At 62.0% G+C, this 55,163-nt stretch carries 56 protein-coding genes and 2 tRNA genes (2 of these 58 only partly in view); 38 read left to right on the forward strand and 20 right to left on the reverse strand.

Going from position 1 to position 55,163, the window contains the following annotated elements; genetic code table 11:
* The 8 genes from der to HHL21_RS00290 form a co-directional block, all read left to right on the forward strand.
* Window positions 1–1,217: the 3' portion of a ribosome biogenesis GTPase Der gene (der, locus tag HHL21_RS00255; RefSeq protein WP_169463285.1), read on the forward strand. It extends 127 nt beyond the left edge of the window; 1,217 of the gene's 1,344 nt are visible here — the last part of the coding sequence; its start codon lies beyond the left edge, outside the window; its stop codon occupies window positions 1,215–1,217.
* Between the two features lie 136 nt (window positions 1,218–1,353).
* Window positions 1,354–1,590, forward strand: a complete 237-nt coding sequence (gene hfq / locus HHL21_RS00260) for an RNA chaperone Hfq (protein WP_026354376.1) — start codon at window positions 1,354–1,356, stop codon at window positions 1,588–1,590.
* A 54-nt stretch (window positions 1,591–1,644) separates the two neighbouring features.
* The gene (gene hflX / locus HHL21_RS00265) at window positions 1,645–2,841 is read left to right on the forward strand and encodes a GTPase HflX (RefSeq protein WP_169463286.1); all 1,197 of its coding nucleotides are present in this window, start codon (window positions 1,645–1,647) and stop codon (window positions 2,839–2,841) included.
* A 1-nt stretch (window position 2,842) separates the two neighbouring features.
* The gene (gene hflK / locus HHL21_RS00270; RefSeq protein ID WP_169463287.1) at window positions 2,843–4,120 is read left to right on the forward strand and encodes an FtsH protease activity modulator HflK; all 1,278 of its coding nucleotides are present in this window, start codon (window positions 2,843–2,845) and stop codon (window positions 4,118–4,120) included.
* Window positions 4,120–4,992: a protease modulator HflC gene (gene hflC / locus HHL21_RS00275; RefSeq protein WP_169463288.1), complete on the forward strand. Its 873-nt coding sequence runs from the start codon at window positions 4,120–4,122 to the stop codon at window positions 4,990–4,992. Before hflK ends, hflC begins: the two co-directional genes overlap by 1 nt.
* 188 nt (window positions 4,993–5,180) lie before the next feature.
* Window positions 5,181–6,335, forward strand: a complete 1,155-nt coding sequence (locus tag HHL21_RS00280; RefSeq protein WP_169463289.1) for an ATP phosphoribosyltransferase regulatory subunit — start codon at window positions 5,181–5,183, stop codon at window positions 6,333–6,335.
* 5 nt (window positions 6,336–6,340) lie between these two features.
* Window positions 6,341–7,654: an adenylosuccinate synthase gene (locus HHL21_RS00285; protein ID WP_169463290.1), complete on the forward strand. Its 1,314-nt coding sequence runs from the start codon at window positions 6,341–6,343 to the stop codon at window positions 7,652–7,654.
* 20 nt (window positions 7,655–7,674) lie between these two features.
* Window positions 7,675–8,220: a phosphoribosyltransferase gene (locus tag HHL21_RS00290; protein ID WP_169463291.1), complete on the forward strand. Its 546-nt coding sequence runs from the start codon at window positions 7,675–7,677 to the stop codon at window positions 8,218–8,220.
* An 89-nt stretch (window positions 8,221–8,309) separates the two neighbouring features.
* Here the strand turns inward: HHL21_RS00290 and HHL21_RS00295 are convergent, their stop codons facing one another.
* Genes HHL21_RS00295 through HHL21_RS00310 form a run of 4 tightly spaced genes read right to left on the reverse strand, consistent with a single transcriptional unit; the run spans window position 8,310 to window position 14,429 of the window.
* Entirely contained in the window at window positions 8,310–8,570 is a 261-nt protein-coding gene (locus tag HHL21_RS00295; protein WP_169463292.1) for a PAAR domain-containing protein, read from the reverse strand.
* Between the two features lie 13 nt (window positions 8,571–8,583).
* Window positions 8,584–9,906 carry a T6SS immunity protein Tli4 family protein gene (locus HHL21_RS00300; RefSeq protein WP_169463293.1) on the reverse strand — a complete coding sequence of 441 codons (1,323 nt, stop codon included), beginning with the start codon at window positions 9,904–9,906 and terminating at the stop codon, window positions 8,584–8,586.
* Window positions 9,903–11,651 carry an esterase/lipase family protein gene (locus HHL21_RS00305; RefSeq protein WP_229495732.1) on the reverse strand — a complete coding sequence of 583 codons (1,749 nt, stop codon included), beginning with the start codon at window positions 11,649–11,651 and terminating at the stop codon, window positions 9,903–9,905. The genes HHL21_RS00300 and HHL21_RS00305 overlap by 4 nt, the downstream gene beginning before the upstream one ends.
* 33 nt (window positions 11,652–11,684) lie before the next feature.
* The gene (locus tag HHL21_RS00310) at window positions 11,685–14,429 is read right to left on the reverse strand and encodes a type VI secretion system Vgr family protein (protein WP_169463294.1); all 2,745 of its coding nucleotides are present in this window, start codon (window positions 14,427–14,429) and stop codon (window positions 11,685–11,687) included.
* A 140-nt stretch (window positions 14,430–14,569) separates the two neighbouring features.
* On the opposite strand from HHL21_RS00310, the gene HHL21_RS00315 reads away from it, so the two are divergent.
* Genes HHL21_RS00315 through HHL21_RS00325 form a run of 4 tightly spaced genes read left to right on the forward strand, consistent with a single transcriptional unit; the run spans window position 14,570 to window position 16,726 of the window.
* A complete protein-coding gene (locus HHL21_RS00315) occupies window positions 14,570–15,166 on the forward strand; it encodes a MarC family protein (protein WP_169463295.1) in 597 nt (198 codons plus the stop codon).
* A gap of 14 nt (window positions 15,167–15,180) precedes the next feature.
* Window positions 15,181–15,864, forward strand: a complete 684-nt coding sequence (locus tag HHL21_RS00320; RefSeq protein ID WP_169463296.1) for an ion channel — start codon at window positions 15,181–15,183, stop codon at window positions 15,862–15,864.
* Window positions 15,865–15,897: 33 nt separating this feature from the next.
* A complete protein-coding gene (locus tag HHL21_RS22075) occupies window positions 15,898–16,062 on the forward strand; it encodes a hypothetical protein (protein WP_370659644.1) in 165 nt (54 codons plus the stop codon).
* Window positions 16,063–16,096: 34 nt separating this feature from the next.
* Window positions 16,097–16,726: an FUSC family protein gene (locus HHL21_RS00325; protein ID WP_370659645.1), complete on the forward strand. Its 630-nt coding sequence runs from the start codon at window positions 16,097–16,099 to the stop codon at window positions 16,724–16,726.
* A gap of 438 nt (window positions 16,727–17,164) precedes the next feature.
* On the opposite strand, the gene uvrB is transcribed toward HHL21_RS00325, so the two are convergent.
* On the reverse strand, window positions 17,165–19,252 hold the full coding sequence (gene uvrB / locus HHL21_RS00330) for an excinuclease ABC subunit UvrB (protein WP_169463297.1): 2,088 nt from the start codon (window positions 19,250–19,252) through the stop codon (window positions 17,165–17,167).
* A gap of 96 nt (window positions 19,253–19,348) precedes the next feature.
* Between uvrB and HHL21_RS00335 the strand changes: the two genes are divergently transcribed.
* Together HHL21_RS00335 and HHL21_RS00340 are read left to right on the forward strand one after the other, a co-directional pair.
* Window positions 19,349–20,563, forward strand: a complete 1,215-nt coding sequence (locus tag HHL21_RS00335; protein WP_169463298.1) for an amino acid aminotransferase — start codon at window positions 19,349–19,351, stop codon at window positions 20,561–20,563.
* Window positions 20,564–20,689: 126 nt separating this feature from the next.
* Window positions 20,690–20,765 (forward strand) — tRNA-Asn (locus HHL21_RS00340).
* Between the two features lie 61 nt (window positions 20,766–20,826).
* Here HHL21_RS00340 and HHL21_RS00345 read toward each other — a convergent pair.
* Entirely contained in the window at window positions 20,827–22,041 is a 1,215-nt protein-coding gene (locus HHL21_RS00345) for an EAL domain-containing response regulator (protein ID WP_169463299.1), read from the reverse strand.
* Window positions 22,038–24,674: a PAS domain S-box protein gene (locus tag HHL21_RS00350; protein ID WP_169463300.1), complete on the reverse strand. Its 2,637-nt coding sequence runs from the start codon at window positions 24,672–24,674 to the stop codon at window positions 22,038–22,040. Before HHL21_RS00350 ends, HHL21_RS00345 begins: the two co-directional genes overlap by 4 nt.
* Window positions 24,675–24,832: 158 nt before the next feature.
* Between HHL21_RS00350 and HHL21_RS00355 the strand changes: the two genes are divergently transcribed.
* Window positions 24,833–24,908 (forward strand) — tRNA-Asn (locus tag HHL21_RS00355).
* Window positions 24,909–24,984: 76 nt separating this feature from the next.
* Here HHL21_RS00355 and HHL21_RS00360 read toward each other — a convergent pair.
* The gene (locus HHL21_RS00360; protein WP_229495735.1) at window positions 24,985–25,497 is read right to left on the reverse strand and encodes a hemerythrin domain-containing protein; all 513 of its coding nucleotides are present in this window, start codon (window positions 25,495–25,497) and stop codon (window positions 24,985–24,987) included.
* Between the two features lie 280 nt (window positions 25,498–25,777).
* On the opposite strand from HHL21_RS00360, the gene HHL21_RS00365 reads away from it, so the two are divergent.
* Window positions 25,778–26,647, forward strand: a complete 870-nt coding sequence (locus HHL21_RS00365; RefSeq protein ID WP_169463301.1) for a hypothetical protein — start codon at window positions 25,778–25,780, stop codon at window positions 26,645–26,647.
* A gap of 3 nt (window positions 26,648–26,650) precedes the next feature.
* On the forward strand, window positions 26,651–27,565 hold the full coding sequence (locus tag HHL21_RS00370; RefSeq protein WP_169463302.1) for a pyridoxal-phosphate dependent enzyme: 915 nt from the start codon (window positions 26,651–26,653) through the stop codon (window positions 27,563–27,565).
* A gap of 73 nt (window positions 27,566–27,638) precedes the next feature.
* On the opposite strand, the gene HHL21_RS00375 is transcribed toward HHL21_RS00370, so the two are convergent.
* On the reverse strand, window positions 27,639–28,805 hold the full coding sequence (locus tag HHL21_RS00375) for an alpha/beta hydrolase family protein (protein WP_229495751.1): 1,167 nt from the start codon (window positions 28,803–28,805) through the stop codon (window positions 27,639–27,641).
* A 204-nt stretch (window positions 28,806–29,009) separates the two neighbouring features.
* Between HHL21_RS00375 and HHL21_RS00380 the strand changes: the two genes are divergently transcribed.
* The 3 genes from HHL21_RS00380 to HHL21_RS00390 are packed head-to-tail and all read left to right on the forward strand — an operon-like array spanning window position 29,010 to window position 31,619.
* Complete coding sequence (locus HHL21_RS00380) at window positions 29,010–29,711, forward strand: NADPH-dependent FMN reductase (RefSeq protein ID WP_229495753.1); 702 nt, start codon at window positions 29,010–29,012, stop codon at window positions 29,709–29,711.
* Window positions 29,712–29,768: 57 nt separating this feature from the next.
* Window positions 29,769–30,395: a tRNA-uridine aminocarboxypropyltransferase gene (locus HHL21_RS00385; RefSeq protein WP_169463304.1), complete on the forward strand. Its 627-nt coding sequence runs from the start codon at window positions 29,769–29,771 to the stop codon at window positions 30,393–30,395.
* 57 nt (window positions 30,396–30,452) lie between these two features.
* A complete protein-coding gene (locus tag HHL21_RS00390) occupies window positions 30,453–31,619 on the forward strand; it encodes a PA0069 family radical SAM protein (RefSeq protein ID WP_229495767.1) in 1,167 nt (388 codons plus the stop codon).
* Window positions 31,620–31,671: 52 nt separating this feature from the next.
* Here the strand turns inward: HHL21_RS00390 and HHL21_RS00395 are convergent, their stop codons facing one another.
* Together HHL21_RS00395 and HHL21_RS00400 are read right to left on the reverse strand one after the other, a co-directional pair.
* A complete protein-coding gene (locus HHL21_RS00395; protein WP_169463305.1) occupies window positions 31,672–32,235 on the reverse strand; it encodes a gamma-glutamylcyclotransferase in 564 nt (187 codons plus the stop codon).
* A gap of 43 nt (window positions 32,236–32,278) precedes the next feature.
* A complete protein-coding gene (locus HHL21_RS00400) occupies window positions 32,279–33,202 on the reverse strand; it encodes a LysR family transcriptional regulator (protein ID WP_169463306.1) in 924 nt (307 codons plus the stop codon).
* 86 nt (window positions 33,203–33,288) lie between these two features.
* On the opposite strand from HHL21_RS00400, the gene HHL21_RS00405 reads away from it, so the two are divergent.
* From HHL21_RS00405 to HHL21_RS00420, 4 genes are all read left to right on the forward strand, one after another.
* A complete protein-coding gene (locus HHL21_RS00405) occupies window positions 33,289–33,831 on the forward strand; it encodes a VOC family protein (protein ID WP_169463307.1) in 543 nt (180 codons plus the stop codon).
* 8 nt (window positions 33,832–33,839) lie between these two features.
* Window positions 33,840–34,865: a fumarylacetoacetate hydrolase family protein gene (locus tag HHL21_RS00410; RefSeq protein WP_169463308.1), complete on the forward strand. Its 1,026-nt coding sequence runs from the start codon at window positions 33,840–33,842 to the stop codon at window positions 34,863–34,865.
* Window positions 34,862–35,509, forward strand: coding sequence for a maleylacetoacetate isomerase (gene maiA, locus HHL21_RS00415; protein ID WP_169463309.1), 648 nt, complete (start codon window positions 34,862–34,864; stop codon window positions 35,507–35,509). The genes HHL21_RS00410 and maiA overlap by 4 nt, the downstream gene beginning before the upstream one ends.
* 115 nt (window positions 35,510–35,624) lie before the next feature.
* Window positions 35,625–36,062, forward strand: a complete 438-nt coding sequence (locus HHL21_RS00420; RefSeq protein WP_169463310.1) for a universal stress protein — start codon at window positions 35,625–35,627, stop codon at window positions 36,060–36,062.
* A 55-nt stretch (window positions 36,063–36,117) separates the two neighbouring features.
* On the opposite strand, the gene HHL21_RS00425 is transcribed toward HHL21_RS00420, so the two are convergent.
* A complete protein-coding gene (locus HHL21_RS00425; protein WP_169463311.1) occupies window positions 36,118–36,561 on the reverse strand; it encodes a CBS domain-containing protein in 444 nt (147 codons plus the stop codon).
* Between the two features lie 162 nt (window positions 36,562–36,723).
* Between HHL21_RS00425 and HHL21_RS00430 the strand changes: the two genes are divergently transcribed.
* A complete protein-coding gene (locus HHL21_RS00430; protein WP_169463312.1) occupies window positions 36,724–37,509 on the forward strand; it encodes a uracil-DNA glycosylase family protein in 786 nt (261 codons plus the stop codon).
* 19 nt (window positions 37,510–37,528) lie between these two features.
* Here HHL21_RS00430 and HHL21_RS00435 read toward each other — a convergent pair whose 3' ends face one another.
* The gene (locus HHL21_RS00435; RefSeq protein ID WP_169463313.1) at window positions 37,529–38,149 is read right to left on the reverse strand and encodes a trypsin-like serine peptidase; all 621 of its coding nucleotides are present in this window, start codon (window positions 38,147–38,149) and stop codon (window positions 37,529–37,531) included.
* 184 nt (window positions 38,150–38,333) lie between these two features.
* Complete coding sequence (locus tag HHL21_RS00440) at window positions 38,334–38,654, reverse strand: hypothetical protein (RefSeq protein ID WP_169463314.1); 321 nt, start codon at window positions 38,652–38,654, stop codon at window positions 38,334–38,336.
* 378 nt (window positions 38,655–39,032) lie between these two features.
* Between HHL21_RS00440 and iscR the strand changes: the two genes are divergently transcribed.
* The 11 genes from iscR to HHL21_RS00495 are packed head-to-tail and all read left to right on the forward strand — an operon-like array spanning window position 39,033 to window position 47,272.
* On the forward strand, window positions 39,033–39,515 hold the full coding sequence (iscR, locus tag HHL21_RS00445) for a Fe-S cluster assembly transcriptional regulator IscR (protein WP_169463315.1): 483 nt from the start codon (window positions 39,033–39,035) through the stop codon (window positions 39,513–39,515).
* A gap of 19 nt (window positions 39,516–39,534) precedes the next feature.
* Window positions 39,535–40,788: an IscS subfamily cysteine desulfurase gene (locus HHL21_RS00450; protein ID WP_169463316.1), complete on the forward strand. Its 1,254-nt coding sequence runs from the start codon at window positions 39,535–39,537 to the stop codon at window positions 40,786–40,788.
* A 27-nt stretch (window positions 40,789–40,815) separates the two neighbouring features.
* Entirely contained in the window at window positions 40,816–41,205 is a 390-nt protein-coding gene (gene iscU / locus HHL21_RS00455; RefSeq protein ID WP_119812564.1) for a Fe-S cluster assembly scaffold IscU, read from the forward strand.
* 15 nt (window positions 41,206–41,220) lie between these two features.
* Window positions 41,221–41,544 carry an iron-sulfur cluster assembly protein IscA gene (iscA, locus tag HHL21_RS00460; RefSeq protein WP_131429296.1) on the forward strand — a complete coding sequence of 108 codons (324 nt, stop codon included), beginning with the start codon at window positions 41,221–41,223 and terminating at the stop codon, window positions 41,542–41,544.
* 26 nt (window positions 41,545–41,570) lie between these two features.
* Entirely contained in the window at window positions 41,571–42,086 is a 516-nt protein-coding gene (gene hscB / locus HHL21_RS00465; protein ID WP_169463317.1) for a Fe-S protein assembly co-chaperone HscB, read from the forward strand.
* A gap of 58 nt (window positions 42,087–42,144) precedes the next feature.
* On the forward strand, window positions 42,145–44,031 hold the full coding sequence (gene hscA, locus HHL21_RS00470; RefSeq protein WP_169463318.1) for a Fe-S protein assembly chaperone HscA: 1,887 nt from the start codon (window positions 42,145–42,147) through the stop codon (window positions 44,029–44,031).
* A 31-nt stretch (window positions 44,032–44,062) separates the two neighbouring features.
* Window positions 44,063–44,404 carry an ISC system 2Fe-2S type ferredoxin gene (gene fdx, locus HHL21_RS00475; protein ID WP_169463319.1) on the forward strand — a complete coding sequence of 114 codons (342 nt, stop codon included), beginning with the start codon at window positions 44,063–44,065 and terminating at the stop codon, window positions 44,402–44,404.
* A 12-nt stretch (window positions 44,405–44,416) separates the two neighbouring features.
* Window positions 44,417–44,611, forward strand: a complete 195-nt coding sequence (gene iscX, locus HHL21_RS00480) for a Fe-S cluster assembly protein IscX (protein ID WP_169463320.1) — start codon at window positions 44,417–44,419, stop codon at window positions 44,609–44,611.
* Window positions 44,598–45,488 carry a class I SAM-dependent methyltransferase gene (locus HHL21_RS00485; protein ID WP_169463321.1) on the forward strand — a complete coding sequence of 297 codons (891 nt, stop codon included), beginning with the start codon at window positions 44,598–44,600 and terminating at the stop codon, window positions 45,486–45,488. The genes iscX and HHL21_RS00485 overlap by 14 nt, the downstream gene beginning before the upstream one ends.
* Window positions 45,489–45,506: 18 nt before the next feature.
* Complete coding sequence (gene ltaE / locus HHL21_RS00490; protein ID WP_169463322.1) at window positions 45,507–46,538, forward strand: low-specificity L-threonine aldolase; 1,032 nt, start codon at window positions 45,507–45,509, stop codon at window positions 46,536–46,538.
* On the forward strand, window positions 46,535–47,272 hold the full coding sequence (locus HHL21_RS00495; protein ID WP_169463323.1) for an rRNA pseudouridine synthase: 738 nt from the start codon (window positions 46,535–46,537) through the stop codon (window positions 47,270–47,272). Before ltaE ends, HHL21_RS00495 begins: the two co-directional genes overlap by 4 nt.
* Before the next feature lie 108 nt (window positions 47,273–47,380).
* Here the strand turns inward: HHL21_RS00495 and HHL21_RS00500 are convergent, their stop codons facing one another.
* Window positions 47,381–49,054, reverse strand: a complete 1,674-nt coding sequence (locus HHL21_RS00500; RefSeq protein ID WP_169463324.1) for a methyl-accepting chemotaxis protein — start codon at window positions 49,052–49,054, stop codon at window positions 47,381–47,383.
* A 328-nt stretch (window positions 49,055–49,382) separates the two neighbouring features.
* Here HHL21_RS00500 and HHL21_RS00505 point away from each other — a divergent pair, with 328 nt between their 5' ends.
* On the forward strand, window positions 49,383–50,060 hold the full coding sequence (locus HHL21_RS00505; RefSeq protein WP_169463325.1) for a GNAT family N-acetyltransferase: 678 nt from the start codon (window positions 49,383–49,385) through the stop codon (window positions 50,058–50,060).
* Window positions 50,061–50,063: 3 nt separating this feature from the next.
* Here the strand turns inward: HHL21_RS00505 and HHL21_RS00510 are convergent, their stop codons facing one another.
* The 5 genes from HHL21_RS00510 to HHL21_RS00530 all read right to left on the reverse strand — a co-directional run bounded on the left by HHL21_RS00510 (window position 50,064) and on the right by HHL21_RS00530 (window position 53,729).
* A complete protein-coding gene (locus tag HHL21_RS00510; RefSeq protein ID WP_169463326.1) occupies window positions 50,064–51,569 on the reverse strand; it encodes a helicase HerA-like C-terminal domain-containing protein in 1,506 nt (501 codons plus the stop codon).
* A gap of 61 nt (window positions 51,570–51,630) precedes the next feature.
* Window positions 51,631–52,167 (reverse strand): RDD family protein, encoded by a 537-nt coding sequence (locus tag HHL21_RS00515; protein WP_169463327.1) that lies wholly within the window; start codon window positions 52,165–52,167, stop codon window positions 51,631–51,633.
* Window positions 52,157–52,771: a DUF3106 domain-containing protein gene (locus tag HHL21_RS00520; RefSeq protein ID WP_169463328.1), complete on the reverse strand. Its 615-nt coding sequence runs from the start codon at window positions 52,769–52,771 to the stop codon at window positions 52,157–52,159. The genes HHL21_RS00515 and HHL21_RS00520 overlap by 11 nt, the downstream gene beginning before the upstream one ends.
* Entirely contained in the window at window positions 52,768–53,163 is a 396-nt protein-coding gene (locus tag HHL21_RS00525) for a DUF3619 family protein (RefSeq protein ID WP_169463329.1), read from the reverse strand. Before HHL21_RS00525 ends, HHL21_RS00520 begins: the two co-directional genes overlap by 4 nt.
* Window positions 53,160–53,729: an RNA polymerase sigma factor gene (locus HHL21_RS00530; protein ID WP_169463330.1), complete on the reverse strand. Its 570-nt coding sequence runs from the start codon at window positions 53,727–53,729 to the stop codon at window positions 53,160–53,162. Before HHL21_RS00530 ends, HHL21_RS00525 begins: the two co-directional genes overlap by 4 nt.
* 477 nt (window positions 53,730–54,206) lie before the next feature.
* Here HHL21_RS00530 and HHL21_RS00535 point away from each other — a divergent pair, with 477 nt between their 5' ends.
* Window positions 54,207–55,163, forward strand: the 5' portion of a protein-coding gene (locus tag HHL21_RS00535) for an acetolactate synthase 3 catalytic subunit (protein WP_169463331.1). The gene runs 771 nt beyond the window's last position; only the first 957 of its 1,728 coding nucleotides appear in the window; the start codon lies at window positions 54,207–54,209; the stop codon falls past the right edge of the window.

The raw sequence follows: 55,163 nt of genomic DNA on the forward strand, positions 1-55,163 counted from the left end.
GCGAAGGCCGCGTCGGCGAGCGTCCGTTCCTGGTCATCGACACTGGCGGTTTCGAGCCCGTGGCCAAGGAAGGCATCGTCCATCAGATGGCGCTGCAGACCAAGCAGGCCGTGGCCGAAGCCGACATCGTGGTGTTCATCGTCGACGGCCGCCAGGGACTGACGCCGCACGACAAGACCATCGTCGATTTCCTGCGCAAGTCCGGCCGCAAGGTCATGCTGGTGGTGAACAAGGCCGAGGGCATGAAGTACACCTCGGTCGTGGCCGAGTTCTACGAACTTGGCATGGGCGATCCGTATGTGATCTCGGCCGCCCACGGCGACGGCGTGACCGACCTGGTCGAGGAATGCCTCGATGCCGCGTTCGCGCAGCGTCCGGCCGACCAGGAAGAACTGGCGCCGGCCGAACGCGGCATCAAGATCGCCATCGTCGGCCGCCCGAACGTCGGCAAGTCGACCCTGGTGAACACCCTGATCGGCGAACAGCGCGTGATCGCGTTCGACATGCCGGGCACCACCCGCGATTCGATCGAGGTTCCGTTCGAGCGCGACGGCAAGCACTACACGCTGATCGACACGGCCGGTATCCGCCGCCGCGGCAAGGTGTTCGAGGCGATCGAGAAGTTCTCGGTCGTGAAGACGCTGCAGTCGGTGTCGGAAGCGAACGTGGTCGTCCTGCTGCTCGATGCGCAGCAGGACATCTCGGAGCAGGACGCCCACATCGCCGGCTTCATCCTCGAATCGGGCCGCGCGCTGGTGGTGGCCGTGAACAAGTGGGACGGCCTCGAATCGAGCGACCGCGACGAGATCAAGATCGATCTCGACCGCAAGCTGGACTTCCTGTCGTTCGCCAAAACCCACTTCATCTCGGCGCTGAAGGCCACCGGCATCGGCCCGCTGATGAAGTCGGTCGACGCCGCCTACGCTGCCGCCACCGCCGACCTGTCGACGCCGCGCCTGACGCGCGCGCTGATCGAGGCGGTCGAGAAACAGGAGCCGAAACGCAAGGGCTCGACCCGTCCGAAGATGCGTTATGCGCACCAGGGCGGCCAGAACCCGCCGATCATCGTCATCCACGGTAACTCGCTGGAAGCGATCGCCGAGCCGTACAAGCGCTACCTGGAAAAGCATTTCCGCGACACGTTCAACCTGGTGGGTACCCCGCTGCGGATTGAATTGCGTACAGGCAAGAACCCTTTTGCCCGAACGCAGAAATAACGCCGGTCGTCCGACACAAACTGGCAAAACAGTTTACAGTAGCTTGGAGACATCATTCGCTTTTTTATAGAGTGGTGTCCCTTGAAAAAGCGCTAAGCGCCTCCAATTCTTTACTACAACAACACACGGAGCTTTTATGAGCAACAAAGGGCAATTGTTACAAGACCCATTCCTCAATGCATTGCGCAAAGAGCACGTCCCAGTCTCGATCTACCTGGTCAACGGGATCAAACTGCAAGGCCATATCGAATCGTTCGACCAGTACGTAGTATTGCTGCGTAACACGGTCACCCAGATGGTCTACAAGCATGCAATCTCCACCGTCGTACCAGCCCGCGCTGTCAACCTCAACCTTGACTCCGAAGCTGAATAAGCAGATGGGCGAAATGCCTGTCTTGCGCTGCGCCGACCGTTGCCCGGGTCTCCAATGCGCGCGGCCTTAGTCGGCGTCGACTTCGGCGCTGGCGATTTCGACGCCAGCCTCGAAGAATTGGCGCTGCTCGCCCATTCAGCGGGCGCCGAGCCGATCACGACCATCACCGCCAAGCGTTCCAGCCCTGACTCCGCCTATTTCATCGGCAGCGGCAAGGCCGACGAAGTGGCGCAGGCCGCGCTGGCCGAGCAGATTGAAATCGTCATCTTCAACCATGCGCTGTCGCCTGCCCAGCAGCGCAACCTCGAAAAGCGCCTGAACGTCCGGGTGCTCGACCGCACCAGCCTGATCCTCGACATCTTCGCGCAACGCGCCCAGAGCCACGAGGGCAAGCTGCAGGTCGAGCTGGCCCAGCTCCAGCACCTTTCCACACGCCTGATCCGCGGCTGGACCCACCTTGAACGCCAGAAGGGCGGTATCGGCCTGCGCGGCCCGGGTGAGACCCAGCTCGAGACCGACCGCCGCCTGATCGGCGAGCGGGTCAAGGCCCTGCGCGCGCGCCTGGCCAAGCTGCGCAAGCAGCACGAGACCCAGCGACGTTCGCGTAACCGCACCGGCACTTTCTCGGTATCGCTGGTCGGTTACACCAACGCCGGCAAGTCGACCTTGTTCAATGCGATGACCAAGGCTGGCGTGTACGTCGCGAACCAGCTGTTCGCCACCCTGGACACGACCTCGCGCCGCGTCTATCTCGGCGAAGAAGTAGGCAACGTGGTCATCTCGGACACCGTCGGTTTCGTGCGCGAACTGCCGCACCAGCTGGTGGCCGCGTTCCGCGCCACCCTCGAAGAAACCATCCACGCCGACCTGCTGCTGCACGTGGTTGACGGCGCCAGTCCGGTGCGGATGGAGCAGATTGAGCAGGTCAACCTGGTACTGAAAGAAATCGGCGCCGACCATATTCCCCAGATCCTGGTCTGGAACAAGATCGATGCGGCCGGCCTCGAGCCGGCGGTCGAGCGTGATGAATATGATAAAATCAGCCGCGTTTTCATCAGCGCCAAGAGTGGCGCCGGCCTGGATTTGCTGCGCGACGCGATCGTCGAATCAGCCAGGTCCGCGCCAGGTCTGGCCTATCAATACGCAAACAAAGAGCAGGACGATGCCGGAGTGGATGCACCTGAAGCCGAAGCGGCCGACGAGCTCCAGTCCGAAAGTACTCTAACCTCCACCAACGTCGGACCACGATAGCATGCTTGTCTCACTCCTTAAACGCGTCGGCATCAAGCTGACGTTGAACGACCCGCGCTGGGGCCGCAAGCCCGAAGGCGACAACAAAGCGCAGGAAGGCAAGCGCCCAGGCGAAGGCCCTCCCGACCTCGAACAAATGTGGCGCGACTTCAATGCGCGCCTGAACCGCCTGTTCGGCCAGAAGAACAAGGGCGGCGGGGACGGCGGCGGTCCGGGCTACGGCGGCGAAATGAAAGGCGCAGGCGCTACTGCCGGCGTCGTCGCTGCCATCATCCTCTTCATCTGGCTGGCCAGCGGCGCCTTCATCGTGCAGGAAGGCCAGGCCGGCGTGGTCACCACCTTCGGTAAGCTGAGCCGCACCACCGGCGCCGGCTTCAACTGGCGCTGGCCGTATCCGTTCCAGGCCCACGAGACGGTCAACGTCTCGCAGGTGCGCACCGCCGAAATCGGCTACCGTTCGAACGTCAAGAACAAGCGTCCGCAGGAAGCGCTGATGCTGACCGACGACGAGAACATCATCGACATCCAGTTCGCGGTGCAGTACACGCTGAAGAACCCGGTCGACTGGCTGTTTAACAACCGCGACCAGGACGAGACCGTGCGCCAGGTCGCCGAAACGTCGATCCGCGAAGTGGTCGGCAAGAGCAAGATGGACTTCGTCCTGTACGAAGGCCGCGAGAAGGTCGCCAACGACGTCCAGATGCTGATGCAGACGATCGTCGACCGCTACGCGCTGGGCGCCGTCATCACCAACGTGACGATGCAGGGCGTGCAGCCGCCGGAGCAGGTACAAAGCTCCTTCGACGACGCCGTCAAGGCAGGGCAGGACCGCGAGCGCGCCAAGAACGAAGGCCAGGCCTACGCCAACGACGTGATCCCGCGCGCCCGTGGTAACGCATCGCGCCTGCTGCAGGAAGCCGAAGCGTACCGTTCGATGGTGACCGAGAACGCGACCGGTAACGCCTCGCGCTTCAACCAGGTGCTGGTCGAATACCAGAAGGCGCCCGGCGTGACCCGCGACCGCCTCTACCTCGACACCATGCAGCAGATCTTCACCAGCGCAAGCAAGGTGATGGTCGACGCCAAGTCGAACAGCAACCTGCTGTACCTCCCGCTCGACAAGCTGATCGCGCAAAGCGCGGCCAACGCTGCGGCGGTGGGCAGCAAGTCCGGCCCGGTAACGATGCCGGTGCCTGCGGAAGCCGCGGCCCCGATTGACCAGGTAATCCAGCGCGACAGCCGTAGTCGCGAGTCTTCACGTGATCGGGAGAGCCGTTAATGAATCGCCTTGTAACCATTTTTGTCGCGGGCTTCATTGGCTTGATGATCCTGTCGTCGACCGTGTTCGTGGTCGACCAGCGCCGCTTCGCGATCGTGTTCGCACTGGGTGAAGTACGTGAAGTGATCAGCGAGCCGGGCCTGCACTTCAAGCTGCCGCCGCCGTTCCAGAACGTGCTGTACCTGGACAAGCGCATCCTGACGCTCGACACGCCTGACGCCGACCGCTTCATCACGGCCGAGAAGAAGAACATCCTGGTGGACGCCTTCATCAAATGGCGCATCACCGAGCCGCGCCTGTACTACGTCAGCTTCGGCGGCGACGAGACCCGTGCGCGCGACCGCATGTCGCAGATCGTCAAGGCGGCGCTGAACGATGAAATCACCAAGCGCACCGTGCGCGAAGTGATCTCCGGCGAGCGCGGCAAGGTCATGCAGTCGATCCAGTCCAAGGTTGTGGCAGAGGCCAAGCAGATCGGCGTGCAGATCGTCGATGTGCGCCTCAAGCGCGTCGATTACGTCGAGCAGATCAACAATTCGGTGTACGAGCGCATGAAGGCCGAGCGTGCCCGCGTGGCGAATGAACTGCGTTCGACCGGCCAGGCAGATTCGGAAAAGATCCGCGCCGACGCCGACCGCCAGCGCACCGTGATCCTCGCTGAAGCGTTCCGCGAAGCCGAGAAGATCAAGGGTGAGGGCGACGCCAAGGCATCGCAGATTTACGCTGAGGCTTTCGGCAAGAACCCCGAGTTCTACAAGTTCTACCGCTCGCTCGAAGCGTACCGCGCCAGCTTCAAGGACCGTAACGACGTGATGGTCATCGACTCGAATTCGGAGTTCTTCAAGTACTTCCGTAATCCGGGCACCAAGTAATACCAGCGACCTCGTTCCCGCGTTCGCGGGAACGAGGTTTCGGCTGCTACAGTGAGCAGCGGCTTTGCCCGTTTTCTCCCGCGTTACGTCCAATTTCGGGTAAAATTACCGATTCGGCGCTAATTTTGCGCGCGCCCCGTGCTGCGCGTTGTTCGTCTTTTAATAAACTCCCAGACTTGTCCCTGCTCATGCCGAATTGGCTTTTGCCTGAAAACATTGCCGACGTCTTGCCGTCCGAAGCGCGCAAGATCGAGGAGCTGCGTCGCCTGATGCTCGATAATTTCCGCCTGTACGGATACGAGCTCGTGATGCCGCCGCTGCTCGAGTACGTCGAGTCGCTGCTGACTGGCGCGGGCAAGGACACTGAACAGCGCACTTACAAGCTGATCGACCCGATGTCGGGCCGCATGCTGGGACTGCGTCCGGACATGACGACGCAAGTGGCGCGCATCGACGCCCACCTGCTGAACCGCGATTCGGTGACGCGCCTGTGCTATGCCGGCAGCGTGCTGCACACGCATCCGTCCGGCCTGCACGCGACGCGCGAGCCGCTGCAGATCGGCGCCGAGATCTACGGCCATGCCGGACTCGAAGCGGACGCCGAGATCCAGGAACTGGCGCTGGCGTCGCTGGCCATGGCCGGCTTCCCTGAAGTGCGCCTCGACATGTCGCACGTCGGCGTGCTGCGCGCGATCATCGCGGAAGACGCGGCGGCCAGCAAGGACGAAGCGGCGCTGTCGGCGCTGCTGCGCGCGAAAGACTGCCCGGGCCTGGCCGAACGCACCGCGAACTACAGCGAAGCCACCCGCGCCGCGTTGATGGCGCTGCCGAACCTGTATGGCGACATCGACGTGCTGGCGCGTGCGCGCGACGTGCTGCCTGCGCTGCCGGGCGTGACCCGCGCGCTGGCCGAACTGGCGGCGCTGGCCGGCAGTGCGATAGGCCGCGCCGAAGTCGCGATCGACCTGGCCGACCTGCGCGGCTACCAATACGAAAGCGGCGCGATGTTCGCGCTGTATGTTCCCGGCCTGCCTAACGCGGTTGCGCGCGGCGGCCGTTACGACCATGTCGGCGAAGCGTTTGGCCGGGCCCGTCCCGCCACCGGCTTCTCGCTCGACCTGCGCGAACTGGCGCGGCTGCTGCCGACCGCCGAGCGCAAACACTCCATCCGCGCGCCGTGGGGCAATGCCCCTGAGCTGCGCGAACAAATCGCTCAACTGCGCAAGGCAGGCGAGGTTGTGATCCAGAGCATGCCGGGTCATGACAATGAGCAGGACGAGTTCGAGTGCGATCGCGTACTCGTCCTCGAAGACAGTAACTGGATTCTCAAAAACTTAGGTTAAGTGTGATGTCAAAGAAAAACGTGGCAAAGAATGTCGTTGTCATCGGTACCCAGTGGGGCGATGAGGGCAAAGGTAAGATCGTCGACTGGTTGACGGACAACGCGCAAGGTGTGGTGCGCTTCCAGGGCGGCCACAATGCGGGCCATACGCTCGTCATCCAGGGCCAGAAGACCGCGCTCCAGCTGATCCCATCGGGCATCATGCGCGCAGGCGTGGCCTGCTACATCGGCAACGGCGTGGTGGTGTCGGTACCTGACGTGATGCGCGAGATCGACAAGCTGCAGGCTGCGGGCGTCGAAGTCGCCTCGCGCCTGATGATCTCGGAAGCATGCCCTGCAATCCTGCCGTACCACATCGCCATCGACGTTGCGCGCGAAGCGGCGCGCGGCGTGAACAAGATCGGCACGACCGGCAAGGGCATCGGCCCAGCGTATGAAGACAAAGTGGCGCGCCGTGCGATCCGCATCGCCGACATGCTCAACGAAGAGCGCTTCGCCGAAAAGCTGCGCGAGAACCTCGACTTCCATAACTTCGTGCTGACGAACTACCTGAAGGCCGACGCAGTCGACTTCCAGAAGACCTTCGACGACGCGATGGCATTGGTACCGCGCCTGCGCCCGATGGTCGGCGACGTATCGTCCGCGCTGTACGCCGCGCACAAGGCCGGCGGCAACCTGCTGTTCGAAGGCGCACAGGGCTCGCTGCTCGACGTCGACCACGGCACCTACCCGTTCGTCACCTCGTCGAACTGCGTGGCTGGTAACGCCGCCGCAGGCGCTGGTGTCGGCCCAGGCATGCTGCACTACATCCTCGGCATCACCAAGGCATACACGACGCGGGTCGGCTCCGGCCCGTTCCCGTCGGAGCTGGCAACCGACGCAGGCGTCGGCGAGCACCTGTCGCGCATCGGCCACGAGTTCGGCACCGTGACTGGCCGTGCACGCCGCTGCGGATGGTTCGACGCCGCGCTGCTGCGCCGCTCGGTCCAGATCAACGGCGTGTCGGGCATGTGCCTGACCAAGTTGGACGTGCTGGACGGCCTCGAGACGCTCAAGCTGTGCACCGGCTACACCATCGACGGCCGCGCTGTCGACATCTTCCCGGTTGGCGCTGAAGATGCGGCACGCTGCGTGCCGGTGTACGAAGAGATGCCGGGTTGGACCGAGAGCACGGTAGGCGCCAAGTCGCTGGCCGAACTGCCGGCCGCCGCACGCGCCTACATCAAGCGCATCGAAGAGCTGGTTGGCGTACCGGTCGACATGGTGTCGACTGGCCCTGACCGCGTCGAGACGATCGTGCTGCGTCACCCGTTCGAATAATAATTAGAAGAGGAGCTTTCATGACAACCCCACCATCGACCGATAAGGACCTCTGGGTATCCTGGGACGAGTACCACCGCCTGATCGAGCGCCTGGCGCTCAAGGTGCATGAATCGGGCTGGAAGTTCGACCAGGTGCTGTGCCTGGCGCGCGGCGGCGTTCGTCCGGGCGACGTGTTCTCGCGCATCTTCGACGTGCCGCTGGCGATCCTGTCGACCAGCTCGTACCGTGAAGAAGCCGGCACCGTCCGCGGCGACCTCGACATCGCCAAGTACATGACGATGACCAAGGGCCCGCTGAAGGGCAAGATCCTGCTGGTCGACGATTTGGCCGACTCGGGCGTCACGCTGGACAAGGTCAACAAGCACCTGAAAGAAAATTTCAGCGAAGTCACCGAGGTGAAGTCCGCTGTCATCTGGGTGAAAGGCACCTCGTCGATCCGTCCGGATTACTTCCTGGAAGACCTGCCGCACAACCCGTGGATCCACCAGCCGTTCGAAGACTACGACGGCCTGCGCCCGCACCAGCTGTCGGCGTGGCTGAAGAAGTTCGACAAGCAGGCGTAAGCTGCCGGGTTGAAAAATAGAGCCGGAGTGTTCGTCGCGATGCGAGGGGCACTCTGGCTTTTTTACGTCGGTCGGAAGCTTGAGCGCGACTAACCGCACTGGTAGGTTGTGACGGTCGACTTTAGAGTGGCACCACAACTTGTTTTATGTCCATCATAGGCGACCGGGATGTCATCGATGGTGTGATGCGGATCGCCTTCGATGATCGTGCCGATGCCGTGAACCGGACAAGAACACTTGTCGCCGACACGGGCGACAGGGATGCCGCCAACGGTGAAATGGGTTGCCGATACACTGATGACAGTACCGCCGTGAGTGGTTGGGTCGTTCAACCGTACGATGTTATGCATGACCAGTCTCACATCAAAGCGGAAGTTTGCCGGCGTTTCCGTGGCTTACAAAATTCCAAACAGTCGTCGTCTTCCCGTTTGGGCGCTCCCCTTTCAGTTTTTGCCAAAGGCTGGGATTCTCCGCAACAACGATATAAGGCAGCGGTTCGCCCTCGCTGAAATGTCGTAGCTTGCCCCCCTCGACATTCCTCTCGCTGAAACATTCCCACCAGCCGGTCTTCGGGCACAAGGCACCCGTCACCGCGCGGCTTTCCAACGGCACGCTTGCCGGATCTGGCCTGCTGACAGGCTTGCCGCCTGTCGGGCGTACGCGAATCGAATTGGTAAGTTTGTCCCACAGCGCCACCGCTTCTTGATCAGTTAGGCTGGGCTTTACCGCACCTTTGCGGCGATCACTTGCCCCCGTATCCATTTGCATACTTATACGCGGCTGGAGCGAATCGTTCGGCGCACCCATGCTGATAAAGTGGAATTCATGAGATTCATTTTCCTTCTCTTGCGCGGGCTTTGATGCGAGCGCCTCGGTGCCTTGCCAAGAGCCAATCTGCCGCGGAGCGCGGCGGAGGAATTTCACACGGGAATACCAAGTTCCCCCATCTTTCTCTGCGGATTTCAAGCGTGTTTCCAAGTCACTCCGTGTAGGGATGTACTTCCCGTTCTTCACAACTTCTATCGAAAAATGAACGTCGGCAAATTCGTTAAGTCGAATACCCAACGAAATCCTTTCAAATTCTGGCTTGTATCCAACAAAGCCGCCCTCAATGCATGTGCCGATTTCAGTCGGAATTTCATCCGGTTTGCGCAGCCGAAGCGTTTTCGCGACCTTATTTAACGTTGCGATTCGTTCCTCTAGAGGTTCAGCATAACCGAGATACTGGACATACAGATCCGCGCCGATGGGTATGAAGGAATAAATGGAATACGCTATTCGTTCGGGCGATCCAAATACAAGCTTCTGCCCGGGTATGGCACCGTCGACTACCGTGCCGAATAATGGAAAATTAACGACGTCTTCCTTCGAAAGGAATTTACGGTCTTCCTCTACGTCGACGAGTTGCCGTTTAATGTGATCATCGATATTGTTACTTTCACCTGGAAAATATCGAGTATGGGCATCTACCGAGGTCGGCCCGAACACCAGCGCTGCGGTAGTAGGGACATCGACGGTAAACTGCCCGAAACACGCGGTCTTTGTGCTACTGAATATTGCTTGTAACCGGGGCGTCGGCTCAGTCATATTTGGCCTCTTCATTGATTGCGAGGAGCTATCGCAGGCGACCAGCATTGCCGCGAACGCTGTAACAAAGAATTTTCCGGATCGAATCAAGGAAGTCATCGTTTAGCCCATTCCATGTTTTGGGCGATCCGTACCAGGCTATATAAAGTTGACTGTAAGGCGCGCTCGTCCTTATAACTATCCTGGTGCTCGTACCCCGATTGACGGAAAATGCCTTTGAACTTACCGCTGTGCAATTGATGTTCTGCTGAGTGAAGTGGAACCGTCTGATCACCGGGATCACTGGGAGCTTGCATCGTGACGCTGAATGGAGCTGTGCATTCGAATTCGGCTGGGGAATTGTTGACGCGCAGTTTCCCCTGTTCATCATCGATTTCGATCCGCAGTGTTTCGATATCTAATACCTTTGCTTTCGCGTCAATTTCCCAGACCACTTGATGCCATGCCGACCTATTTGGGTCGGCACCATAATGCGCAAAGCTCAGCGGATGGTAGGTAGTCTGTATTTCATTGTGAAATGCCTTTGCCTTATCCAAAAGCTCGCAAGTTTTTTGAAAAGTTGGGCCATCCTCAATTTGAGCAGGGTTGAGCCATTCCTCTCGTAACAACGAATACCATTTGCCTTGTACTTTATATATTTCCCGATATGGGTCGCCTTTTTTTGGTAGGCTCAAAAGCGTTTTACTTCCATGCGTTACCCTAAGCCAGTGATCGCCGTATGCCTGACTCGGAAGCAATTCTAAGCCCCCTTGCGCATTGCCGAGTACAGCCGTGACCTCGGGGCCAAAGTTGCCGAGCACTTTTGCTGTGACGCTTGTGATAGGAGACATGCTATTAATGCCTGGATCTTCAAATCCACAACGCATCCGTTTATAGGCGGCCCCAGCGCCAGTAGCTGGCATGACTCCATGCACAACTCCCAAAACTTGGTCTTTTAAATTCCCGATGTTCGGATGGATCAAAGCCCGTGCGACCAGTCCCCCCATTGAATCGGTGACGACAATCACCTTTTCGCATTGAAACCCCTGTTCCTCATAGCGCTTTATTAAAACTCTTATTCGTTCTGCTATGCGGACAGCCGAATCTCGATTGGATTGCAGCCAGTTATATCCCATGGCGTGTACAGGAAACCAACAGTCCTTAACTGCCTGTTGCAGCGTTTTTTCGTCAAGCGGCGCTAGCGGTGGCTGGGCGCTCGCCTGCCAATTCGCAGGAGGGACGTTGACTATGTTCTTCCACCATCTGTTTAGCCTGCCGCGGACGAAGGCGGTATTCAGTCGCTGCTCGCATGTCTCAAGCAATTCTTGATAGCTATCAAAGAACACTTCGCCCCAGCCGCGTTCGCGCGCTTTCTGATCTTTCGTTCGGCGTGATTTAGCGGTGATTGGGTCATCAATCAAGAGCGGAGTATCAATGCCGACGCCGAGGGTGTACCAGAGCTTCACCTCTACGACGTCATGCCGCTCATCGGCGCTTTCATTGGGGGCGCCAGTCGGATTGTTTAGAGGGTCATATTCATCGACTTCCGTCAACCCCGGATCAAGCTGCAACTGGCGCATGGCTGCGTCGCCTTCGAGGAGAATTTTAGACTGAGCAAGGCTATCCGGTCTCCATGCAATATTGTTCTCGCGGCCCATCTGCCGCTGTCGCTCAGGCTTCATCCGCAGGTTGGACCCCATAATTCCCGGCAGGAAAATGATAGGAAGCACGCGCCTCGGCAGAATGCTATGCACTTGTGCGATTTTGTCTTCGGTCGGTGTGACAAATCCCTCAGCCTGCCGGCTACGTTTCAACGAGGGTTGGGTGGGGAGCTTGTAGCCAGGGAAATTCGGTTCGTTCGCCATATGTCCTCCGAGTGATAAGGGGCGTGTCGATCTTCAGCAGTCCGAGTCGAAAATAGCTTCGATGCTGTACCGTCCGAATGGAATCTTCGACTTGAAAATCTCTGTTAATCCTTCAGCATTGGTCGTGCCTTCGATCACCTGTCCATCCTCGAGCGTTGCCCGGTAACGTTGATTTGCCAGTGGCATTGCAGTGTTGTAGTCGATGAGACGTACGCGCTGATCGTGCTTGGCGACGCTTTCCGGCAGGCGCAGGGCCGGCACGCTGCCATCGCCATCGCCAGTGAACGCGACTTTCGTCGACTTAACGGCATACACTCCAGAGCATTGCTGGGTGATCTTGCCGCCGCCGAACGCCGCTTGGGCACCTTGTGTAACAATGGTCAGCTTCGGTGCCTGAATCACAATCTCTTCGGACGCCACAAGCACAATTCGTTTGGCGGATGTGAGCTCAATGTTGTCGTCATGAGCTTGAATCTCTACCTTGCCACTGGCGGCGGTCAACTTGATGCCAAGCTTGTGAGCGAAGAGGCCGATGCTTTGCATCGCATGCATAAGCAGCTTTCGTCCAGTCGATAATTGGGTGTTGCCGATGCTGACGACATCTACGTGGGTCTGTGCGCCAATCGACACGTTCGCCTGACTCCCCAGCAGCATTCCGGCCGGGGCCTCGATCGCGACGACGGGTTGGTTGCCGTCCGCTTCAACTTTTGCGCCATCAGGATTGCCGCCGCTATCCCATCGCTTTACATCGCTTACCAATTGCGACAGCGGCTTGCCGTCCGATGCGTCCATCTTGTGCGTCTCGGCCAGCTCGGCTAGTTGTTTCTGTACGCTGGTCAGTGCTTCAGCCAAGCCGTTCAATCCATCACGCTCCAGAAGGCGGCCCACTGCACGAAGGCGCGCGTCAGCGCTGATCAACACACCTTTGCCGCCCCGTATCGCCACAGCCTGGTCGCTGCGCAGTTCCGCCCCCTCGCCACGAGCGTCCGCCTTGCCGTTGCGCCGCGGCTGGGTGAGGTAGCCAAGATTGAGCTGGCTGTGCCCGTGTTCGCTTTCCAGTTGGGCGCTGATCTGTCCTGGCGTGTCGTCCATTCGAAGCTGGTTGGAGCGCCGCCCTTTCACTTCCTTGCTCATCATTCCGGACAGGTACCTGTCGCCGGGAAGCGTACTGGTATGGCTGAAAGATGGCGGCGCTGTCCTGCCGCCGTGGACGCGGCCGATGATCAACGGCTTATCCGGATCCCCGCCGAGAAAGGCCACCACCACCTCATCCCCAGCGCGGGGAAGGGCGAGCGCGCCATACCGGTCACTGGCCCAGCCGCTCGATACACGCAGCCATGCCGAATCGCGGTCGCTGTCGGATGCGCCGGCCCCGTTCGCGTGTTCATGGTCGTTCGCGCGGCAGGCAGGAAAGCGCACCTTGACCCGGCCAAACTCGTCACAATAGATTTCTTCGTTCTCCGGACCGACCACGGTCGCGGTCTCCAGTTTCGTGCGTGGCAAGTCGATGCGCGGATCATAGGCAGGCACGATCGGCACACTACGCCGCACGCAGGTGAAGCGATTCGTATAGCGCATCCCGCGCTCGGCACTGGCTTGTTCGAGCGCGCCGCCGTCGCGGCCCCAGCGGTTCAGCGCACACAGACGGCGGACACGGTCATCCAGCGTTTTGGGCAGATTGTTCTCCGCCTCGACGCGTAGCTCGGTGACGACGAACTCGCGTTCTTTCACCGGATGCGAGTCGATTTCAGGATGGCCTGACAGGATGTTCCACTGACCGCAGCACATCTGCCGGTCGCTGCCTTCGCCCTGGAAGAATTTGGCCTCGTATTCATGGCGCTGCATGCGCAGCGTGCCAAGGCTGCGGTAGTCGTCCGCATCGTCGCCCGCATGCGGCACGTCCGCCAGATAATCGTCAAGACTCGCCGCGAACTGGTTGCCCAGCGTTCCCTGGTCCTGGATGCTTAACTGTTCGCTTCCCATTGAGCCTGCTTGCGCATAGTCCCAGCTGCGGCGGGTTGCGATGCCGGGCGTCAGTGTTCGCACGGCCTGCCAGGCGGTGATGCTGTCGCGCTGTTCGGTGCCGTCGTCGCGGTGGTAGCGAATGGCGCCTGCCGCGTTTTCCTTCAGCGACATGGCATCGTCGAACAACACCAGCGTGTGAACAGGGGCGTCAGCGCTGCCTCTTTCCGATGCTGCCCCTGGCTGGATGAACCATGCGATGCCGCGTCGCTTCCACAGCCGGCGCAGGAATGCCGCATTGGACTCGTTGTACTGCAGCGTAAATTCGCGCGGCGGATAGCTCTTCAGGTGTGCCAGGTCGAAATTGAATGTGCGCGCAACAACCGGATTTACGTCGCGCCATTCGCGCAGCATGATGTCGGTAATATCCACTTCACTGGCTTGGCGAAAAACCCTTGTATTGCAGGACTTTTCCAAAAGTGAAAGCGCATCGCGCACGACGAGTTGGTAGATTGCCAGGCCCCCATCGCTTTGGCCTTCAACCGCGCTGTCGACGATCCCGCATACCGCACGTAGGCCACCTGAGTCGGTTACGAACTGCAACTCAACGGGGTTAGCGATGAACTGCTTGAGCGGCATTCCGGCCTGGATTGAAACACAGAGCAGGACGTACTCGATGCCGCCGCAGATACGTTCAACCCCGCTCACGTGCCGTACCAGAAGCACATCGTCCTGGACGCCGCTCTCGTTCCAGAGGCGCAACCGGATTGGCCGGTTCGTGCCGGTCAGTTCAATGGACAGCGAATTCAAGTTCATGGTGCGCCTCTCGTGATCATGAGCGTGGCAAAGCACCTAACTTGAACTAACCGTAGTGAAAGGTATTGCGGCGAGTCAAGTTTCCTGTGTCAACGTGATCGTTGGCGTTATCATTCGGTTCCTATTGCCAAGTTCCCATCATGACCCAAAGCTTTTTCCAAACCTTCATCCTGCTCATCCTCGTAACCGACCCGTTCGGCAACGTCCCGCTATTCGCCAGCGCGCTTGCTCCGGTCGAGAAGGCGAGGAGGGCGCGCATTGTCGTGCGCGAGTGCGCCATCGCCTTCGTTGTCCTGCTAATCTTCATGTTCTTTGGCCGTCATTTCCTGAACGCGCTGCATCTGTCCGAAGTGGCGCTGCGCATCGGCGGCGCCGTGATCCTGCTGCTGATCGCGATCCGCATGATCTTCCCGCATCCGGACGGCGTGCTTGGCAAAACCGACGGCGGCGAACCGTTCATCGTACCGCTGGCGATTCCCGCACTGGCGGGACCTTCGGCGCTGGCGACAGTGCTGCTGTTTTCGGCGAACACCATGACGGAGATCGCCGTCAACGTCGCGGCGCTCGCGTTGGTAGGCGTCGTCTGGCTGGCGGTCTTCCTCAGCGCCGAAAAGCTGCAGGAGGCGCTTGGCCCGCAGGTGATGACCGCCTTCGAACGCCTGATGGGCCTGATCCTGACGGCGATGTCAGTCGAAATGCTGTTGGGCGGTATCCGCGAGTTCGTCAAAACGCTTTAACCAATTAACGTGATATGGCCCCAATAAACCTGCTCCATCACACCAAGCGCCACCCATCGGCCATCCTGTTGGTGGTCCAACTGTCGGGCATGCTGCTTTATCCGGTCTTCGAGGCGACCGGGTTCGGGCAGACGGTGTTCAACGCCTTCGGGATTATGATCCTGTCGATGACAGTGCTGATGGTCAGGCGCACGCCTGGCCATGCATGGATCAGCGCGACCATTGCGTTGCCTGTGATCGTCCTGCTGGCGCTGCAGATGCTGTTCGACATGCATGAGCTGCTGGCCTGGTCATCCGGGCTGGAAGCGCTGTTCTACTTCTACGCCGCCGGCAGCATGGTGAGCTATATGATGGAAGACCGCCGCACCACGCCGGACGAGCTCTTCGCCGCTGCCGCGACTTTCACCTTGCTGGCCTGGGCTTTCACGCATTTGTTCATCTTGCTGCAGACTGTCCAGCCGGGTACGTTCGCCGCCGCGGTCAATGCGTCGGACGCGCGCACCTGGACCGAACTGAATTACCTCAGCTTCGCGCTGTTATCCAGTACCGGCATCGGCGACGTGATTCCGTTGACATCGCAGGCGCGCGCCCTCGCCAGCGTCGAGATGCTGGTCGGCCTGATGTACCTTGCCGCAGTGGTGGCGCGGCTGATCGGCTTTAGTGTGTCGTCGCACAGCAAAGGAGAGGGTGGTGGCTAGGCTGAGGAGTTTGTGCGGACCGAGGTCCGGCACATGACGACCATGAACGCCAGCGACCGGATGTGGCAAATGCCACTGGCTGCCGCGCTGGCGTCCGGCTTGCCGCTTCTGATCGGCGCGTATTTCAACCATCTCGCGTACGGCCTCGTTGGCTCGATTGGCGGACTGGGTCGCCTGCCTGACGGCGTTCTTCTATAGCTTGCTCGTTCTCCGGATTCGGGAGCCGGCTGCCGTGAAACCCTTACCCGAGCCGACCTTCGATTTCGTGATCTTCGACTCAATCGTGATTGGCGCGTTTGTCGGGATTGCGCTGGTACTGGCGCATGCGCTCCAGCTGGATAAGCCGTACTGGGTTCCGGTCAGCTGCCTGGCGGTGATCCAGGGCAGTTCGCTTCGGGCGGTGTGGAGCAAACAGCTTCAACGGATCATCGGGACTGTCCTGCCGGACTGGGGGACGGTCACCCTGTTCCTGAATGACGCGTTCGATCCGGACGCGGCGCAGCTGGCCGCGCTGGAGCAACGCGGCGTAAAGGTCGAGCGTACGCGCATGGCGCGCATTGCCGGTAAGGCCGACGTCATCCTGCGCGATGGGCGCAGCTATCCCATGGCGGGGCTGTTCGTCGTTAGCCAGACCCTGGGCAGCCCGCTGGCCGAACAGTTGGGCTGTGTTCTGGAGGAGGGGCCGATGGGCATGTACGTGCGCACCGACGAGCGGAAGGCGAGCACGGTGGCCGGTGTGTTCTGCTGCGGTGACGCGGCGCGCATCGCAGGCAGCGTTGCGTTTGCGGTTGCCGACGGTGCCATGGCTGGCGTGGCGGCGCACCAGTCGCTGGTCTTCGGCGCGGTCGCTGCTGCCGCATGATTGCCGCGTACGTAGATTTTTTGTGCGCCGCACAAAAATGTGTGCTACACTGCGTTCAGTGCTTGGGTTTGTTCACAAATTCGAGCGCGTTCCAGGTTTGCTGCGTGATCTGACAGGTGTAATGTCGTTGAGCCGTGGCTTCAAGAATCAGGAACTTGTAATTCCGGATACGCTAGTCGATTTACACATTGGAGGCACCTTGCAGATAGCATGGGCGTCCAAACTTCCGGGCACCACGCAGATAGCATGGGCTCTGGTTCGCGATTAAATTATTGGTAATACATTGGAACGAAGCCTGCGGATGCAGGCTTTTTTTTCGCCTATACGGGTCCGACGCAGTTGTCGTTCCCGCGCAAGCGGGATCCCATCCTCAAGCTCCCGTACGTGCTATAGATTGCCGCGGGGCCTCCCCGAGGCCTTCGCAGGAAAGACGGTAGCTTACTTGCCCAGTATCGACACGATGTTGTCCGTCCCCGGCGCCCCAAACGCCTGCTGCTTCAACACATGCAGCTGGTCGCGCACCTGCGCCGCCTTCTCGAACTCGAGATTCTTCGCGTGGTCGACCATCAGCTTCTCGAGGCGCTTGATCTCCTTGCTGATCTGCTTCTCGCTCATCGACTCGATCTTCGCGGTTTCCTTTTCCGCGTCGAGCGTTTCGCGTGCCTGCTGCGGGCTGTAGACCCCGTCGATCAGCTCCTTGATCTGCTTCTTGATGCCGCGCGGCGTGATGCCGTTGGCTTCGTTGAAGGCGATCTGCTTGGCGCGCCGGCGCTCGGTCTCGCCGATCGCCAGCTTCATCGAATCGGTGATCTTGTCCGCGTAAAGAATCGCCATGCCGTTGAGGTTACGCGCGGCGCGGCCGATGGTCTGGATCAGGCTTCGCTCCGAACGCAGGAAGCCTTCCTTGTCGGCGTCCAGCACCGCCACCAGCGACACCTCCGGTAAGTCGAGGCCCTCGCGCAGCAGGTTAATCCCGACCAGCACATCGAAGGTGCCAAGGCGCAGATCGCGCAAAATCTCGACCCGTTCCACCGTCTCGATATCGCTGTGCAGGTAGCGCACCTTGATGCCGTGGTCGCCCAGGTATTCGGTCAGCTGCTCCGCCATGCGCTTGGTCAGCGTCGTCACAAGCACGCGCTCGTCCTTGGCGACACGGTCGTTAATCTCGGACATCAGGTCGTCGACCTGGGTGCGCGCGGGCTTCACGATCACCAGCGGATCGACCAGGCCCGTCGGCCGCACCACCTGTTCGACCACGTTATCCGCGTGCGTTTTCTCGTAGTCGGCCGGCGTCGCGGAGACAAAGATCGTCTGCCGCATCTTGCGCTCGAATTCTTCAAACTTGAGCGGACGGTTGTCGAGCGCTGACGGCAGGCGGAAGCCGAAGTCCACCAGGTTGGTCTTGCGCGAACGGTCGCCGTTGTACATCGCGTTCAGCTGCCCGACCAGCACGTGCGACTCGTCGAGGAACATGATGGCGTCCTTCGGCAGGTAGTCGACGAGGGTAGGGGGCGGTTCGCCCGGCATCGCGCCGGACAGGTGGCGCGAGTAGTTCTCGATGCCCTTGGTGAAGCCGATTTCGGCCATCATCTCCAGGTCGAAGCGGGTGCGTTGTTCGAGGCGCTGTTCTTCAATCAGCTTGTTCTCGGAGCGGAAGAACTCGAGCCGGTCGCGCAGTTCGGCCTTGATGCTTTCCACCGCTTTCAGCACGGTCGAACGCTGCGTCACGTAGTGCGAACCCGGATAAACGGTGAAGCGCGGGATCTTCTGGCGCACGCGCCCGGTCAGCGGATCGAACAGCTGCAGCGATTCGATTTCGTCGTCGAACATCTCGACGCGGATCGCCAGCTCGGCGTGCTCCGCCGGGAAGATGTCGATGGTGTCGCCGCGCACGCGGAAGGTGCCGCGCCCGAAGTCGATTTCGTTGCGCGTATACTGCATCTGGATCAGGCGCGCGATGACGTCGCGCTGCGCGACTTTGTCCTTGGCGCGCAAGGTCAAAATCATCTTGTGGTATTCGCTCGGGTTACCGATACCGTAGATGGCCGACACGGTCGCCACGATCACCACGTCGCGCCGTTCCATCAGCGATTTGGTGCACGACAGGCGCATCTGCTCGATATGCTCGTTGATCGACGAGTCCTTTTCGATGAACAGGTCGCGCTGCGGCACGTAGGCTTCCGGTTGATAGTAGTCGTAGTAGCTGACGAAGTATTCGACCGCGTTCTGCGGGAAGAACTCGCGGAACTCGGAATACAGCTGCGCGGCCAGCGTCTTGTTCGGCGCGAACACGATGGCCGGGCGGCCCGCGCGCGCGATGACGTTGGCCATCGTGTAGGTCTTGCCCGAACCGGTCACGCCGAGCAGCGTCTGGAACGACAGGCCATCGTTGATCCCTTCGATCAAACCTTCGATCGCGGTTGGCTGGTCGCCTGCTGGAGCGAATGGCTGGTGCAACTTGAAAGGCGAGTCCGGGAATGTAACGATGGTCGGTTCCGGGGGTGTTGCGACGGATAATTCTGCCATACGATCAGACCTTTGTTAGAATGGGACTCCGCTCGCGACCCAATGAATACAAGGGGCGCTGTCTATACAACCCAGCCGACAATCAAGTTTACCACGATGACTTCACCAGCTTCCGCCAGTATCTTCAGCGCCATCGCCATGGCCCCGCGCGACCCTATCCTGGGTATCACCGAGGCGTTCAATGCCGACACCAACCCGCGAAAAATCAACCTGGGCGTAGGCGTCTATTATGACGATAATGGCAAAGTACCGCTGCTGCAGTGCGTACACAAGGCGGAAGTGCTGCTTGCGGAGCAGCTGGCGCCGCGCACCTATTTGCCGATCGAGGGGCTGGCCGCGTACGACAAGGCGGTTCAGGAGCTGGTATTTGGTGCCGACAGCGCGATTATTCAAGAGAAGCGTGCGGTCACCGTGCAAGCCATCGGCGGCACCGGCGCACTGAAGATCGGCGCCGACTTCCTCGAGCGCTTCGCGCCGGGTGCGCAGGTCTACATCAGCGACCCAAGCTGGGAGAACCACCGCGCGCTGTTCGAAACCGCCGGCTTCACCGTCAATAACTACACCTACTACGATCCGGCTACCCGCGGCGTGAACTTCACCGGCATGATGGCGTCGCTGCACGCGATGCCGCGCGGCTCGGTGGTCGTGCTGCACGCATGCTGCCACAACCCGACCGGCGCCGACCTCACCGCCGGCCAGTGGGGCGATGTGATCAAGGCGGTCACCGAAGGCGGCCTGATTCCTTTCCTCGATATGGCCTACCAGGGCTTCGGCGCGGGCATCGCGCAGGATGGCGCCGTGGTATCGCGTTTTGCCGCTGCCGGCGGTCCGCTGCTGGTGTCGAACTCGTTCTCGAAGTCGTTCTCGCTGTACGGCGAGCGCGTTGGCGCGCTGAGCGTCGTCGCTGCATCGGCCGAAGAAGCTGCGCGCGTGCTGTCGCAGCTGAAGCGCGTGGTGCGCACCAATTATTCGAGCCCGCAGATCCACGGCGCTAAAGTGGTCGCCACCGTGCTGGCCACGCCGGAACTGCGCGCGCTGTGGGAGCAGGAGCTGGAAGCCATGCGCGTGCGTATCCTCGACATGCGCAACCAGTTCGTCGAGAAGCTGAAAGAGAAAGCGCCAGGCCGGGACTTCGAATTCGTGCGTGAGCAGGTTGGCATGTTCTCGTACTCGGGCCTGACCAAGGAGCAGGTCGAGATCCTGCGCAAGGAGCATTCGATTTATGCAGTCGACACCGGCCGCATCTGCGTCGCCGCTTTGAACTCGAAGAATATTGATGTCGTGATTGACGCAATCGCGAAAGTGCTCTAAAATCTTGCTTCTTTCGGATTGTGCGTAAGCACGATTCGATAGGCTTCGGAAAGTACGACGAAGGTTAGCGCAGGAAATGCCAGGCATTGACAGCGCAACTCTCCAAGTACATAATGTTGCCTCTTTTCCCTGATAGCTCAGTTGGTAGAGCGACGGACTGTTAATCCGCAGGTCCCTGGTTCGAGTCCAGGTCGGGGAGCCAGAATTTAGAAGGGCCACGTTGAAAAACGTGGCCCTTTTTGCATTGTGCGCGCAGCGTTTGTTTAGTTGCCGCCGACCTTTTCCAGGTGCTTGTCCATCCAGTTCGCCAGAAGCATCGGCGTGAGCGGACGCGAGAACAGGTAGCCCTGCGCCAGGTCGCAGCCGATTTCCTGCAGGTAGGTGTGGGTGGCGCTGTCCTCGACGCCTTCGGCGGTGGTCTTCATGCCCAGGCTGCGGCCAAGATCGGTAATGCAGCGGATCACCGCGCGCGATTCCTGCGACGTCGCGGCGCTGGCCACGAACGAGCGGTCGATCTTGAGTTCCGAAAACGGCAGCCGCACCAGTTGCAGCATCGACGAATAGCCGGTGCCGAAGTCGTCCAGCGACAGCATGAAGCCGTGCACGCGCAAGCGCGTGAGCAGGGTCAGCGCGGCAACCGGCTCGTCCATGGCGGCAGTTTCGGTCAGTTCGAAAATCAGCTTCGAAGGGCTGACGCCGCTTCGCTCGCACAGGGCGACGATGGTGTCGATTAATTCCGGACGGCCGAGGCTGCGCGCCGAAATGTTGATCGACAGGGTCAGCTCGCCCAGTTCCTCATAGTCGGACGACCATTTGGCAAACCAGGGCAGGGCGTCGTTGAGCACGGCGAGCGTGATGCCATCGATCAGCCCGGCTCCCTCGGCAAGCGGGATGAAGCGGTCGGGCGTGACCAGTCCGTGGTCAGGATGCTGCCAGCGCACCAGCGCTTCCAAGCCGCTGACGCGGCCGGTGGAGCAGTGGATTTTCGGCTGGTAGACGACAAACAGGTTTTTCTGCGCCAGCGCCACTTCCAGGTCGGCCGCGGCGGGCATGAACACCGGCGATGGCGACGGCCCTCGGGCGTCCGCAGCTTTGGCGGGTGCGCCGCCGGCGTCGAACAGCAGCGCGCGCAATTCATTCAGCCGGAACGGCTTGGGCAGCATGCCGCAGACGTCGAGCCCGAGCTCCTTGGCTGACAGCACGGCCGCCTCCAGCACGCGTGCGCCGACGCCGCTGCTGATGATGATCCGGGCCGGGCAGCCGCGGCTGGCCAGCTCGCTCAGCACCTGCAAGCCGTCCATCTGCGGCATTTGCAAGTCGACAAACAAATGGCTTGGGTTCCACGACCGTGCGAGGTCGAGGAATTCGTGGGCGTCGGTGCAGACACGGCTTTGCGCGCCGCCCGATCCGGCGATCAGCGCGACGGTCCGCGCAATCGATTCGTCATCGTCAAGAATAAGCAGGCGGCACCCGGTCATTGCGTTTCCATGTTACCGGCGACGGCCGCGGCGCCCAGGGCGGCGGACACCTTTTGCGCCAGCTCGGCGCGGCGGTAAGGTTTGCTGAGCAGCATGACGCCGGGGGCGAGGCGGCCATGATGAATAATCGCGTCCTGGGTGTAACCCGAGGTGTACAGGATCGGCAGTGCAGGTCGGAAGGCCTGGGCGGCGTCGGCCAGCTGGCGCCCGCTCATGCCGCCGGGCATAACTACATCGGTGAACAGCAGCTCGATGTCGGCGCGCCCGTGCAGCAGTTCGAGCGCGTCGGCGCCGCTGGCGGCCTCGATCACGCGGTAGCCGAGCTCTTCGAGCTGGCCACGGGCGAAGGTGCGCACCATGGCATCGTCCTCGGCCAGCAGGATCAGTTGCTTGTTGCCGACCTGGACGCGTTCCGGCGTACCAGCCGGCGTCGCGGGCAACTCCGCGTTGACCAGCCGGGGCAGGTAGATTTTGACCGTGGTGCCGTGTCCGAGTTCGCTGTAGATCGCGATATGGCCTTTCGATTGCATCACGAAACCATACACCATCGCGAGGCCGAGCCCGGTTCCCTTGCCGATCGGTTTGGTGGTGAAGAAGGGTTCGAACACCCGCGCCAGCTGATCCGGCGCGATGCCGCTGCCGCCGTCCGATACCGCCAGCATCACGTACTCGCCTGGCGCGACCCCGCTGTGGCTGGCGGCGTAGGCCTCGTCCAGGCGCGCGTTGGCCGTTTCGATGGTCAGGCGGCCGCCGTCGGGCATCGCATCCCTGGCGTTGATGGCGAGGTTGAGCAGGGCGCTTTCCAGCTGCCCGGGATCGACCAGGGTCAGCCACAGGCCGGCCGCGCGCACCATGCCGATGTCGATGTGGCCGCCCAGCGTGTGGCGCAGCAGCTGGTCGGTGTTGCTGACGAGGGCGTTGAGGTCGGACGGGACCGGCTCCAGCGCCTGCTTGCGGGCGAAGGCGAGCAGGCGCTGGGTCATCGCCGCGCCCCGTTGGGCGGCGCCGAAAATCATTTCCGCGAGCACGCGCTCGGTCGCGCCAGGTGCGGCTTGCTCGACCAGCATTTCCGCATTGCCGAGGATGACGGTCAGCAGGTTGTTGAAGTCGTGCGCCACGCCGCCGGTCAGCCGCCCGAGCGATTCCAGCTTTTGCACCTGGATCATCTGCTCGGCCAGCATGCGCTGCCGGGTAATATCACGGAAGTAAATGGTCAGGCCGTCCGGCGCCGGATAGGCATTGATCTCGAAGTGTTTCTGCAAGGGCGCGAAATACGCCTCGAACCTGACCGCGACCTGTTGTTCGACACAGCGGGTGTATTCCTTTTCGAGGGTCGAGCCGACCGCTTCAGGGAATTTCGTCCAGATTGATTCGCCGAGCAGCTCTTCGCGCCTGATGTGGAGCATGGCCTCGCCGTGACGGTTGATGAAGACGGCCCGCCACTGGCTGTCGAGAATAAGAATGGCGTCGCCAACGCTTTCCATGGTCGCCGTCAGGCGCTCCGCCAGCGAGGTGGCTTCGTACTGCAGGCACATCTGGTCGTCGATGTCGACCAGAGTTCCGTACCATTTGTCCAGCCCCGCCACTGGGTCGGCTACGTAGGCCGCGCGGGCCAGGTGCCAGCGGTAGGCGCCGTCGTGGCGGCGCAGCCGGAATTGCGTTTCGTATGACTCATGGTTCTGCACGGCGCGAATCCAGGCCTCGCCGGCACTGGCACGGTCGTCCTGATGGACGATGCCAAGCCAGCCCTTGCTGGCCAGGTCCGGGCTGGCCATGCCGGAATAGTCGAGCAGCAGCTGGTTGGCGTAGTCGATGACGCCATCCTGGCTGGCGGTCCAGACCGCCATTGGCATCGACTCGGCCAGGCTGTGCCATGAGGCCACGCTCTGGCGCAGCTGCGTTTCGATGGACTTGCTGTCGTCGATATCCTGGAACGCGCCCTGGACCGCAATGATTTCCCCGCGATCGTTGCGGACGGCGCGGCCGACCCCGCGTACCCAGCGCCGCTCGCCCTGGCGCGTGATGATCTTCATGTCCTCGGCGAAAGGCGTGCCGTGTTCGCCGCAGGCGGCAAGGCGCTGCCTGACCAGGTCCTGGTACTCAGGCGGGTAATAGTCGATTCCTTCCTCGACGGTCGGCGCGTACCCCGGCGGCTGGCCATGGATGCGCGCCACTTCGCTGGACCAGTGGACCCGGCCGTCGTTCAGGTCGACCCGCCATCCGCCCAACTTGCCCAGGGTGCTTGCCATGTCGAGCATCTGCTTTGCCGCCGCAAACCGGTCGACCAGCCGGATCACGAACAGCGCGATGCAGGCGCAGACGACGATCGCAAGCAGCGCCAGGGCGCGATGGGCAGCGATATAAATGTCCGGCGTTCCGGGCAGGGCGGGGGGAGGCAGAAGGGTGCCAGCCAGGGTCAGCACCATGCTGGCGAGAGCGACTGCCGCCACCGCGACGCGCTTGCGGGTCAGCGTGGCCATCAGGACCGCAGGAGCGTAGCCGAGGCAGACGGCAAAGCCGAGCGGGGTGTTCAGGTCAACGAGGAAGGCAAACAGCAGCAAAGCCCACGGCCCGTATGTTCCGGCGCTGCGGGTAAGCTTGGATGACAAGATGCGCCGGATGGCGTCGTCCATTGTTTTCACTTTGCTATGACTGCGCCGATCCGGCGCGTTTCGATGCAGCAAGATTATACGATGCAAGAATCGTCCGCGGCCCGCCGTTGCCGGGTTCGGATAATTTGATGATTTCCTCTCGCCAATTTTGTTTTGGCCAGCTATAATGCGGCCTCTTTTCCCTGATAGCTCAGTTGGTAGAGCGACGGACTGTTAATCCGCAGGTCCCTGGTTCGAGTCCAGGTCGGGGAGCCAGAATTCAGCAGTATGTAAAGAGCCCAGCCTTCACAGGTTGGGCTTTTTGCGTTTGGCTGACGGGGGGGCGTGAAGCTTAATCCATGCGCTGCGGAATATCGATCTCGTCCTTGCGCGCCTGGATTTGCTCGCCCAGTGCGACCAGGTCCAGGCCAGCCTTGCGCGCTTTCGGGAACATCTGGCCTTCTTCTTCCTCAACGTGGTGCTCGATCTGTTCGGACAGCACTTTTACTTTCGCGTCGAACAGCTCTTCGGTCGAGTCCATCGACATGATCTGTGCGATCAGGTCTTTGGCGGCGGCGTGTTCGACAGTCGCCTCGTCGACCAGGTCTTCGTTTTCCTTGCTTGCTTCACGCACGGCAGGGTAGAAAATTTCCTCTTCCGCGGTGGCGTGCTTGGTCAACTCGGTGCAGATCTGCATCGCCAGCTTCTGCTTGGTCGCATGGGCGCGGTCGCCGAGGCCTTCATATTGCTCAAACATCGCCTTGACCTTCGCGTGGTCTTCCGTCAAGAGAGCGATCGCGTCCATCTCGGTGGCGCCTGGAATCGGTTTGCTGCCTGCTTTGCGTGGGGTCGGGTTTGTGCGCATGATTACTCCTGAAAATTTGCCAAAATGATGTTTCGAACGACGACTTTGGCCCTGGCATCCCACCCCGTCTGTGCGTCATTCAACACGGCGCGGTTGATGCCTGCGGAGCGATGCGCACGCTACACGCAAGACTTATCGGTCCTGATGCACGATGGCGCCGCGCGCGAAAGCCCTGGCCTTGGGGCGATCACCTGGTCGGATGGCCCGAATTCTGGTTGCCAAATTGCTATTGGCAAGGCACAGTCGTGTTTCTGCCCATAACTATTCACAGGTTTTGCCCATGTCAAGCAAGCTCCGCCTCGTCCTGAAAGTGGCCGCAACGCTCACCGTCGTCGGGCTGGGCTACCTCATCAGGGGGCATTCCGGCTCGGAAGAACACATCGGATGGGCCATCGCCGGGTGGGCACTGACCGCATACGTGGTGATCCGCATCGCACTGGCGCTGAGGCGCGGCCGCGCGGCGTTGAAGGCGCAGGGCGATGCGCGGGTGTCGATCAAGAGTATCGAGAGGGCGACCATGTCGGCGATGCCCGTGTGGATGCAGGGCTGGTCGCGCACCGAGATCAAAATCTATGGCGGGTTCTGGCGCGCGCTGCGTGGCGTCCCCCTCGCGCGCGGCCCGCGCTTCAGCGTGTGCGATGGCGCGCGCAGCGGGTGGCTTTCGGCGGCCGCCGCGCTGGCGGTGGCGTCGCTGGCCGCCCTCGGTCTTGTGCTGCTGACCGGATGGAGCACTTCGCTCAAGTCGCTGCTGATCGGCGTTGCCTGCATCGCCGGACCGGCGCTGTACCTGCTGGTGATGCTGGCTGGCGAGCGCCGCCTGCTGAACGAGGCCGGACACGCCGTGACCGATGATGTTCTCGCACTCGCAGTCGGCGTACGCTTTACCGCCGATATCGCGCTTGCCGACGTGGTGTCGTGCGTGCCGCTGACTGCCGCCGACCTGGTGGTCGAGGATGCCTGCGTGGTGTCGCCGTTCGAGAGACCCAATGTGCTGCTCACGCTGCGCGGTGACGCCGTGGTCGGGGCCGAGCGTTTCGGGTATGCTTTCAAGCCCGGCACGCCAATGCTGGCGCTGTACGTCGACGAGCCCGCGCGCTTCGCCGGCGCGGTCGGCGCCGCCGTTGAACGCCAGCTTCCAAGGTACGCCTGAACCATGCCGCTTCACCTGCAAACACCCTTGTTCGAATCGGGCGCGATGTCCGCCCGCGATGGCCAGTCGGTCTGGCTGAAAATGGAAGCCATGCAGCCGCCCGGCTCATTCAAGATCCGCGGTATCGGCTTCGCATGCGAAGAGTACGTGCGGCGCGGCGCCACGCGGTTCATCTCGTCGTCCGGCGGTAACGCCGGCATCGCGGCCGCGTATGCGGGGCGCAGGCTTGGCGTGCCCGTAGTTGTCGTCGTCCCCGAGACCACGACCGAACGGGCCAGGGAGTTGATCGCCCGCGAGAACGCGCAAGTGATCGTGCACGGCGCATCGTTCCAGGAAGCGAACGCGCTGGCGCAGTCGATGGTGACCGGCGCCGATGCGTTCATCCACCCGTTCGACGATCCGCTGCTGTGGCAGGGCCACGCCAGCATGATCGACGAAGTGGCCGCTGCGGGCGTGAAGCCCGATGCCGTGGTTCTGTCGGTCGGTGGCGGCGGGCTGCTGTGCGGCGTGGTTGAGGGCTTGCGGCGCAATGGCTGGAACGATGTTCCGGTGGTGGCGGTGGAGACGGTCGGCGCCGATTCGTTCGCGCAGTCGATCGCGGCGGGCGAGCGGATCGAGCTGCCGGGTATTTCGAGCATTGCGACTTCGCTGGGCGCTCGCAAGGTTGCGGAGCAGGCCTTCGCCTATGCGCGGGAGCATCCGGTGCGCAGCATCGTTGTGTCGGATGCGGACGCGGTGCGGGCGTGCCTGCGGTTCATCGATGATCACCGCGTTGTGGTGGAGCCGGCGTGCGGCGCATCGCTGGCCGTGGCGTACGATGCGGCGGGCTCGCTCGCGCAGTACAAGAATGTGCTGGCGATCGTGTGCGGCGGCGTGACCGCCACGGTTGGCCAATTGCAGAAGTGGGCCGGGAATTAAACCGACGGATGCGTCGTGAGGCCGTATGGCGGATAAGTGCGCTCCCAAGGGACCGCGCATCCGCCGAATTGGGTCAACGCGGCGCGTCTGCCTCGGCCTCGCTGATACCCGCGCCGCCGGTAGCGGTTGACGCCAGCTGTCCCTCATCGGCATCGACAACCGGCATGCGCGGCCCCTGCCACACCACGTAATCGTCCACCGAATACAGCTTGCAATCCTGTCCGCTGCTCTTGGCGCAGGTGGCAAGCGCGCGCTTCTCCGGCGCCTCACCTTCCTCGGCCCAGCACCACGCGCCGTTCGACGACACCGCAAACGCGCGCGGCGTCATCTTGCTTAAGTATTCGCGATACGCCGCGCGTCCCGCTTCGCCCAGGTAAGGCACCGCGTCGATGTCGTCGACCGTCGCGTAGTCAGTCTTCGGCACTGCTGGCGCATCGGCGATGCTGAACACTTCCTCGGTCGGCATGCCGATCTGCTGCAGGAAGCGTTCGGTATCCGGCCACCACACTTTTTCGCCGTCGCGGCTTGCGATCATCCCGTGCGCGTCGCGCTTGAACGGGCCGAAGGCGATCAGGCGCGCCTGGCCGCCCGAACGCACGAACGCATCATGCATGCGCGCCGCCAGGTTTGGCCCGAACAGCGAGTCGTTAAAACCGTACATCCACAAGCTGGCGATCTTGTTGTTCGCGCCGTAGTTGGCGAACGCATTGACCAGCTCCGCGCGCCAGTCGCAGCCGGCGCCATCGTCGCGCAGGCCGCCGGCGATGTTAATCAGGCCGCGCACGCCTTCAATCACCTCGGTCCCCATTGCCACCGTCGCCAGCCCGCCGTAGGACTGGCCAGCCACGACGATACGGTGGTCGTCGATCCACTTCTGCTTGCGCGCATATGCGATGGTCGACTTGATGTCGTGGGCCTGGCCGTAGCCGTTGGCGCGCATGTCGCAGCCGTGGTCGACGTAGGCGCCGATGGAATTGGAGAAGCCGCGCCGCATCGGCACCATCACCGCGTAGCCGCGCTTGACGAACGCGGTCGCCATGAAGATGAAGCGGTCGCGCGCCTGGCCGCGTGGATCGCCCGGTTCCTTGCCGTGATTGATGATCAGCAGCGGGAACGGGCCATCGCCGTTTGGGCGGAACACGGTGGTCTGGAGCCGCGCCTCGCCCTGCGGGCCGGCGGGCACCATGATGACTTGTTCGTTGAGGCGGTAATCGAGCGGGAGCTCTTGCTCGATTGCCAATAGGGGCGTCAGCGCGAGGCACGTGACGGTGGCAGTAGCAAGCCTGCGCGCGGCAGTACGAAAACGAAGCGTGGCGGTAACGATTTCAGGCTCCCGGTGCATTGGATTGCCAATTGGAATGTAATGATTCTAGGCATGTGAATTTCTGGGAGCAATGGACGATTGATAATTTTGAGCAAGGATTTCCACTATTTTTCGAAATGATTGCGCTTTGTTGCGCGGCTTGCAGTGCTTGTTTTGCAAAGCTGTCCACGAGGCAACGCGGCGCGCCTCGAAGCGTGTTTCGTCTACACTTTTCAAACGATTAACGTTGCTGAAGGGATGGGGATCATGATCAGGATTGGGGTGATTGTCGGAAGCACACGGCCCGGCCGGAAAGCGCTGGATGTCGCGAAGTGGGTGATGGACATTGCCAAACTGCGTAACGATGCCGTCTACGAACTGATCGACATCCAGGATTTCAACCTGCCCCTGCTCGACGAACCGGTGCCGCCGTCGATGGGCCAGTATTCGAAACCGCACACCATGGCGTGGGCGGCGAAGATCGGCTCGTACGACGGGTTTGTGTTCGTCACGCCGGAGTACAACCACGGGATTTCCGGTGCGCTCAAGAATGCGATCGACTTCCTGTTCGCCGAATGGAACAACAAGGCGGCGGGATTTGTCGGCTACGGCAGCGCCGGCGGTGCGCGGGCGGTGGAAAGCCTGCGTCTTGTCATGGGCGAGATAAAGATTGCCGACGTGCGCTCGCAGGTAATGTTGTCGCTGTTTTCCGACTTCGAAAACTTTACAACGTTCAAGCCTGGCGAGCACCATGAGAAGTCGGTCGCGGCGATGCTGGATGAAGTCGTCTCGTGGAGCGGCGCAATGAAGACGGTGAGGGACCGCCAGAAAGCCGGGGCATAAGGCGCTTGCTATAATCGGGCGACCTTCCACGCCGGCAAATTTTGCCGGCTCCACACCATGCCCGATATCGCCCCGACCAAACGCCTGATGTGCGCAGCCTGTCTGCGCCCCAGCAAAACCTGCATCTGCCACTTCGCCGCGCCGGTTGCCGGCGGCGTCGACGTGCTTATCCTCCAGCACCCGCTTGAGGTGGCGAACGCGAAGGGCAGTGCGCGCTTGTTGCACCTGAGCCTGCCGGGCAGCGCGCTTGTCGTGGGTGAGGTGTTCGACGAGGCAGCGCTGCACGCGCTCTTATATGGTGGCGGCAGGCAGCCTGTTTTGCTGTATCCGGACATGCCGGGCGAACGCTCGCTTGGCCTGGCGCCGCCGCCTTCGTTCGACACGGTCGGCCAGCGCGATCGGTCGGCGCTGCGGCTGGTGGTGCTCGACGGCACCTGGCGAAAAAGCCGCAAGATGTTGTACCTGAACCGCTTGCTCCAGGAACTGCCGCGCCTGCCGCTCACGCAGGTTCCCCCGTCGCTTTACCGGATCCGCAAGGCCCATGCGCCCGACCAGCTGTCGACACTGGAAGCGGCGGCCTACGCGCTGATGCAGCTGGAGGGCAGCCTCGAGAAATTCCAGCCGATCCTCGACGGTTTCGACGCCTTTGTGGGCCAATACGCCACAGTCGCCGCGCGCGCTTGAAATCGCGATTGGGTAGGCGTAGAATACTGGATGAATGTACAGTATTGAGGCGCTTCCATGGCCGGTCCCGACGAAAATTGCGAAGAGCACGTGATGCTTCCTCCGCGTCCGCTTGCGGCGCGCAAGGGACGCGGCGCTGTATCGAATATCCAGGGCCGGTACGAAGTCAATGGCCGCGAGTCGTTCGACGACGGCTGGACGCATGACGAGGATGGCGACGAGCCCGCGCCGTTCAAGACGCACGTCACCGACGAGTTCGCAAAGACCATCCTCAGCCGCAATGCTTCGCCAGACATTCCCTTCAACGTTTCGCTGAACCCGTATCGCGGTTGCGAGCACGGCTGCATCTACTGTTTCGCGCGTCCAACGCATAGTTACCTCGGGCTGTCGCCGGGCCTCGATTTCGAAAGCCGCATTTTCGCCAAGGTCAACGCGCCGGACTTGCTGCGGCGAGAACTTTCCCGGCCATCGTATGTGCCCGAGTCGATCGCGATCGGCGTCAACACCGACGCCTACCAGCCCTGCGAGCGCGAGTTCAACATTACGCGGCGCGTGCTTGAGGTGTTGAACGAGTGCGAGCATCCGGCCGCACTGATCACCAAGAATTCGCTGATCGAACGCGACATCGACCTGCTCGCGCCGATGGCCGAGCGCAAGCAGGCGATTGCCGCGATCACCCTGACCACGCTCGATCCGGAAATATCGCGCACGCTTGAACCACGGGCGGCAGCGCCCGCGCGCCGCTTGCGGACGATCCGCACATTGACTGAGGCGGGCATACCGGTGCGGGTCAGCGTGGCGCCGGTGATCCCGTTCGTCACCGAGCCGGAGCTGGAGCGCGTGCTGGAAGCAGCGCGTGAGGCAGGCGCCTTGAGTGCGCATTACGTGGTGCTGCGCTTGCCGTGGGAAGTCAACCCGCTGTTCCAGGAATGGTTGCAGGCGCACTTTCCGGACCGCGCCCGGCGCGTCATGAACCGGGTCCGCGAAATGCGCGGGGGCAAAGACTACGACAGCGACTTTAGCTTGCGCATGCACGGGGAGGGCGTATGGGCCGACCTGATCCGGCAGCGATTCGAAAAGGCGGTGAAGCGGCTGGGCATGAATATGACGAGCGGGCGCTTTGCCGAGCTGGATACGTCGCGGTTCCGCCGTCCGCTGGTGGTGCCGACGACTGCCGGTAAGCGAAGCGGAAACGCGGCGGGGCAGCTCGATTTGTTTTCGTAGAGGGCTGTGAATCCGTCGATACAGTCAAGTCCCGGGCTCACAAATAGCGGTTTCAGTCCAGCTGCGCCAGATGCTGCTCAATTTCAAACACGTGCGGATCGTCCAGCCCCATTTCACGCAGCGCATGCGCGAGATCCACCAGATAATCCCGATTCGCTCCACTCGGCCCGCGCGATGATGCGATCTGGCGTGCGATATCCAATTCCGGCGCTTCGCCAAGGAAGGCCGCATTGTCTTCTGTCGCGATGTAGACCAGTCCTTCCTCGCTGCCGCCTGCTTCAAAATGGATGTCGATGGCCAGCCGCAGGTAGCCGTTCTTTTCGCGATGGTCGAGGTGCGCAAACACCTCGGGCGTGATCAGGTACGCCATGCCGGCGCAGCGCGCGCCTTCCTGCGGCACCAGCGTCGCGACGCGCCCCGGCGCAGTCTCGGTACCACGGTGGTCGTGCGAACCCTGCCAGAAGCGCCGCGTCCAGTTGTCGATATGGGCCGGACGCCGCTCGATGAACGGAAAATCCGCCTTGAAGATCAGCGAGCCGTAACCGAACAGCCACACGCGGTGGTGGCCGTCGAACTTGTCCATGCGCTGGTTGATGGCGATGGTGTTGTGTGACATGGTGCTTACCCTGTTTGAACCAGCGTCCATTATAACGAGCGCTTCAGCCGACGTTTGGCGTCGGCATATTCCAGTCATGCGCTTCGACAAAGCGCAGCAGGAAGGCGATGAAGCTTTCGGCGGCCGGCGAGGGCGAACGGTTTTCTCGCGTGTAGACGAAAAAGCGCCGCGTCAGTTCCGGCTCGTGCAACTGGCGCATGTGCAGCTTGTGGAGCTTCACCAGCGGTTCGGCATACGGAAGGCAGACCGTGACGCCCAGACCTGCGGCGACCATCGCCAGCGCTGTCGTCATGAAAGTGACTTCGTTGGCGGGATTGAGCGGGACGTCGCGCAGGGAGCTGTGCATGTCGCTGAGCAGGCGCTCGGTGAACTGGCCCTGGAGCGATATTAAGGGATAGTCGGCCAGGTCCTGCCAGGTCACGCGCTCGCGCTGCTCGAGCGGATGCGCTTGCGGGAACACCAGCACGAACGGCATCTCGAACAGGACCTTCGCGTCGATCTGCGCAGCCGGATCGCGCTCGGGCCCGATGCCGATATCGACCTCGCCGCTGGCCACGCGCGCATTCACATTCTCCACCGCGCAGTCGACCAGCTTGACCTGGATGTCGGGATACGCTTCGCGGTAGGCGGCGATCACTTCCGGCAGCAGCGTGCAGGCCATCAGTTGCGGCGCGGCGATGCGCACCATGCCCTTTTTTAGCTTGGTATGATTGGCTACGTCGTGCAACGCGCCGTCAAGGTCGTCGATCATCTTCGAGAACAGCGGGTAAAGCTCGCGTCCGATGTCGGTCAGGGCGATCTTGCGGGTGCTGCGGTCGACCAGGCGCACGCCAAGGGTCTGCTCCAGTTCCTTGATCAGCCCGGACAGTGCTGCCTGCGTCACGTGCATGTACTCGGCCGCAAGCGTGAAACTGCCCGCGCGGGCCAAAAAGATGAACGCGCGCATCTGGCGCAGGGTCGGATTCATAAGATGTGCTGATAAATGGCGAGATAAATATTGTTTGTATGATAGTTCGTTTTGTCCTTTAATAGCGGATTGGAATGGAGACCACCATGCAGATCAAACGAATTCACCACGTGGCGTACCGCTGCAAGGATGCCAAGCAGACCGTCGAGTGGTACGGCAAGTACCTCAACATGGACTTCCAGCTGGCGATCGCGGAGGACAACGTACCGTCGACCGGCGCGCCCGACCCATACATGCACATCTTCCTCGACGCCGGCATGGGCAATGTGCTGGCGTTCTTCGAGCTGCCGACGCAAGCGCCGATGGGACGCGACCAGAACACCCCGGCCTGGGTCCAGCACCTGGCGCTGGAAGTCGCTTCGATGGACGAGATGCTGGCGACCAAAGAGCGCCTGCAAGCCGATGGCATCGACGTGATCGGCCCGACCGACCACACCATCTTCAAGTCGATCTACTTCTTCGATCCGAACGGCCACCGCCTCGAACTGTCGGTCAACACCGGCACGCCCGAGATGATGAAGAAGCTCGACGACGTCAAGTGGGACATGCTGAACGAGTGGGCCGAGACGCGCAAGGCGCCGAAACACGCGGCCTGGATGCACACTTCCGCCGACGCGAAAAAATACTGAGGACAGCAATGAAACTCGCTACTTTAAAAGCCGGTGGCCGCGACGGTTCGCTGATCGTAGTCAGCCGCGACCTGCGCCATTGCCAAAAGGTCCCGAAGATCGCCGCGACCTTGCAGTTCGCGCTGGATAACTGGGGCCTGGTCGTCGAGCGCCTCGAGACGGTCTACAAAAGCCTGAACGACGACAGCTCCTGGGATATGCAGCCGTTCGACGAAACGCTGTGCCACTCGCCGCTGCCGCGCGCCTACCAGTGGGCCGACGGCTCCGCCTACATCAATCACGTCGAGCTGGTACGCAAGGCGCGCAACGCCGAGGTGCCGGCCTCGTTCTACACCGATCCGCTGATGTACCAGGGCGGCTCCGACTCCTTCATCGGCCCGCACGACCCGATCTTCGCGCTGTCCGAAGAGTGGGGCATCGACCTCGAAGCCGAAGTGGCTGTCGTCACCGGCGAAGTGGCCATGGGCGCCAGCGTCCACGAATGCGCGAAGGCGATCCGCCTGGTCATGCTGGTGAACGACGTCTCGCTGCGCAACCTGATCCCGAACGAACTCGCCAAGGGCTTCGGCTTCTTCCAGTCGAAAGCGGCCAGCGCGTTTTCGCCAGTGTGCGTGACGCCGGACGAACTGGGCGACGCATGGCAGGACTCCAAGCTGCGCCTGCCGATCAATGTCCAGCTGAACGGCCGCCCGTTCGGCAAGCCCAACGCGGGCGACGACATGACCTTCAACTTCGCCCAGCTGGTCGCGCACGCCGCAGCCACGCGCGAACTCGCCGGCGGCACCATCATCGGTTCGGGCACGGTGTCGAACAAGCAGGGCAGCCTGCACGGGTCGAGCATCGAGAACGGCGGGGTTGGCTACTGCTGCCTGGCCGAAGTGCGCATGTACGAAACGATCGAACAGGGCGCGCCGAAGACGCCGTACCTGAAGTTCGGCGATACGGTCCGCATCGAGATGTTCGACCAGCAGGGCGCCAGCATCTTCGGCGCGATCGACCAGACGGTCGCGCACTACGAGGGCCGCCAGCGATGAAACTGTATACCTACTTCCGCAGCTCCGCCGCCTATCGCGTCCGCATCGCGCTGAACCTCAAGGGCCTCGCGTACGAAGCGGTGCCGGTGCACCTGCTGCGCAGCGGCGGCGAACAGCTGCAGCCGGCCTACCGCGCGGTCAATCCTGCCGCGATGATTCCGTCGCTGGAGATCGATGACGGCGCCACGCTGACGCAATCGATGGCGATCATCGAATACCTCGACGAGACCCATCCGGCGGTCCCATTGATGCCGGCCGATCCGCTTGGCCGTGCGCGCGTGCGCGCGCTGGCGCTGACGGTGGCGTGCGACATCCACCCGCTCGGCAACCTGCGCGTGCTGAAGTACCTGGTGCACGAGTTGACGGTGGACGACGAGGCCAAGGCCGCCTGGTCGCGCCACTGGATCAGCGAAGGCTTCACGGCGCTGGAGGCCATGCTGGCCGGATCGCCCGCGACCGGACGCTTCTGCCATGGCGACACGCCAACCTTGGCGGACTGCTGCCTGGTGCCGCAGGTATTCAACGCGCTGCGCTTCGAGGTCGACATGACGCGCTTCCCGACCATCGCCCGCATCCACGCAGCATGCGGCGAACGCGCCGGATTCGCCGCAGCCCATCCGTCGAAGCAGCCGGACGCCGAATAAGCGGCGGCCAACGTGTCGATTCGGCGCCCCGGTTCGATTTGATGTGTGTCAGTTGCGTTCACCCCCTCAAAGGAACACACTAAGTTATTCGCATCGATAACGACGAGGAGGGGTTATGTTCAAGCACATCCTGCTGCCCACCGATGGGTCGGACAGTTCAGACGTGGCAATCCAGTCCGCCGTACAGCTGGCTCGGGAAACGGGGGCGACAATCACCGGCCTGCACGTGGTGCCGCCATTCCATACTTTTACCTACCGTGCCGACATGCTCGAAGACACCGAGGAACAGTACGATAAGGAAAGTGAGGTGCAGGCGCGCAAGGTATTAATGAAGATCGAACAGCAGGCGCAGGCAGGCGGCGTGCCGTTCGACACGGTGGTGATTCGTTCCGACGATGTGTACGATGCGATCATTGCGACAGCCAATCACCGGCATTGCGACCTGATCGCGATGGCATCGCATGGACGGCGCGGGATGCGCGGCTTATTGCTGGGGAGCGTTACGCAGAAGGTGTTGACGCACAGCGAGTTGCCGGTGCTGGTGTACCGTTAATTCAAAGCGGCGGATGTGCGCTCCCAAGGGGCCGCGCCTCCGCCGAACCTACGGCTTAGTTCAACGTCGCGCGGCTGCCTTCGGACGGCGCCGAGATTTCTTCCAGCGCCTCATCGGTCGGACCGGCATGGCGCGTGGCGAAGTCGCCCAGCGAGACGATGCCCACCAGCGTGTGCGACGCCTGGTCGACCACGGGTACGCGGCGGATTTGCGAGTCGCCCATCTCCTTCAGCACTTCGTCAACCGACTGCGACTCATGGCAGGTACGCACCTGCGTGCTCATCACGTCGCCGACACGCGTGGATTCCGGCGCCTGGCCGGCAGCGGTGGAGCGGATCGTGATATCGCGGTCGGTGATCATGCCGACCAGTTTCGGGCCGTCGCACACTGGCAGCGAGCCGACGTTCAGCTCATCCATCAATTGCGCTGCGCGGCGCACGCTTTCTTCCGGCGAGATACTGCGTACTTCGCGGGTCATTACTTCAGAAATTATTTGCATCTGAACCTCCGTAACGAACGTTAGACATGCGAACCGGCGATATCCGGTCCTCCGTATGGTGTTGTCATAATGCCTTGAAATTCAAAACACCGACGCTTGCTTGAAATCGCCTCGTTTCAAGGCCACGCGATACAATTCCGGCTTTCCAAAGCCATACCGCCGATGCCTGAATATCCAGTCCCCCAAGCGCTGCTCGACGCCTTGTCGCTCGCCGACCCGTCGTGGCGGCCCCACCTGGTCAGCGGGCTGGAGGCCGTCGCGCGCGCCAACCCGGCCTACCTGCCGGCCCTGGCCGCGGACCACTACCTGCCGACCGGGCAGCGGATCTTTGCCGCCTTCGCCCAGCCGCTGGCCGGGGTGCGCTACGTGCTGGTGGGCGAGGGGCCGTATCCGCGCGCCGAGAGCGCGACCGGGGTCTGCTTCATGGACGGCGCGGTCGGCAGCCTGTGGTGCGCGACCGGATTGTCCAAGCCGGTGAACAAGGCCACGTCGCTGCGCAATTTCATGAAGATGCTGCTGGTGGCCGATGGCCAGCTCGACGGCGCCAGCGCCGGCGGCACGGCGATGCAGCCGGTTGCCGAGCGTGCGCTGGCAGGCGCGTCCATCGGCACGCTCGCGGAGTTGCAGGGCAACCTGGGCCGCCATGGCTTCCTGCTGCTGAATGCGGCGCTGGTGTTCCGCCCGCACGTCAAACCCGTGCTTGAGGCGCGCGCATGGCTGCCTTTCCTGCAGACAGTGCTGGCCGCGCTGGCCGACAACGCGCGGCCCCTGCCGACGCTCGTATTGTGGGGAAAGATCGCCGAGCAACTGAAGCAGCTACCGGAAACCGCGCGGTTCCCGCAGGTGTGCTCCGAGCATCCCTACAACCTGTCCTTCATCAATCATGCGGGGATGCAAGAGCTGTTCGGACCGATGCGGCTGCTGCAGGCGGGCAAGCCGCCTGCGTAGCAAGGCTCAGTTCTAAAGCTTAGTTGCAGTTGCCGGAGCGCGCGCAGATCTGGTTCCAGATCTGCACCCAGCGGCTGTCCGGGATCGACGCGCCCTGGACCGTCGGATCGGCGCTGAGGTAGCCGTACGAGGTAATGCCCACCACGCGATTCTGCGCGGCATTCGACCCGGCGCCGCCACTGGTCGCCGGCACCGCGAAGTTCTGCACCCACGGTCCGCCACTCGAACCGCCGCGCGCGTCCGAGCCGTACTCGACGTTGTTCGGCGAGGTGGCCCGATAATTGTTGCTCATCACATTCTGCATTTTCTGGCAGCTGTCCAGGTTGCAGGGATAACCGAGTTTGGACGTGTGGTTCGGGTTCAGGCTCACGGTCTGCCAGCCGAGCCAGCCGGTGACGTTGCCGATCTTGGTCAACGGCCCGCCGGTGGTCATCGCCTGGTCGTCAAACTCGAGCATCGCGTAGTCGGCCGCGTTCGGCACGCCGCCGCCACTGGCCCAGGCGCCGGTCGTGATGACGTAGCGCCAGTTCCTCGACTCGAACGGCGCCACGCCATCGCGGAAGGAGGGTGCGAACACGAAGTTGTCGTAGAAGCCCGCGAACGTTCCGCTGTGCACGCAGTGGCCGGCAGTGGCGACCACGCGCCGCTGGATCACCGCAGCCGAACAGGCAGGGCGAGCCGTCGATCGAGAAGAACAGCTTGCCGACAGTGCGGTACGGATAAGCGCGGTCGGCCGAGAACCCGGCGCTCGACCCGGTGAAGGCCGGAAACACCCGAGTGCTGGTGTACGGCGCGGCGAAAGTGCCGTTGGCCTGCGGCTCGACCTAGCCGCCGAGCTCGCTGTTTTTCTCGTGCTGGTACAGGCGCAATTCGTGCGGTTTGGACTGGACCGACGGCGCCTGCGCATCGCTGCTCTCGGGCTTGCCTGTCGGCTGGGGCGGCGCGGCTTCCTGTTTCACCTCGCCGACTTTGGCGGCGGGCAGCGGCAGCGGCTTGGCGGCCTTGAAGCGTTCCGCCGTCCAGTACGCCGCCGCACCGCGCTTGGCGGTGTTTTCCTTGCTGACTGGTTGGTCGGTTTGTGCCATCGCCGGGGCCGTTGCAAACAGGGCGATGGTCGCGCAAAAGACGGGAGTTGGACGTTTCATTTCATCCTCGCAAAGTGGGCCGAAAACTGTAGAGCTCATCTACCAGCCGATAGTAGCGACGGCGACCGCTGCGATGGGACGTAATGGGGGGATAGGCTGACCGCGCTCAAGCAGGGAAGAGGAACTTACGGAGAAAAATGCTGCGCTGCACATCGGACTCAACATCGGGGTCCGTCCCCGGGGACAGACCCCGGGGACGGACCCCGATGTTGAGTCCGATGCCGACCGGGCTTGCCAGTCGCCGGAAGGGGGCTCCGAGACAAAGTGTTCGGAATTTGATATACTTGACTAAATCGTTCAACTAATATGCTTCCTTGCAGTAATCAAGAGGCATATCTGTTTGAACCGAGGCAATATTTTAACATGACCGGGGTTGTGATGCGTCTGACCACAAAAGGCCGTTTTGCTGTAACTGCGATGATCGATCTTGCCATGCGTCAAGGCAAAGGTCCCGTCACGCTGTCGGGCATCAGCCAGCGCCAGGCGATTTCGCTGTCCTATCTGGAACAGTTGTTTGGCAAGCTGCGCCGCCATGCCATCGTCGAGTCGATCCGTGGACCCGGCGGCGGCTACAGCCTGGCGCGCGACGCCGGACAGGTGACGGTGGCCGATATCATCATCGCCGTCGACGAGCCGCTCGACGCCACCCAGTGCGGCGGCAAGGAAACCTGCCACGGCGCCGACGCCGCCACCGGCGCCCGCTGCATGACCCACGAGCTGTGGGCTACGCTGAATGAGAAAATGGTCGACTACCTCGACTCCGTGTCGCTGCAAGACCTGGTCGACCAGCAGAAGCAAAAGAGCGCCGAACAAAACGTCGTGGTGATGCACCGCAACAACGTGGCTGTCGGCCAAAACTGAAGCATATTGGAGTAATTTGATGAACGCGCCAGAAAAAAACCTCGAGCAGAAATTCGTGCCAGCACCGCACTTCCCGATCTACATGGATTACTCGGCCACCACGCCGATCGATCCGCGGGTCGCCGACAAGATGATTCCGTTCCTGCGCGAGCAGTTCGGCAATCCGGCTTCGCGCAGCCACATGTACGGCTGGTCGGCGGAAGCAGCGGTCGAGGAAGCGCGCGGCCACGTCGCGGCGCTGGTGAATGCCGATCCGCGCGAGATCATCTGGACTTCCGGCGCCACCGAGAGCAACAACCTGGCGCTGAAGGGCGCTGCCCAGTTCTACAAGTCCAAGGGCAAGCACATCATCACGCTCAAGACCGAACACAAGTCGGTGCTCGATACCGTGCGCGAACTGGAGCGCGTTGGTTTCGAAGCGACCTACCTCGAACCGCAGGACAACGGCCTGATCACAGTCGCCCAGCTGGAAGCGGCGATCCGCCCGGACACGATCCTGGTATCGGTCATGCTGGTCAATAACGAGATCGGCGTGATCCAGCCGATCGACGAAATCGGCGAACTGTGCCGCGCGAAAGGCATCATCTTCCACTGCGACGCGGCCCAGGCTACCGGCAAGGTCCACATCGACCTGGCGAAAACCAAGGTCGACCTGATGACCTTCACCGCGCACAAGACCTACGGCCCGAAAGGCATCGGCGCGCTGTACGTGCGCCGCAAGCCGCGCGTGCGCCTGGAAGCGCAGATGCACGGCGGCGGCCATGAGCGCGGCCTGCGCTCGGGCACCTTGCCGACCCACCAGATCGTCGGCATGGGCGAAGCCTTCCGCCTCGCGAAAGAAGAAATGGACAGCGAGATCGTGCACGTCACCGCGCTGCGCGACCGCCTGGCCAAGGGCCTGATGGAGATCGAAGAAGTCTACGTCAACGGCGACATGGAGCACCGCGTGCCGCACAACCTGAACGTCAGCTTCAACTACGTCGAAGGCGAGTCGCTGATCATGGCGATCAAGGACATCGCAGTGTCGTCGGGTTCGGCCTGCACCTCGGCCAGCCTGGAGCCATCGTACGTGCTGCGCGCGCTGGGCCGCAGCGACGAACTGGCGCACAGCTCGATCCGCTTTACCTTCGGCCGCTTCTCGACCGAACAAGACATCGACTTCGCGATCAACCTGCTCAAGTCGAAGGTTGACAAGCTGCGCGAACTGTCGCCGCTGTGGGACATGCACAAAGAAGGGATCGACATCTCGACGATCCAATGGGCAGCCCACTAACCGCACTGAATTTTTAGGAGCATCAAAATGGCATACTCGGACAAAGTGTTGGATCACTACGAAAATCCACGTAACGTCGGCGCGTTCGGCAAGGACGACGGCGACGTCGGCACCGGCATGGTTGGCGCGCCGGCCTGCGGCGACGTGATGAAGCTGCAGATCAAGGTCGGCGCGGATGGCGTGATCGAAGACGCGAAGTTCAAGACCTACGGGTGCGGCTCGGCGATCGCCTCGTCGTCGCTTGTCACCGAATGGGTCAAGGGCAAGACGCTCGACCAGGCGCTGTCGATCAAGAACACGCAGATCGCGGAAGAACTGGCGCTGCCGCCAGTGAAAATCCACTGCTCGATCCTGGCCGAAGACGCGATCAAGGCAGCTGTTGCCGACTACAAGACCAAGCATCCGGCTGCCGCTTAAAGCGAGGGAAATACCATGGCAATTACAGTGACCGAAAAAGCTGCGAAGCACATCAACCGCTACATCGAACGCCGCGGCAAGGGTGTCGGACTGCGGTTCGGTGTGCGCACGACCGGCTGCTCGGGCATGGCCTACAAGCTCGAATACGTCGATGAAGGCACCGCCGACGACGCGGTGTTCGAGTCGAACGGCGTCAAGGTATTCGTCGACCCGAAAAGCCTGCCGTTCATCGACGGCACCGAGCTCGATTTTGCGCGCGAAGGCTTGAACGAAGGCTTCCGCTTCAATAATCCGAACGTCAAGGACAACTGCGGCTGCGGCGAAAGCTTCCGCATTTGAGCGCCGCTGGTCGGAAAGCCGCACCTATGCAGAACCACTTCGACCTGTTCCAGCTACCGGCCACGTTCGCGCTCGACATGGGTGCGCTCGATACGGCCTACCTCGACGTGCAGGGGCGCGTGCACCCGGACCGCTTCATCAATGCGACCGACGCTGAGAAGCGTGTCGCGATGCAGTGGGCCACGCGCGCCAACGAGGCATACCAGACGCTGCGCAATCCGCAAAAGCGCGCGCAGTACCTGTGCGAGCTCAATGGCGTGGACCTGAACACGGAATCGAACACGGCGATGCCGATGGCTTTCCTGATGCAGCAGATGGAATGGCGCGAAGCATTGGGCGAGGCGAGGGCGGCGAAGGACAGCGATGCACTTGACGCGCTTGACGAGCAGGTCAAGCAGGAACGAAAGTCGCGCCTGGCGCTGGTTGGTACGCAGCTTGATGCGGGCGACTTTGAAACGGCAGCGCAAGGTGTTCGCGCGCTGATGTTCCTCGATAAGTTCAGCGAAGAGGTTCACTACGCCTTCGAGGCGCTGGAAGCCTAGCCCGCGTCGTTCCCGCGTGCGCGGGAACGACGTTATAGAATAAGAAATCGGTAACTACATGGCACTTCTGCAAATCTCCGAACCCGGCATGTCGACAGCCCCTCACCAGCACCGTCTGGCAGTAGGCATCGACCTCGGGACCACCAACTCGCTGGTCGCATCGGTCCGCAGCGGCATCCCAGAGGTATTGAGCGACGAAGAGGGCCGCCAGCTGCTGCCGTCGATCGTCCGCTACCTCCCGAACGGGAACGCGCACATCGGCCACAAGGCGCGCCCGCACCAGACCACCGACCCGCGCAACACGGTCGTGTCGGTCAAGCGCTTCATGGGCCGCGGCCTCAAAGACATCGCCTACGCGGAAAACCTGCCATACGATTTCCAGGATTCGCCCGGCATGGTGCAGCTCAAGACTGTCGCCGGGATCAAGAGTCCGGTAGAGATCTCGGCCCAGATCCTGGCCACCCTGCGCCAGATCGCGGAAGACTCGCTCGGCGACGAACTGGTGGGCGCCGTGATCACCGTGCCTGCCTACTTCGACGACGCCCAGCGCCAGGCCACCAAGGACGCGGCCCAGCTGGCCGGCCTGAATGTCCTGCGCCTTCTCAGCGAACCAACCGCCGCAGCGATTGCCTACGGCCTCGATCACGCCTCCGAAGGCATCTACGCCGTGTATGACCTCGGCGGCGGCACCTTCGATATCTCGATCCTCAAGCTGTCCAAGGGCGTGTTTGAAGTGCTGTCCACCGGCGGCGACTCCGCGCTCGGCGGCGACGACTTCGACCACCGCCTGTTCTGCTGGATCGTCGAACAAGCCAGGCTGGCGCCGCTGTCTGACGAAGACACCGCGACCGTGATGGTCAAGGCGCGCGAGGCCAAGGAACTGCTGTCGACGAACCACGAAACGGCCATCGACGCGATGCTGAATTCTGGCGAGATCGTGCATGTCACCGTGACGGCGGAAGTCTTCGCCGATATCACCAGGCACCTGGTCGGCAAGACCATGACCGCGATTAAGAAAGCCATGCGCGACGCCGGCGTATCGGTCGAGGATGTCGACGGCGTGGTGATGGTCGGCGGCGCAACCCGCATGCCGCACGTGCGCCGCGCAGTCACCGAATTCTTCAAGACCATCCCGCACGCGAACATCGACCCGGACAAAGTGGTCGCACTCGGCGCCGCCATCCAGGCCAACCTGCTGGCCGGTAACCGCGCCCCAGGCGACGACTGGCTATTGCTGGACGTCACCCCGCTGTCGCTCGGCATCGAGACGATGGGCGGCCTGGTCGAGAAAATCATCCCGCGCAATTCGACGATTCCATGCGCCCGCGCGCAGGAGTTCACCACCTTCAAAGACGGGCAGACCGCGCTGGCGGTGCACGTTCTGCAGGGCGAGCGCGAACTGGTCACCGATTGCCGTTCGCTGGCGCGCTTCGAGCTGCGCGGGATTCCGCCGATGGCGGCCGGCGCGGCGCGCATCCGCATCACCTACCAGGTCGACGCGGACGGCCTGCTGTCGGTATCGGCGCGCGAAACGCGCTCCGGCGTCGAAGCATCGATCACCGTCAAGCCGTCGTACGGCCTGGCCGACGACGAAGTCGCGCGCATGCTGCAGGACTCGTACACCTCGGCCAAGGAAGACATGGTGCTGCGCGCGCTGCGCGAAGAAGAAGTCGAGGCAGACCGCATCCTGCTGGCGACCAGCTCCGCGCTCGACACCGACAGCGCGCTGCTCGACGAACAAGAGCGCATTGCGATCGCCGCGCTGATGAACAAGGTGCGCGACGCGATCGCGTCGCCGCTCGATCATGCGAACGTCGCCGCCAAGCAGTCGGCGCTGCATTCGGCTGTGGCCGACCTTGCGCACGGCACCGAGGACTTCGCGTCGCGCCGCATGGACCAGAGCGTGCGCAGCGCGCTGGCCGGCAAGAAGCTCGACGAAGTCTGAACGAACATATACATATTCAAGAGGTAACCACGTGCCACAAATCGTCATCCTTCCACATCCCGAGTACTGCCCTGAAGGCGCCGTGCTCGAAGCGCCGACCGGCCAGTCGGTGTGCGACACGCTGCTCGCAAACGACATCGAAATCGAGCACGCATGCGACCGCGTGTGCGCCTGTACCACCTGCCACGTGCTGATCCGCGAAGGCTTCAACTCGCTCAACGAGCTGGAAGAAGACGAAGAAGACCTGCTCGACCGCGCCTGGGGCCTCGAGCCTGTATCGCGCCTGTCGTGCCAGGCCATCGTTGGCACCGAAGACCTGGTGGTCGAACTGCCGAAGTACACGATCAATCACGCGGCTGAAAAAAGCCACTGACCGGAGCGCGCAATGAAGTGGAGCGATATCCCGGCGATTGCCGAAGCACTGTACGACAAGCATCCGGACGTCGATCCCGCCGCCGTGCGCTTCGTCGACCTGCATAACTGGGTAGTGGAACTGGAAGGCTTCGACGACGACCGCACCCGCGGCGGCGAGAAGGTTTTGGAAGCGATTCAACAGGCGTGGATCGATGAAGCGCGCTGATACCAAACCGCAGGGCGTCAGTCTGCCGCCGGAAGTCCGTCCCGGCCAGTCCATCGAGCTGCTGCAGGAACTGCACATCCTCACGCGCGACGGCAAGCTGAACCAGGACAGCCGCCGCAAGCTCAAGCAGGTCTACCACCTGTACCAGTTCATCGAGCCGCTGCTCAAGGAAGTCGAGCAGGACCATCCCGGCATTTCGCTGGTCGACCACGGCGCCGGCAAGTCCTATCTCGGGTTCATTTTGTACGACCTGTTCTTCAAGGGACTCGATGACGGCTCGCGCATCTACGGCATCGAGACGCGCGAAGAGCTGGTGCAGAAGTCGACCGAACTGGCGCAAAGGCTGGGCTTCCCCGGCATGTCGTTCCTGAACCTGTCGGTGGCTGAATCGACCAGGTCGGACCAGCTGCCGGCCCGTATCGACATCGTGACCGCGCTCCATGCCTGCAACACCGCCACCGACGACGCCATCGACTTCGCGCTGAAGAAGCATGCCAAGTTCATGGTGCTGGTGCCGTGCTGCCAGGCCGAAGTGGCCAGCGTCCTGCGCAAGAACAAGGGCAAGGACCTGGGCAAGAGCGCGCTGACCGAAATCTGGCGCCACCCGCTGCACACGCGCGAATTCGGCAGCCAGGTGACCAACGTGCTGCGCTGCCTGCAGCTCGAAGCGCATGGCTACCAGGTCAACGTGACGGAACTGGTGGGCTGGGAGCACTCGATGAAAAACGAGTTGATCATCGCCAGCTACAAGAACCTGCCGCGCAAGCGTCCGACCGAACGCCTTCAAGAAGTGCTGGCGACGCTGGGCCTCGAAGAGATGGGCCAGCGTTTCTACAGCGAGAAACTGGCCGAAGCCGAAACCATGTCGGCCGGATAACACCACGAGACGAACAAGATGAGCGAACACTGGATCGACCTGCGTAGCGACACCGTCACCCAACCGGGCGACGCGATGCGCGCCGCCATGCAGCGCGCCGAAGTCGGCGACGACGTGTACGGCGACGACCCGACCGTCAATCGATTGCAGCAAACGGCAGCCGAGATGTTCGGCTACGAGGCGGCCCTGTTCGCGCCATCCGGCACGCAAACCAACCTGATTGCGCTGATGGTCCACTGCGGCCGCGGCGATGAATATTTAGTCGGACAGGAAGCGCACACCTTCAAGTACGAAGGCGGCGGCGCGGCGGTCCTCGGCAGCATCCAGCCGCAGCCGATCGCCAACCAGCCTGACGGCAGCATTGCGCTAGCCGATATCGAGGCCTACATCAAGCCGGACGACATCCACTTCGCGCGCACCCGCGTGCTCGCGCTGGAGAATACGATCGGCGGGCGCGTACTTGGCGCCGACTACATCGCAGCGGCCACCAGCCTCGCACATGCTCGCGGCCTGGCCACCCACCTCGATGGCGCGCGCATCTGCAACGCCGCGGTCAAGCAAGGCATCAGCCTGCGTGATGCAACGGCCGGTTTCGATACCGTGTCGGTCTGCCTGTCGAAAGGCCTTGGCGCACCGGTAGGTTCGGTATTGTGCGGTCCGACGAAATTCATCGAACAGGGCAAGCGCTGGCGCAAGATGCTCGGCGGCGGCATGCGCCAGGCCGGCATCCTCGCCGCCGCCGGCCTGTACGCGCTGGAGCATAACATCGATCGGCTGGCCGATGACCACGTCAACGCCGCCGCGCTCGCGCAGGGACTGTCGGCCATCGACGCCCTGACGATCAACGCCCCGCAAACCAACATCTTCTGGATGGACGTGCCTGCCGCCGCCTGCGAGCCGCTGCGCGCCGCGCTTGAGCGCGAACGCATCCGCGCCACGGTCGGTCCGCGCATGCGCCTGGTGACGCACCTGGACGTCAGCGCGCTTGACGTCGAGCGCACCATCGCCGTATTCACCGCATTTTTCAAAGACTGGCGCAATAATTCATGACCGACTCCTCGATTCGCCTGGCCAAGCGCGTGGCCGAAATGATTCCATGCTCACGCGCGGAGGCAGAGCGCTACATCGCGGGCGGCTGGGTCAGCGTCGATGGCGCGGTGGCGGAAGATCCGGGCATGCGCGTGCTCGACCAACAGGATGTAGTGCTGCACCCGGATGCGAGGGCGGACGAGATCCCGCCGGTGACCATCCTGCTGCACAAGCCTGCTGGCTACAACGCTGGCATCGGCAGCGACGGCATGCCGGCGCTGAACCTGGTCACGGGCGACACCCTGGTGCCGGCCGATCATGGCAAGCAGGTGCGCTTCCTGAAGCGCCATACGAACAACCTGACGATTGCGTCGCCGCTCGAGACCGTGGCGAGCGGGCTGGTGGTCTATACGCAGGACTTCCGCGTGGCGCGCAAGCTGGTGGAAGAGGGCATGCGCGTCGAGAACGAGTACATCGTCGAAGTCTCGGGGGCGATCAGCGAGCGCGGTCTGGCGCTGCTGAATCATGGCCTGCCGTTTAACGGCAAGCCGATTGCGCCGATGAAGGTGAGCTGGCAAAACGAAACGCGCCTGCGTTTCGCGGCCAAAGGCGTCAAGCCGGGACAGCTGGAGCACATGTGCCGCATGGTCGGCTTGACGGTGGCGGGCATGAAGCGCATCCGTATCGGGCGACTGCCGATGGCGGGGCTGCCAGTCGGCCAGTGGCGCTACCTGCACGACTACGAACGCTTCTAACGGGCTGCATGCATCGGCGGATGCGTACCTTATCCGCCCTGCGGCCCGCGTACGTCAACTGCAGGGCGGATACACGTGGCTGCCGCCAAGGCTGTATCCGCCGTTTTCTCAGAACGCTTCCCAGTTGGTGTCGGCACCGTTTGCTACAGCAAGCCGGCGTGGCTTCACCGCGGCCGCACGGGCCGCTGGCTTGATCGCGACCGGCGGCTTGGCGACCACGCGGCGCCCATGAACATCGCCCACGTTAAACACGCTGACCACGCCTGCCAGCGCCTTGGCCTGCTCCTGCAGCGAGCCCGCAGCCGCAGCCGCCTCTTCGACCAATGCCGCATTCTGCTGCGTGACCTGGTCCATCTGGCTGATCGCCATGTTGATCTGCTCGATGCCCGAAGTCTGTTCGAGGCTGGCCGATGCGATCTCGGACATGATGTCGGTAACGCGCGTGATCGACCGAACGATTTCGGTCATGGTGGTGCCAGCCTCGTCGACCAGTCGCCCGCCCGCATCGACCTTCGCGACCGAGTCGTTGATCAGGGTCTTGATCTCCTTTGCGGCAGCCGCAGAACGCTGCGCAAGGTTGCGCACTTCGGATGCGACGACCGCAAAGCCGCGGCCCTGTTCACCCGCACGCGCCGCTTCAACCGCCGCATTGAGCGCCAGGATATTGGTCTGGAACGCGATGCCATCGATGACGCCGATGATGTCGACGATCTTGCGCGACGATTCATTAATCGAGGCCATGGTGACAACCACTTCGGATACCACCGTGCCACCCTTGACCGCCACTGCCGATGCGGATACGGCCAGCGCGTTGGCCTGGCGTGCGTTGTCCGCATTCTGCTTGACGGTGCTGGTCAGTTCTTCCATCGACGACGCGGTCTCTTCCAGCGAGCTGGCCTGCTGTTCGGTGCGCGACGACAGGTCCATATTACCAGCCGCGATTTCCTGCGACGCGGTCGAAATCATGTCGGTGCTGGTGTGGACTTCGACGACGGTTTTCAGCAGGCTTTCGTTCATGCGCTTGAGCGCGGCGAGCAGTTGTCCCACTTCGTCGCGTGAGCTGACATCGATTTCAGTGCGCAGGTCGCCCATGGCAACCGTCTCGGCAAGGGTCACTGCGCGGGCGAGCGGACGCGTGATGCTGCGTGCGAGCAGCCATGCCATGATGGCGCCAAGGACCAGGCTGATACCGCCCAGCGCGAGCATGTTCGTGATTGCGCGCGCATAGACTTCATCGATGGTGGCGTCGGCCTTGTCGAACAGCGCCTTCTGGAACACGGCGACCTGTTCGACGGACTCGATGTATGCGGTCATTGCAGGCATCATCTTGCTGTCGACCAGCGCCTGCACGTCTTCCGGCGTGGCGGCAGCGTCGGTCTTGAGCGCGAATGCGCTGTCGCGGGCGGCAATGTAAATCTTTCGTTTTACAGCGACTTCATCGAAGCGGCGCTTGCCTTCGTCGCTCTGGATCAGCGTTTCGAGCTCTTTCTGGATTTCGGAAACGCGTGCGCTTGTCTTCTTCATTTCGGTGTCGAAGTAGAGCTGGTCAGCTACGCTCTCGCTTTTAACCTTGGCGAAGGTACGAACCGCATTGACTGCGGTCCCTTTCAGCCATTCGCCGGCCAGCTGCTGCTTGTACGCGGTGGATTTCATCTCACCTTTAGCCTCAGCAATATTGGCCAGTTCCCAGATGCCTACCGCCACCATTGCACCCATTAATACCAGGATCGCGCCAAATGCCGATCCGAGCCGAATACCGATTTTCACATCTGAAATCTTCATCTTAATTTTCCAAGTCTTTGAACGAGCGAGTGTTTCTAAACCGTCAAGCGACCAACGGCCATGCATTGCCTAGGTACCACTTGAGATGTAACAGGGTAGCCGAGCCAGCTGGAGAACAGGTATGAATAAAGCGCAGGTTCGGAAAAGGCGATAGCAATCCGATATTTAAATGATGTTTTAGTGCAACATTTAAATAAGATATTTCATCAAATAAATTAATATTGATTGTGAGCAATGTTAGAAACGTCTCAATGCTAGTGTCCAGCGTCGCACTCACTGCATTTTTCCCTGTAAGGTATGCTGTGCGTTTTCGGAGGAGCCGCCGACCATGCCTTCCCTGCTTGACAACATTATCTGGAGCTGCCTCAGCGGAGCGCACGCGAAGTTTGCGAGCGGCACCGCCGACGCGCGCCGCTACGCTCCCGGGTTCTCGCCGATCGTCGCCTTTCCTGACCCCGAACGCCCCAATTTCGCGGCACTGCGTGCATTTTGCGAACCGGGTGAGCACTTCTACTGCGACGGGTGGTCAGGCGCGGCGCCGGAAGGATGGCGCATTGAGGCCGAGTCCACGATGTTCCGCATGGTGTGGGACGCGCCAGTGCCGCTTGTTGACGAAGCCGGCGACGCCATCGCGCTGCGTCCCGAACACGCGCAGCAGGCGTTCGACCTGGCCATGCTGACGCGCCCGGGACCGTTCGGGTTGCGGACGCCGGAACTGGGTGAATACTTCGGTTACTTCGACAATGGGCGGCTGGTCGCGATGGCCGGGGAGCGAATGGCTGCGGATGGACTGCGCGAAATCAGCGGCGTGTGCACCCATCCGGATTTCCAGGGCAAGGGTTTGGCGCGCAGCTTGATGTCCAAGCTCGTGATGCGCCAGCTGCAGCGCGGCGAGACACCGTTCCTGCATGTCATGAGCGCCAATGCGAACGCCCATGCGCTCTATCTGCGCATGGGGTTCAAAGACTACAAGGAGACGGTGGTGCGGGTCGTTGCCCCGTATTAGCGGCTAGCGTTTCTTCAGGATGGAGCCCAGCACGCCGCGGATAATTTCGCGGCCCACCTGCGACCCGATGGTGCGCGCCGCGGACTTCATCATCGCCTGTACCGGCGACTCGCGTTTGCCGGATCCGCCGAACAGCCCGCCCAGCATGCCGCCGAGCGACGCTTCGCCGGCCGGTGCCGGTTTGGCGGTCGGGACTTCGGCCTTCAACGATACCTCCTTTGCCGCAGCCGCCGCTACGCGCGCGGTAATCATCTCGTGGGCCGACTCGCGGTCCACGGTTTTTTCATACACGCCGGCGACGATCGAACGGGCCTCGACCTGCTTGCGCTCGGCCGCGTCGATCGGCCCGATCTGCGAGGCAGGGGGCAGGATGAATGTGCGTTCCACCATGTTGGGACGGCCCTTCTCATCGAGGAAGGACACCAGCGCTTCGCCCACGCCAAGCTCGGTGATGACCTGCGCAGTGTCGAGGGCAGGGTTGGGCCGGAAGGTTTCGGCCGCCGCCTTGACGGCCTTCTGGTCGCGCGGCGTGTAGGCGCGCAGCGCGTGCTGGACGCGGTTGCCCAGCTGGCCCAGCACCGTCTCCGGAATGTCGAGCGGATTTTGCGTGACGAAGAATACGCCGACGCCTTTCGAGCGGATCAGCCGCACCACCTGTTCGATCTTTTGCAGCAGGGCTTTTGGCGCCTCGTCGAACAGCAGGTGCGCCTCGTCGAAGAAGAACACCAGCTTCGGTTTATCGAGGTCGCCCACTTCGGGCAGGTTCTCGAACAGCTCCGACAGCATCCACAGCAGGAACACGGAGTACAGCCGCGGTGAGTTCATCAGCTTGTCGGCGGCGAGGATGTTGACCACGCCCTTGCCGCGCGCATCGGTCTGCAGCAGGTCGTCGATATTGAGCATCGGCTCGCCGAAGAATTTGTCGCCGCCTTGTTCCTCGATGCCGATCAGGCCGCGCTGGATCGCGCCGACGCTGGCCGCGGAGATGTTGCCGTATTCGGTGCGGTAGTCGGCGGCGTTGTCGCCGACATGCTGCAGCATCGTGCGCAGGTCGCGCGTGTCGAGCAGCAGCATGCCGTTATCGTCGGCGACCTTGAAGACCAGCTGCAGCACGCCTTCCTGCGTGTCGTTCAGGTTCAGCATGCGCGCCAGCAGCAGGGGGCCGAGGTCGGAAATCGTCGCACGCACCGGATGCCCCTGTTCGCCGAAGACGTCCCAGAAGGTCACCGGGCAGCCGGCCCATTGCGGCGCCTCGACGCCGAGCGCCTGAAGGCGCGTGGCCATTTTTTCGGACAGCGCGCCGGGCTTCGCCATGCCGGACAGGTCGCCCTTGACGTCGGCCATAAAGACAGGCACTCCGATGTCGGACAGTGCCTGCGCCATCACTTGCAGCGTGACGGTCTTGCCGGTGCCGGTGGCGCCTGTGATGCAGCCGTGGCGATTGACGAGGTTGGGGAGGGGGCCGAGCGTGGAGGAGGTGGCTTTTGCAATCTGCAGTGGCGTAGGCATGTCAGGGCTCGCACGGAGTGGAAGTAGTTAATGATACTTCAAGACTCCGTGAGCGGCCGCCCTACGATATTGCTTGCGCCTTCTTGACCTTCACCGGCTTCGGCAGCTGGATCAACCGCGTACCGGCCAGTCGGTCATGCAGGAACTGTCCATTCTTGTCGGCCAGCGCGGTCATGCCCCACAGGACGACATTGATGGCCAGCGCGGCGCTGATCTGGCCTTTGCTGGTCAGGCCGAATGCGTAGCAGATTGCCAGGGCAGGGAATACCCAGCCCCACGCCAGCACGTAGCGCAGCAGGGCCGTTTTGAACGGAACGGTCGCGTGCCCCAGCTTGACGAGCTTGATACGCCAGGTCTTCATCGCCAGCGTATGGCCGCTGCCGGTCCACGAATGAATGAAGTAGGCGCCGGAGGCGAGGAACAGCACGACCTGGCTACCGTATTCCTGTACCTGCCCGCCTTGCAGCCTCTGCGTCGCGAACAAAAACACGAACAGCGCGAACATGACCACGGCGGTCAGCAGGAACGCTTCATAAACCAGGCAGATAAAACGGCGTTTCAGGGTTGGCGTTGCGATGATCGGCTTACTATTTTGCATTTGGTACGGGCGGAGCCGGCTGGGCCGGTGGGGTGAATGGAGGCGGTACGTTGCCAGGCGCCGGGCCTTGCGGTGGTACAGGCGACGGCAGCGGCGGCGCGCCGGCCGGCTTGGCGAGCTCGGCGCCCGGCCTGGATGGCGTGGCCCCGGCCTTGCGCTTGCGCGCGGCCTCGGCGGCGAGTTTCTGTTTTTGTTCTTCGGGAAGCTGCTGATATTGCTCCCATTTGGCGCTGCGCTGGTCCTTGTCGATCTTCTTGACGCGCGCATAGTTTTCACGCGCCACTTTGCGCTGTTCGGGCGTCAGCTTGACCCATTCGCGCATGCGTTCGTGCATGCGCTGCTGTTCGGCCGGCTGCATCGACGAGAAGCGGTTGGCAATCTCCAGCCATTTCGGCTTGCGCGCCGTTTCCATCCGGTCCCATTCGCCTTGCAGGGGCGCGAGCGCGGCTTGCTGGGCCGGTGTCAATTCCTTCCAGCCTGGCTTGGTCGCGGCAGCCGGCGACGGGACGGCGCCAGCCTTCGGCGGGGCCGCGTAAACACCGGCGTGGGCTAACAAGGAGACTGCGGCGGCCACTGCGGCTGCCCGGACGAGCTCCCAGATCATTGGGCGCGCTCGTCGACGTAGGCGTTAAAGCCCTGGTCGAGGTAGGCGGTCAGCGGCAGTTCGTCGGACAGCACGCCAGCGTCCAGCTCGGCGACTTCGGCGATGCGCTGTTCTTCCTGGTATTGATAGATGCCGGTCAGGCCAACGACCATGACCATCAGCGGCACGGCGACGCCCATGCGGCCGAGCCATTCGAACGAGAACAGGGAAGAGGCATTGCCGGCAATGGCGCGCTGGGCGGCGCGCAGCGGGATGGCGTTGGCTTTCTTGCGCGATACCGCAAGCTTGCGCGCGGCGGCCAGGCGGTCCGTGGTCGAAGGCGGCAGGTGATCGAGATTGTCGTTCAAGGCGTGTCTTACCTTGTACGCGAAATTGAGGTCGTCGGTGTTCATAGTTTAATTCCCTTGGCTTTGAGCGACGCCGCCAGCGTGTGCGTGGCGCGCGAGCAATGCGTCTTGACGCTGCCCTCCGAACATCCCATCGCCTCGGCCGTTTCAGCCACGTCCATGTCTTGCCAGTAACGCATGAGGAAGGCTTCGCGTTGACGCGCCGGGAGTTTTTGTACTTCGGCCTCGATCAAACCCAGCGTCTGCATGCGTTCGAACTGGTCCGCGGTCGACTCGACCGCCCGCGATCCGTCCTCGGCCTCGTAGGCGTCGAGTATATCAAAGTCGTCATGCTCGCCATCGCGCTTTCCCAGCCCCGAAAACAGGCTGATCCAGGTATTGCGGACCTTTTCGCGGCGGAAGTAATCGAGGATGGTGTTTTGTAAGATGCGCTGGAACAGCATCGGCAATTCGGCGGCCGGTTTATCCCCGTATTTTTCGGCGAGCTTGATCATCGCGTCCTGCACGATATCAAGAGCGGACTCATCCTTGCGAACCGCATACACGGCCTGCTTGAATGCGCGCTTTTCTACATGCGCGAGAAAATCGGAGAGTTCTTTATCTGTTGCCATGCAAGAGGAGGAACGGTACGGCCGGTCTCGGATGGCCGGGTGGAAAAACTGAGGCATGCTAGCAAATTACGCGCTGCCTTGCTGAATATTTACGGTTTTTGGCGATAAATGCACCAAAAAATGCGGTTTTTTTATCTTGACCAAAATGGTGCAACGCAGTAAGGTTACAGCACGCTTTGCAATCCCGAAGCTCAGGTCAGTCGCGGCCGGCTCACAACGCCCGCAACGATTTGACGCGCTTTCATATGTAGGCAGTTTGCTCTAACCCGCGCCACAAGCGTGAGAGGTTCGCATAACCGCTGCAGAAACTCATGCCAAACGAGTTGCGTTTAGCGTCAGTTCGTAACGTATCTATGGGTACGTGAAGGACCGGCGTGACCGCAGAAAGAAGGGAAGCCTGAGCACTGTCGCGGCACGCGTATTTCGTTAGGAAAGAGCATCCGATCACCTCCCAATGGGTTTTGAAAGGAATGTATCATGAGTAACGAATCAGCAGCTCCCATCACGGGCGCTGAGATAGTCGTGCGTTGCCTGGCCGAAGAGGGCGTCAAGCACGTCTTTGGTTATCCGGGCGGGGCAGTCCTCTATATCTACGACGCCATCTTCCAGCAAGACAAATTCCAGCACGTATTGGTGCGCCATGAACAGGCGGCCGTCCACGCTGCCGACGCCTACTCGCGCAGCTCGAATACGGTTGGGGTAGCGCTGGTCACCTCCGGACCGGGCGTCACCAATGCCGTCACCGGCCTGTCGACCGCGTACATGGACTCGATCCCGATGGTGGTGATCTCCGGCCAGGTGCCGAGCCACGCCATTGGCCAGGACGCCTTTCAGGAATGCGACACGGTGGGCATCACCCGCCCCGTGGTCAAGCATAACTTCCTGGTCAAGGATGTCCGCGACCTCGCCTTGACCATCAAGAAAGCATTCTTCATCGCCAGGACCGGCCGTCCGGGACCGGTGCTGGTCGATATCCCTAAAGACATCAGCATGCACAAGTGCGTCTACGATTATCCGAAGGAGATCGAGATGCGCTCGTACAAGCCGGTGGACAAGGGCCACACCGGGCAGATTCGCAAGGCGGTGCAGATGCTGCTGCAGGCCGAACGGCCGATGATCTATAGCGGCGGCGGCGTCATCCTCGCGAATGCCGCTCCGGAACTGAACCGCATCGTCGACAAGCTCGGTTTCCCGGTCACCAACACCTTGATGGGCCTGGGCGGCTGCCGCGCGTCGAACAAGAACTTCGTCGGCATGCCTGGCATGCACGGCACCTACGAAGCGAACATGGCGATGCAGCACTGCGACGTCCTGATCGCCATTGGCGCCCGTTTCGACGACCGCGTGATAGGCAACCCCAAGCACTTCGCCTCGAATCCGCGCAAGATCATCCACATCGACATTGATCCATCCTCGATTTCCAAGCGGGTCAAG

Source organism: Massilia polaris, assembly GCF_012927275.1.
In the GTDB taxonomy this organism is placed as follows: domain Bacteria; phylum Pseudomonadota; class Gammaproteobacteria; order Burkholderiales; family Burkholderiaceae_D; genus Telluria_A; species Telluria_A polaris.

Excerpts from the sequence above, each read along its gene's own strand:
- hfq (WP_026354376.1), top strand. The coding sequence starts at position 1,354 with ATGAGCAACAAAGGGCAATTGTTACAAGACCCATTCCTCAATGCATTG.
- hflX (WP_169463286.1), top strand. The coding sequence starts at position 1,645 with ATGCGCGCGGCCTTAGTCGGCGTCGACTTCGGCGCTGGCGATTTCGAC.
- hflK (WP_169463287.1), top strand. The coding sequence starts at position 2,843 with ATGCTTGTCTCACTCCTTAAACGCGTCGGCATCAAGCTGACGTTGAAC.
- hflC (WP_169463288.1), top strand. The coding sequence starts at position 4,120 with ATGAATCGCCTTGTAACCATTTTTGTCGCGGGCTTCATTGGCTTGATG.
- HHL21_RS00280 (WP_169463289.1), top strand. The coding sequence starts at position 5,181 with ATGCCGAATTGGCTTTTGCCTGAAAACATTGCCGACGTCTTGCCGTCC.
- HHL21_RS00285 (WP_169463290.1), top strand. The coding sequence starts at position 6,341 with ATGTCAAAGAAAAACGTGGCAAAGAATGTCGTTGTCATCGGTACCCAG.
- HHL21_RS00290 (WP_169463291.1), top strand. The coding sequence starts at position 7,675 with ATGACAACCCCACCATCGACCGATAAGGACCTCTGGGTATCCTGGGAC.
- HHL21_RS00295 (WP_169463292.1), bottom strand. The coding sequence starts at position 8,570 with ATGCATAACATCGTACGGTTGAACGACCCAACCACTCACGGCGGTACT.
- HHL21_RS00300 (WP_169463293.1), bottom strand. The coding sequence starts at position 9,906 with ATGACTTCCTTGATTCGATCCGGAAAATTCTTTGTTACAGCGTTCGCG.
- HHL21_RS00305 (WP_229495732.1), bottom strand. The coding sequence starts at position 11,651 with ATGGCGAACGAACCGAATTTCCCTGGCTACAAGCTCCCCACCCAACCC.
- HHL21_RS00310 (WP_169463294.1), bottom strand. The coding sequence starts at position 14,429 with ATGAACTTGAATTCGCTGTCCATTGAACTGACCGGCACGAACCGGCCA.
- HHL21_RS00315 (WP_169463295.1), top strand. The coding sequence starts at position 14,570 with ATGACCCAAAGCTTTTTCCAAACCTTCATCCTGCTCATCCTCGTAACC.
- HHL21_RS00320 (WP_169463296.1), top strand. The coding sequence starts at position 15,181 with ATGGCCCCAATAAACCTGCTCCATCACACCAAGCGCCACCCATCGGCC.
- HHL21_RS22075 (WP_370659644.1), top strand. The coding sequence starts at position 15,898 with ATGACGACCATGAACGCCAGCGACCGGATGTGGCAAATGCCACTGGCT.
- uvrB (WP_169463297.1), bottom strand. The coding sequence starts at position 19,252 with ATGGCAGAATTATCCGTCGCAACACCCCCGGAACCGACCATCGTTACA.
- HHL21_RS00335 (WP_169463298.1), top strand. The coding sequence starts at position 19,349 with ATGACTTCACCAGCTTCCGCCAGTATCTTCAGCGCCATCGCCATGGCC.
- HHL21_RS00345 (WP_169463299.1), bottom strand. The coding sequence starts at position 22,041 with ATGACCGGGTGCCGCCTGCTTATTCTTGACGATGACGAATCGATTGCG.
- HHL21_RS00350 (WP_169463300.1), bottom strand. The coding sequence starts at position 24,674 with ATGGACGACGCCATCCGGCGCATCTTGTCATCCAAGCTTACCCGCAGC.
- HHL21_RS00360 (WP_229495735.1), bottom strand. The coding sequence starts at position 25,497 with ATGCGCACAAACCCGACCCCACGCAAAGCAGGCAGCAAACCGATTCCA.
- HHL21_RS00365 (WP_169463301.1), top strand. The coding sequence starts at position 25,778 with ATGTCAAGCAAGCTCCGCCTCGTCCTGAAAGTGGCCGCAACGCTCACC.
- HHL21_RS00370 (WP_169463302.1), top strand. The coding sequence starts at position 26,651 with ATGCCGCTTCACCTGCAAACACCCTTGTTCGAATCGGGCGCGATGTCC.
- HHL21_RS00385 (WP_169463304.1), top strand. The coding sequence starts at position 29,769 with ATGCCCGATATCGCCCCGACCAAACGCCTGATGTGCGCAGCCTGTCTG.
- HHL21_RS00390 (WP_229495767.1), top strand. The coding sequence starts at position 30,453 with ATGGCCGGTCCCGACGAAAATTGCGAAGAGCACGTGATGCTTCCTCCG.
- HHL21_RS00395 (WP_169463305.1), bottom strand. The coding sequence starts at position 32,235 with ATGTCACACAACACCATCGCCATCAACCAGCGCATGGACAAGTTCGAC.
- HHL21_RS00400 (WP_169463306.1), bottom strand. The coding sequence starts at position 33,202 with ATGAATCCGACCCTGCGCCAGATGCGCGCGTTCATCTTTTTGGCCCGC.
- HHL21_RS00405 (WP_169463307.1), top strand. The coding sequence starts at position 33,289 with ATGCAGATCAAACGAATTCACCACGTGGCGTACCGCTGCAAGGATGCC.
- HHL21_RS00410 (WP_169463308.1), top strand. The coding sequence starts at position 33,840 with ATGAAACTCGCTACTTTAAAAGCCGGTGGCCGCGACGGTTCGCTGATC.
- maiA (WP_169463309.1), top strand. The coding sequence starts at position 34,862 with ATGAAACTGTATACCTACTTCCGCAGCTCCGCCGCCTATCGCGTCCGC.
- HHL21_RS00420 (WP_169463310.1), top strand. The coding sequence starts at position 35,625 with ATGTTCAAGCACATCCTGCTGCCCACCGATGGGTCGGACAGTTCAGAC.
- HHL21_RS00425 (WP_169463311.1), bottom strand. The coding sequence starts at position 36,561 with ATGCAAATAATTTCTGAAGTAATGACCCGCGAAGTACGCAGTATCTCG.
- HHL21_RS00430 (WP_169463312.1), top strand. The coding sequence starts at position 36,724 with ATGCCTGAATATCCAGTCCCCCAAGCGCTGCTCGACGCCTTGTCGCTC.
- HHL21_RS00440 (WP_169463314.1), bottom strand. The coding sequence starts at position 38,654 with ATGAAACGTCCAACTCCCGTCTTTTGCGCGACCATCGCCCTGTTTGCA.
- iscR (WP_169463315.1), top strand. The coding sequence starts at position 39,033 with ATGCGTCTGACCACAAAAGGCCGTTTTGCTGTAACTGCGATGATCGAT.
- HHL21_RS00450 (WP_169463316.1), top strand. The coding sequence starts at position 39,535 with ATGAACGCGCCAGAAAAAAACCTCGAGCAGAAATTCGTGCCAGCACCG.
- iscU (WP_119812564.1), top strand. The coding sequence starts at position 40,816 with ATGGCATACTCGGACAAAGTGTTGGATCACTACGAAAATCCACGTAAC.
- iscA (WP_131429296.1), top strand. The coding sequence starts at position 41,221 with ATGGCAATTACAGTGACCGAAAAAGCTGCGAAGCACATCAACCGCTAC.
- hscB (WP_169463317.1), top strand. The coding sequence starts at position 41,571 with ATGCAGAACCACTTCGACCTGTTCCAGCTACCGGCCACGTTCGCGCTC.
- hscA (WP_169463318.1), top strand. The coding sequence starts at position 42,145 with ATGGCACTTCTGCAAATCTCCGAACCCGGCATGTCGACAGCCCCTCAC.
- iscX (WP_169463320.1), top strand. The coding sequence starts at position 44,417 with ATGAAGTGGAGCGATATCCCGGCGATTGCCGAAGCACTGTACGACAAG.
- HHL21_RS00485 (WP_169463321.1), top strand. The coding sequence starts at position 44,598 with ATGAAGCGCGCTGATACCAAACCGCAGGGCGTCAGTCTGCCGCCGGAA.
- ltaE (WP_169463322.1), top strand. The coding sequence starts at position 45,507 with ATGAGCGAACACTGGATCGACCTGCGTAGCGACACCGTCACCCAACCG.
- HHL21_RS00495 (WP_169463323.1), top strand. The coding sequence starts at position 46,535 with ATGACCGACTCCTCGATTCGCCTGGCCAAGCGCGTGGCCGAAATGATT.
- HHL21_RS00500 (WP_169463324.1), bottom strand. The coding sequence starts at position 49,054 with ATGAAGATTTCAGATGTGAAAATCGGTATTCGGCTCGGATCGGCATTT.
- HHL21_RS00505 (WP_169463325.1), top strand. The coding sequence starts at position 49,383 with ATGCCTTCCCTGCTTGACAACATTATCTGGAGCTGCCTCAGCGGAGCG.
- HHL21_RS00510 (WP_169463326.1), bottom strand. The coding sequence starts at position 51,569 with ATGCCTACGCCACTGCAGATTGCAAAAGCCACCTCCTCCACGCTCGGC.
- HHL21_RS00515 (WP_169463327.1), bottom strand. The coding sequence starts at position 52,167 with ATGCAAAATAGTAAGCCGATCATCGCAACGCCAACCCTGAAACGCCGT.
- HHL21_RS00520 (WP_169463328.1), bottom strand. The coding sequence starts at position 52,771 with ATGATCTGGGAGCTCGTCCGGGCAGCCGCAGTGGCCGCCGCAGTCTCC.
- HHL21_RS00525 (WP_169463329.1), bottom strand. The coding sequence starts at position 53,163 with ATGAACACCGACGACCTCAATTTCGCGTACAAGGTAAGACACGCCTTG.
- HHL21_RS00530 (WP_169463330.1), bottom strand. The coding sequence starts at position 53,729 with ATGGCAACAGATAAAGAACTCTCCGATTTTCTCGCGCATGTAGAAAAG.